At 68.8% G+C, this 57,468-nt stretch carries 51 protein-coding genes, 3 pseudogenes and 1 riboswitch (1 of these 55 cut by a window edge); of the genes and pseudogenes, 48 read left to right on the top strand and 6 right to left on the bottom strand.

The features are described from left to right. Window positions 1-456, top strand: partial view of an HAD-IA family hydrolase gene (locus tag D1832_RS02895; protein WP_118912534.1) — the 3' portion only. 144 nt of this gene lie to the left of the window's left edge; 456 of the gene's 600 nt are visible here — the last part of the coding sequence; its start codon lies beyond the left edge, outside the window; its stop codon occupies window positions 454-456. Between the two features lie 60 nt (window positions 457-516). On the opposite strand, the gene D1832_RS02890 is transcribed toward D1832_RS02895, so the two are convergent. Continuing rightward, window positions 517-2,694 carry an MMPL family transporter gene (locus D1832_RS02890; RefSeq protein WP_182434632.1) on the bottom strand — a complete coding sequence of 726 codons (2,178 nt, stop codon included), beginning with the start codon at window positions 2,692-2,694 and terminating at the stop codon, window positions 517-519. Beyond that, window positions 2,691-3,263: a PH domain-containing protein gene (locus D1832_RS15255; protein ID WP_182434631.1), complete on the bottom strand. Its 573-nt coding sequence runs from the start codon at window positions 3,261-3,263 to the stop codon at window positions 2,691-2,693. Before D1832_RS15255 ends, D1832_RS02890 begins: the two co-directional genes overlap by 4 nt. 74 nt (window positions 3,264-3,337) lie before the next feature. Between D1832_RS15255 and D1832_RS02885 the strand changes: the two genes are divergently transcribed. The 15 genes from D1832_RS02885 to D1832_RS02815 all read left to right on the top strand — a co-directional run bounded on the left by D1832_RS02885 (window position 3,338) and on the right by D1832_RS02815 (window position 21,030). Beyond that, entirely contained in the window at window positions 3,338-4,699 is a 1,362-nt protein-coding gene (locus tag D1832_RS02885) for a replication-associated recombination protein A (RefSeq protein WP_118912532.1), read from the top strand. A 253-nt stretch (window positions 4,700-4,952) separates the two neighbouring features. After that, window positions 4,953-5,942: an ABC transporter permease gene (locus D1832_RS02880; RefSeq protein WP_118912531.1), complete on the top strand. Its 990-nt coding sequence runs from the start codon at window positions 4,953-4,955 to the stop codon at window positions 5,940-5,942. Between the two features lie 84 nt (window positions 5,943-6,026). After that, window positions 6,027-7,742: an ABC transporter substrate-binding protein gene (locus D1832_RS02875; protein ID WP_241510830.1), complete on the top strand. Its 1,716-nt coding sequence runs from the start codon at window positions 6,027-6,029 to the stop codon at window positions 7,740-7,742. 125 nt (window positions 7,743-7,867) lie between these two features. Next, window positions 7,868-8,884 (top strand): ABC transporter permease, encoded by a 1,017-nt coding sequence (locus tag D1832_RS02870; protein ID WP_118912529.1) that lies wholly within the window; start codon window positions 7,868-7,870, stop codon window positions 8,882-8,884. Between the two features lie 11 nt (window positions 8,885-8,895). Beyond that, window positions 8,896-10,224: an ABC transporter ATP-binding protein gene (locus D1832_RS02865; protein WP_241510829.1), complete on the top strand. Its 1,329-nt coding sequence runs from the start codon at window positions 8,896-8,898 to the stop codon at window positions 10,222-10,224. Beyond that, window positions 10,221-11,267, top strand: a complete 1,047-nt coding sequence (locus D1832_RS02860) for an ABC transporter ATP-binding protein (RefSeq protein ID WP_118912528.1) — start codon at window positions 10,221-10,223, stop codon at window positions 11,265-11,267. Before D1832_RS02865 ends, D1832_RS02860 begins: the two co-directional genes overlap by 4 nt. Window positions 11,268-11,420: 153 nt before the next feature. Then, entirely contained in the window at window positions 11,421-11,798 is a 378-nt protein-coding gene (locus D1832_RS02855) for a DUF948 domain-containing protein (RefSeq protein ID WP_118912527.1), read from the top strand. A 106-nt stretch (window positions 11,799-11,904) separates the two neighbouring features. Beyond that, window positions 11,905-14,619, top strand: a complete 2,715-nt coding sequence (gene alaS / locus D1832_RS02850) for an alanine--tRNA ligase (protein ID WP_118912526.1) — start codon at window positions 11,905-11,907, stop codon at window positions 14,617-14,619. Between the two features lie 16 nt (window positions 14,620-14,635). After that, the gene (gene ruvX / locus D1832_RS02845; protein WP_118912575.1) at window positions 14,636-15,148 is read left to right on the top strand and encodes a Holliday junction resolvase RuvX; all 513 of its coding nucleotides are present in this window, start codon (window positions 14,636-14,638) and stop codon (window positions 15,146-15,148) included. Continuing rightward, window positions 15,141-16,409, top strand: coding sequence for an endolytic transglycosylase MltG (gene mltG, locus D1832_RS02840; protein ID WP_118912525.1), 1,269 nt, complete (start codon window positions 15,141-15,143; stop codon window positions 16,407-16,409). Before ruvX ends, mltG begins: the two co-directional genes overlap by 8 nt. Next, entirely contained in the window at window positions 16,409-17,248 is an 840-nt protein-coding gene (locus tag D1832_RS02835) for a shikimate dehydrogenase (protein WP_206609342.1), read from the top strand. The genes mltG and D1832_RS02835 overlap by 1 nt, the downstream gene beginning before the upstream one ends. An 8-nt stretch (window positions 17,249-17,256) precedes the next feature. Beyond that, window positions 17,257-18,480 carry a chorismate synthase gene (gene aroC / locus D1832_RS02830; protein WP_118912574.1) on the top strand — a complete coding sequence of 408 codons (1,224 nt, stop codon included), beginning with the start codon at window positions 17,257-17,259 and terminating at the stop codon, window positions 18,478-18,480. A 5-nt stretch (window positions 18,481-18,485) separates the two neighbouring features. Then, the gene (locus D1832_RS02825) at window positions 18,486-19,118 is read left to right on the top strand and encodes a shikimate kinase (protein WP_147362597.1); all 633 of its coding nucleotides are present in this window, start codon (window positions 18,486-18,488) and stop codon (window positions 19,116-19,118) included. Then, the gene (gene aroB, locus D1832_RS02820; protein ID WP_118912522.1) at window positions 19,115-20,179 is read left to right on the top strand and encodes a 3-dehydroquinate synthase; all 1,065 of its coding nucleotides are present in this window, start codon (window positions 19,115-19,117) and stop codon (window positions 20,177-20,179) included. Before D1832_RS02825 ends, aroB begins: the two co-directional genes overlap by 4 nt. Window positions 20,180-20,274: 95 nt before the next feature. Next, entirely contained in the window at window positions 20,275-21,030 is a 756-nt protein-coding gene (locus D1832_RS02815) for a class I SAM-dependent methyltransferase (RefSeq protein WP_118912521.1), read from the top strand. Window positions 21,031-21,106: 76 nt separating this feature from the next. On the opposite strand, the gene D1832_RS02810 is transcribed toward D1832_RS02815, so the two are convergent. After that, window positions 21,107-22,702: an FMN-binding glutamate synthase family protein gene (locus D1832_RS02810; protein WP_118912520.1), complete on the bottom strand. Its 1,596-nt coding sequence runs from the start codon at window positions 22,700-22,702 to the stop codon at window positions 21,107-21,109. A gap of 259 nt (window positions 22,703-22,961) precedes the next feature. Between D1832_RS02810 and efp the strand changes: the two genes are divergently transcribed. The 28 genes and pseudogenes from efp to D1832_RS02675 all read left to right on the top strand — a co-directional run bounded on the left by efp (window position 22,962) and on the right by D1832_RS02675 (window position 50,478). After that, complete coding sequence (efp, locus tag D1832_RS02805) at window positions 22,962-23,522, top strand: elongation factor P (RefSeq protein WP_047312690.1); 561 nt, start codon at window positions 22,962-22,964, stop codon at window positions 23,520-23,522. A gap of 3 nt (window positions 23,523-23,525) precedes the next feature. After that, window positions 23,526-23,942 (top strand): transcription antitermination factor NusB, encoded by a 417-nt coding sequence (gene nusB, locus D1832_RS02800; protein WP_118912519.1) that lies wholly within the window; start codon window positions 23,526-23,528, stop codon window positions 23,940-23,942. Between the two features lie 241 nt (window positions 23,943-24,183). After that, a complete protein-coding gene (gene pyrR / locus D1832_RS02795) occupies window positions 24,184-24,819 on the top strand; it encodes a bifunctional pyr operon transcriptional regulator/uracil phosphoribosyltransferase PyrR (RefSeq protein WP_118912518.1) in 636 nt (211 codons plus the stop codon). Then, complete coding sequence (locus tag D1832_RS02790; RefSeq protein WP_118912517.1) at window positions 24,816-25,751, top strand: aspartate carbamoyltransferase catalytic subunit; 936 nt, start codon at window positions 24,816-24,818, stop codon at window positions 25,749-25,751. The genes pyrR and D1832_RS02790 overlap by 4 nt, the downstream gene beginning before the upstream one ends. Beyond that, window positions 25,751-27,055: a dihydroorotase gene (locus D1832_RS02785; RefSeq protein WP_118912516.1), complete on the top strand. Its 1,305-nt coding sequence runs from the start codon at window positions 25,751-25,753 to the stop codon at window positions 27,053-27,055. The genes D1832_RS02790 and D1832_RS02785 overlap by 1 nt, the downstream gene beginning before the upstream one ends. Beyond that, on the top strand, window positions 27,052-28,242 hold the full coding sequence (carA, locus tag D1832_RS02780; protein WP_118912515.1) for a glutamine-hydrolyzing carbamoyl-phosphate synthase small subunit: 1,191 nt from the start codon (window positions 27,052-27,054) through the stop codon (window positions 28,240-28,242). Before D1832_RS02785 ends, carA begins: the two co-directional genes overlap by 4 nt. Further along, window positions 28,242-31,547, top strand: a complete 3,306-nt coding sequence (gene carB, locus D1832_RS02775; RefSeq protein WP_118912514.1) for a carbamoyl-phosphate synthase large subunit — start codon at window positions 28,242-28,244, stop codon at window positions 31,545-31,547. Before carA ends, carB begins: the two co-directional genes overlap by 1 nt. A 176-nt stretch (window positions 31,548-31,723) precedes the next feature. Continuing rightward, entirely contained in the window at window positions 31,724-32,437 is a 714-nt protein-coding gene (locus D1832_RS02770; RefSeq protein ID WP_241510828.1) for an iron-sulfur cluster-binding protein, read from the top strand. Beyond that, a complete protein-coding gene (locus tag D1832_RS02765; protein WP_118912513.1) occupies window positions 32,434-33,423 on the top strand; it encodes a nitronate monooxygenase in 990 nt (329 codons plus the stop codon). The genes D1832_RS02770 and D1832_RS02765 overlap by 4 nt, the downstream gene beginning before the upstream one ends. A gap of 28 nt (window positions 33,424-33,451) precedes the next feature. Beyond that, window positions 33,452-34,321, top strand: a complete 870-nt coding sequence (gene pyrF, locus D1832_RS02760; RefSeq protein WP_118912512.1) for an orotidine-5'-phosphate decarboxylase — start codon at window positions 33,452-33,454, stop codon at window positions 34,319-34,321. A 108-nt stretch (window positions 34,322-34,429) separates the two neighbouring features. Further along, a complete protein-coding gene (gene gmk / locus D1832_RS02755; protein WP_118912511.1) occupies window positions 34,430-34,990 on the top strand; it encodes a guanylate kinase in 561 nt (186 codons plus the stop codon). A gap of 17 nt (window positions 34,991-35,007) precedes the next feature. Beyond that, complete coding sequence (gene rpoZ / locus D1832_RS02750; protein ID WP_118912510.1) at window positions 35,008-35,271, top strand: DNA-directed RNA polymerase subunit omega; 264 nt, start codon at window positions 35,008-35,010, stop codon at window positions 35,269-35,271. Window positions 35,272-35,281: 10 nt separating this feature from the next. Next, window positions 35,282-36,556, top strand: a complete 1,275-nt coding sequence (gene coaBC / locus D1832_RS02745; RefSeq protein WP_118912509.1) for a bifunctional phosphopantothenoylcysteine decarboxylase/phosphopantothenate--cysteine ligase CoaBC — start codon at window positions 35,282-35,284, stop codon at window positions 36,554-36,556. Window positions 36,557-36,618: 62 nt separating this feature from the next. Further along, complete coding sequence (gene metK / locus D1832_RS02740; RefSeq protein ID WP_047312700.1) at window positions 36,619-37,836, top strand: methionine adenosyltransferase; 1,218 nt, start codon at window positions 36,619-36,621, stop codon at window positions 37,834-37,836. Between the two features lie 116 nt (window positions 37,837-37,952). Next, window positions 37,953-40,217: a primosomal protein N' family DNA-binding protein gene (locus tag D1832_RS02735; protein WP_118912508.1), complete on the top strand. Its 2,265-nt coding sequence runs from the start codon at window positions 37,953-37,955 to the stop codon at window positions 40,215-40,217. A 25-nt stretch (window positions 40,218-40,242) separates the two neighbouring features. Then, window positions 40,243-40,968 carry an HAD-IA family hydrolase gene (locus D1832_RS02730; RefSeq protein ID WP_118912507.1) on the top strand — a complete coding sequence of 242 codons (726 nt, stop codon included), beginning with the start codon at window positions 40,243-40,245 and terminating at the stop codon, window positions 40,966-40,968. Between the two features lie 88 nt (window positions 40,969-41,056). After that, a pseudogene (fmt, locus tag D1832_RS02725) lies at window positions 41,057-41,994 on the top strand (methionyl-tRNA formyltransferase). Continuing rightward, window positions 41,987-42,493, top strand: a pseudogene (locus D1832_RS16085) (transcription antitermination protein NusB); the annotation flags it as partial. The pseudogenes fmt and D1832_RS16085, both read left to right, overlap by 8 nt. Before the next feature lie 506 nt (window positions 42,494-42,999). Further along, window positions 43,000-43,635 carry an RsmB/NOP family class I SAM-dependent RNA methyltransferase gene (locus tag D1832_RS16080; RefSeq protein WP_338067274.1) on the top strand — a complete coding sequence of 212 codons (636 nt, stop codon included), beginning with the start codon at window positions 43,000-43,002 and terminating at the stop codon, window positions 43,633-43,635. 48 nt (window positions 43,636-43,683) lie between these two features. Continuing rightward, complete coding sequence (gene rpe, locus D1832_RS02715) at window positions 43,684-44,340, top strand: ribulose-phosphate 3-epimerase (RefSeq protein WP_047312871.1); 657 nt, start codon at window positions 43,684-43,686, stop codon at window positions 44,338-44,340. A gap of 56 nt (window positions 44,341-44,396) precedes the next feature. Beyond that, window positions 44,397-44,528, top strand: a riboswitch (FMN riboswitch). A gap of 137 nt (window positions 44,529-44,665) precedes the next feature. Then, window positions 44,666-45,733 carry a bifunctional diaminohydroxyphosphoribosylaminopyrimidine deaminase/5-amino-6-(5-phosphoribosylamino)uracil reductase RibD gene (gene ribD, locus D1832_RS02710; RefSeq protein ID WP_118912506.1) on the top strand — a complete coding sequence of 356 codons (1,068 nt, stop codon included), beginning with the start codon at window positions 44,666-44,668 and terminating at the stop codon, window positions 45,731-45,733. Between the two features lie 5 nt (window positions 45,734-45,738). Next, window positions 45,739-46,371 carry a riboflavin synthase gene (locus tag D1832_RS02705; RefSeq protein WP_118912505.1) on the top strand — a complete coding sequence of 211 codons (633 nt, stop codon included), beginning with the start codon at window positions 45,739-45,741 and terminating at the stop codon, window positions 46,369-46,371. Further along, window positions 46,368-47,060 (top strand): nicotinamide mononucleotide transporter family protein, encoded by a 693-nt coding sequence (locus D1832_RS02700; protein ID WP_118912504.1) that lies wholly within the window; start codon window positions 46,368-46,370, stop codon window positions 47,058-47,060. Before D1832_RS02705 ends, D1832_RS02700 begins: the two co-directional genes overlap by 4 nt. Beyond that, on the top strand, window positions 47,060-48,313 hold the full coding sequence (gene ribB / locus D1832_RS02695) for a 3,4-dihydroxy-2-butanone-4-phosphate synthase (protein WP_182434630.1): 1,254 nt from the start codon (window positions 47,060-47,062) through the stop codon (window positions 48,311-48,313). The genes D1832_RS02700 and ribB overlap by 1 nt, the downstream gene beginning before the upstream one ends. After that, the gene (gene ribH, locus D1832_RS02690; RefSeq protein ID WP_118912503.1) at window positions 48,310-48,786 is read left to right on the top strand and encodes a 6,7-dimethyl-8-ribityllumazine synthase; all 477 of its coding nucleotides are present in this window, start codon (window positions 48,310-48,312) and stop codon (window positions 48,784-48,786) included. The genes ribB and ribH overlap by 4 nt, the downstream gene beginning before the upstream one ends. A 67-nt stretch (window positions 48,787-48,853) precedes the next feature. Beyond that, complete coding sequence (locus D1832_RS02685) at window positions 48,854-49,117, top strand: phosphoribosyl-ATP diphosphatase (RefSeq protein WP_118912502.1); 264 nt, start codon at window positions 48,854-48,856, stop codon at window positions 49,115-49,117. A 14-nt stretch (window positions 49,118-49,131) separates the two neighbouring features. Then, entirely contained in the window at window positions 49,132-49,977 is an 846-nt protein-coding gene (hisG, locus tag D1832_RS02680; protein WP_047312706.1) for an ATP phosphoribosyltransferase, read from the top strand. 39 nt (window positions 49,978-50,016) lie between these two features. Next, window positions 50,017-50,478 (top strand): PH domain-containing protein, encoded by a 462-nt coding sequence (locus D1832_RS02675; protein WP_241510827.1) that lies wholly within the window; start codon window positions 50,017-50,019, stop codon window positions 50,476-50,478. 34 nt (window positions 50,479-50,512) lie between these two features. Here D1832_RS02675 and D1832_RS02670 read toward each other — a convergent pair whose 3' ends face one another. Then, the gene (locus D1832_RS02670; protein ID WP_118912501.1) at window positions 50,513-51,124 is read right to left on the bottom strand and encodes a nucleoside/nucleotide kinase family protein; all 612 of its coding nucleotides are present in this window, start codon (window positions 51,122-51,124) and stop codon (window positions 50,513-50,515) included. A gap of 51 nt (window positions 51,125-51,175) precedes the next feature. Here D1832_RS02670 and hisF point away from each other — a divergent pair, with 51 nt between their 5' ends. After that, on the top strand, window positions 51,176-51,928 hold the full coding sequence (gene hisF, locus D1832_RS02665) for an imidazole glycerol phosphate synthase subunit HisF (RefSeq protein ID WP_118912500.1): 753 nt from the start codon (window positions 51,176-51,178) through the stop codon (window positions 51,926-51,928). An 80-nt stretch (window positions 51,929-52,008) separates the two neighbouring features. Here hisF and D1832_RS02660 read toward each other — a convergent pair whose 3' ends face one another. Next, the gene (locus tag D1832_RS02660; RefSeq protein WP_118912499.1) at window positions 52,009-52,653 is read right to left on the bottom strand and encodes a TIGR03085 family metal-binding protein; all 645 of its coding nucleotides are present in this window, start codon (window positions 52,651-52,653) and stop codon (window positions 52,009-52,011) included. A 6-nt stretch (window positions 52,654-52,659) separates the two neighbouring features. On the opposite strand from D1832_RS02660, the pseudogene D1832_RS16170 reads away from it, so the two are divergent. The 3 genes and pseudogenes from D1832_RS16170 to D1832_RS02645 all read left to right on the top strand — a co-directional run. Then, a pseudogene (locus tag D1832_RS16170) lies at window positions 52,660-53,454 on the top strand (ABC transporter transmembrane domain-containing protein); the annotation flags it as partial. Between the two features lie 80 nt (window positions 53,455-53,534). Then, window positions 53,535-54,557 (top strand): ABC transporter ATP-binding protein, encoded by a 1,023-nt coding sequence (locus D1832_RS02650; RefSeq protein ID WP_118912498.1) that lies wholly within the window; start codon window positions 53,535-53,537, stop codon window positions 54,555-54,557. Next, a complete protein-coding gene (locus D1832_RS02645) occupies window positions 54,554-56,329 on the top strand; it encodes an ABC transporter ATP-binding protein (RefSeq protein WP_118912497.1) in 1,776 nt (591 codons plus the stop codon). Before D1832_RS02650 ends, D1832_RS02645 begins: the two co-directional genes overlap by 4 nt. Window positions 56,330-56,333: 4 nt before the next feature. Here D1832_RS02645 and D1832_RS02640 read toward each other — a convergent pair whose 3' ends face one another. After that, the gene (locus tag D1832_RS02640) at window positions 56,334-56,945 is read right to left on the bottom strand and encodes an NUDIX hydrolase (protein ID WP_118912496.1); all 612 of its coding nucleotides are present in this window, start codon (window positions 56,943-56,945) and stop codon (window positions 56,334-56,336) included. Window positions 56,946-57,468 lie beyond the last annotated feature (523 nt).

The raw sequence follows: 57,468 nt of genomic DNA, 5'->3' as shown, positions 1-57,468 counted from the left end.
GGGGAGATGACGATGCGTGAGGCGCTCCTCGCCGCGGCGCAGGCGGTCGGCAGCGACATCGATGTCGACGACACCCTGACGCTGTGGGGACGCTTCGACCTCGACGAGGAGGCTCTGTCCGTGGTCGACGAGCTACGCGCGCTCGGGTACCGGTGCTACCTCACGACCAACCAGCAGGACGTCCGGGTTGCGGCAATGCGTGAACGCTACGCGAACCGCCTCGACGGCTACTTCTTCTCCTGCGAGGTGGGAGAAGCCAAACCGGCGGGGCAGTACTTCGTCCGCGTCCTCGAGACCCTCGGCCTGCAGCCGGGTGACTGCGTCTTCGTCGACGACTCACCGGCCAACGTCCGCTCCGCGTCCGGCGTGGGTCTGCGCTCGCACCTCGTGGACGCGAGCCACAACGTCGCGAGCCTTCGAGCTGCACTGCGCAATGAAGGGCTCCTGCCCGACTGATTTCCGCCAACGCACCACCCGATGAGTCCGCATCGCGACTCATCTGGTGGTTTCCGTCGGTCAGTGAGTGAGGCCGAACCTGGCGTGCCAGCGCTTGAGGAACGCCGGCGCCCACCAGTTCCACCGGCCCATGAGCGTCATCGTCGCGGGGACGAGGATCATGCGCACGAGCGTCGCATCGAGCGCGATCGACAGCGCGAGTCCGACGCCGAGCTGCTTGACGACGATCATCTTGGCCGCGGCGAAGCCGAGCATGACGATGATCATGAGCAGAGCGGCGCTCGTCACGATCCGGCCGCATCGCTGGATGCCGACGGCCACGGCTCGCGCGTCGTCGTCGCCCTGTTCGTGCGCCTCGACGATGCGTGACAGGAGGAAGACCTCGTAGTCCATGGCGAGGCCGAACCCGAACGCCAAGAGAATGACGGGCACGGTGGATTCGACGGCGTCGTTGCTCGTGTAGCCGAGCAGGGTTTCGAAGTGCCCGTTCTGGAAGATCCACGTCATGGCGCCGAGGCTCGCTGCCAGTGACAGCGCGTTGAAGATCAATGCCTTGAGCGGGAGCACGAGCGAACCGGTCATGAGGAAGAGCAGGATGAGCGTCGCGAGTGCGACGACGAGTGCCACGAGTGGAGCGCGGGCGGTAATGGCCTTGCTGTAGTCGTCGAGCTTCGCCTGTTGACCCGTGACCCAAGTGTCGAACTCGGGGCGGTCTGAGCGCAGGGCATCGACGACGTCGCCGGTTCGCCCGTTGGAGGGCGTCGCACCGGCGACGCGAACACCGACTGCGACATAACCGTCGCCGAGATCGCGCGTCGGGTTGATGCCGCTCACGTGCTCAACCTTCGCAACGTCCCGTGTGGCCCAGGCGGTCGCGGTCGCGACGTCGGTCTTCGCGACGACGGTGACCGCGGGCTCGGCGAGCGCGGGGAAGTCCTCGCGCAAATCGGCGAGAAGCACCCGCTGCGTGTCCTCCTTGGGCAGCATCGTGCCGGTGGAACTGACCTGGCGCAGGCCGGCGAGGGGAGTGGCGAGCAGCACGAGCACGGCCACGACAGCGGCGATGGAGACCCAGATGTGACGTTGCACCCCGTGGGCGAGCGAGGCGAAACGACCCGTGTCCGCGTCCGGCACGACACGCTTGCGAGCGAGTCGCCGCGCCGCGAGGCGGGCGCATGCGGGGACGAGGGTGAGGGAAGCAAGGCACGCGACGACAACGACGGACAGGCCTGCGAGACCGACCGCCTTCGTCACCGAGGCCGGGAAGAGGAGCAGACCCGACACGGAGATGGCGACCGTCAGGCCACTGAACAGGACGGTACGTCCCGCTGTGGAGAGGGTGCGAGCCGTCGCGAGATCGAGCTCCGCGTCGCTCAGGTCCCGAGCCTCACGGTCGTCACCACGCACGCGTGACAGTTCCTCGCGGAATCGCCCGACGATGAGCAGGCCGTAGTCGATGGACAGGCCGAGGCCCAGGATCGTCACGATGTTGACGACGGTGGCGTCGAGTTCGGTGAACTGGGCGAATCCGAAGAGGGCGAGCAGGCCACCACCGATGGAGGAGATCGCACCCGCGAGAGGCAGGCCCGCTGCGATGAAGCCGCCGAAGACAATGACCATGACGACGAGGGTCAGCGGGATGGCGATTCCCTCCCCGGTGCGCAGATCCTCCTGGACCTGGTCGGTGATGCGCTTGAGCACCTCGACCGAACCACCGGTGCGGACGGTGCCGGCATCGCCGACGACGGCCTTCGCGCGGCGAGTGACCTCGCTGGAGGCCCTCTCCTGATCGGCCTTGGCCAAACCCGGCTCGAGGTTCGCGACGAAAACGACCGATTGTGGGGCGGACTTCGAGGTGTACACCGCGGCCACGCGCGGATCCCGAGCCGCGGGGGTGAAGGCCGACTCGACGGACCTCGTGCGCGGGGCAGCGTCGATCTCCTTCTGCAGGCGCGGGCCGAGGGAGCGTTGCTCGGATCGGTCGAGACCGTCGATGCGCACGAGGACGCTGCCGCCGGCCTTGTCACCGGTGAGGAGCTTCTCGTTGCCGAAGTGGGACTCACCGGGGACGTACGGCTCCTTCTGCTGCAGTTGCCCGAAGAGTCCGCCCCCGCCGAAGGCTCCGCTCGTGCCGGCGAAAGCGAGCACGACGCCGACGAGCCACGCGAGTGCGATCCACTTCGCGCGACGGGCGACGAAGTGTCCGTAGCGCCCGCCCTGGGAGGTTCGGGTGGTCACGCAAGAATCCCGACGACGACGCAGACAACGGCAAGAACCATGAGTGCGGTCGGGAGCGGGAGGAAACGCACGGACTTGCCCGACGGGGTGCCGGTGGGGTTGTCGACGGTCTCTGCATTGAGGGCCTCGCGCAACGCACGTGACGATGTCGGCAATTCCACCAGGGATCCGGGTTCGGGGCGCCACGAGCCCGCGGCGCCTGAGGTCTGCATGTCACGGTCACTGCGTGCCTTCTGGGAGCCGATTGCCCAGACGGTCGTGCGGCCACCGTCGTTGTCGTGGATGACGAGGCTTCCCCGCGAATCCGTGTGGGAGATGCCCTCCCACGGAAGAGTGACCTCACGCACGACGTTGCTCACGATCACGGCGTCCGCGGTGAAGCGCAGGCTCGGACGCGCCATGACACAGAACGAGAGCGCGGCGAACGCGGCGCCGAAGTACAGCATCGGGCGTCCGCTGTGGGAGAAGGCCCCGGCCACGGCAAGGAGCGCGCCGATGACGACCCCGATCCAGCCGATGTAGACGTTGAAGCGCTGCCTGGTCGCCTTGACCCCGCTCGGTTGGGACATGGTGCATCTCCGCTCTCGTTCTGGCGGCCCAACTCTAGCGGGGTGCTGTCGGGTCCACCTGATTGACTGGGCGCATGAGCGATGACCTGTTCTCGAACCAACTCGACGGTGAACGTCGCGACGGTACGGCAGCCAGCGGGGCCATGGCGCCCTTGGCCGTTCGAATGCGTCCGCGGACGCTCGAGGAAGTGCGTGGGCAGGGTGACGTCCTCAAGCCCGGTTCGCCGCTCCGTCGACTCATCGAAGGTCAATCGGGGGCTGCCGGTCCGGTGAGCGCGATCCTCTGGGGTCCTCCGGGAACAGGGAAAACGACGCTGGCACACATGGCCGCGGGCAGCGCCGACCGACGCTTCGTCGAGCTCTCCGCGATTACCGCCGGCGTGAAGGACGTGAGGCAGGCGATGGAGGAGGCTGGCCGCCACCTCGCGATGTACGGACGCTCGACCGTGCTGTTCCTCGACGAGATCCACCGCTTCTCCAAGGCACAGCAGGACGCGCTCCTGCCGGGAGTGGAGAACCGCACCGTCATCCTCGTCGCGGCCACGACGGAGAACCCCAGCTTCAGCGTCATCGCGCCCCTGTTGTCACGCTCCGTCCTCGTGACGCTCAAGTCGCTGGACGACGAGCAGGTTGCCGCCGTCATCGCCAGTGCCCTCGCCGACGAGCGGGGTTTCGCAGGCGCGTTCACGCTCGCGGACGACGCGCGCGACCATCTCGTGCGCATGGCCGGGGGTGACGCCCGGCGAGCTCTGACGGCACTCGAAGCTGCCGCCGGCGTCACCACGGACGCAGGGGGGAGCGAGATCTCGCTGGCCTCGGTGGAACAGGCCATGGCTGCGGCCGCTGTTCGTTACGACCGTGCCGGCGACCAGCACTACGACGTCTCGTCGGCCCTCATCAAGTCGATGCGCGGTTCGGACGTCGATGCCGCGCTTCACTACCTCGCGCGCATGCTCGAGGCGGGGGAGGACCCGCGCTTCATCGCACGCCGCATCGTCATCGCGGCCAGTGAAGACATCGGTATGGCAGATCCGACGGCTTTGCAGACCGCAGTGGCCGCCATGCACGCCGTGGCGCAGATCGGCATGCCCGAGGCTCGGATCATCCTCGGCCAGGCCGTCGTCCACAACTGTCTCGCTCCGAAGTCGAACGCCGCCTACTCGGCGATCAACGCCGCCATCGCCGATGTCCGTGCCGGGCGCGGAGGCGCCGTGCCACCTCATCTGCGCGGTACCGGCTACGCCGGGGCGACGCAGCTCGGCCACGGGGCCGGATATCGATACACGCACGACGAACCGTCCGGTGTCGGGCCGCAACAGTTTCTGCCCGACGACCTGCTTGCGGACGCGGACTACTACGCCCCCACCTCGCGCGGCTGGGAGGAGCGCCTCGGTGAGCGGTGGCGCTGGCTGCGCACCACGATCCGTGGCCGTTGAGCCTGCAATCTGATGCAGGTCACTGCGTGAGGTTGCGGAAGTGTCGTCCCCGCTGCGCGATTTGTTAACCCTCGTCTCACCGGATGAGAAAGGTAACGATCTGGTGACCTTCGGGTCGTGAGGCTTGAATCATACCTTCCCTGAGGCATGATCTGTGGGTGCGCACAGCGAGGCTCGTTCCCGCACCACGTTTTTCGCGCACGGACAGAAGCGCCCTACAGGGCGCAACAACCGAAAGGGCAGAGCCTTGGCGATGGTCACCGGCGATCCGAACGTCGAGAATTTTTCTCCCGACGGTGCGGAGTCCGAGAGCCCCAAGAAGATCGAAGGGCGTTCGCTTCGGCAGATCGCCCTCGGTCGCCTGAAGAAGGACAAGGGCACCCTCGCAGCCATGATGATCGCGGCGCTGTTCATCCTCTGCGCGATCGCCTCGCCGATCCTCGACCAGATGGGCGTCATCGACCCCTTCACGAACCACCGCGAGTTGATCGACTCCTCGGGTAACCCGAAGGTCGGCATCAGTGGAAGCCACCTGCTGGGGGTTGTTCCCGGTAGCGGCACAGATCTGCTCAGCCGCCTCATGCTGGGTGTGACGTTCTCGGTCATCGTCGGTCTGTGCGCCACGATCGTGGCGATCAGCATCGGTCTCGTGATCGGTCTCATCGCGGGCTTCTCCGGCGGCAAGGTCGACTTCCTGTGCAGCCGTTTGATCGACCTCGTCTTGTGTTTCCCGCAGACGCTCATGTTGCTCGCTCTTTCGGGAACGCTGGTCGCGCGCCTCGAAGACATCGGAGTTCCGAAGGGCAACGTCGCGGTGGGCCTTTACGTCATTCTCGTCCTGGGCCTGTTCGGATGGCCGACCTTCGCGCGAATCATTCGTGGTCAGGTCATGACCCTGCGCAACCGCGAGTTCGTCGAAGCCGCTCGAAGCCTCGGCGCCACGAACAAGCGTCTGTACTTCACCGAGCTGCTGCCCAACCTGTGGGCCCCGCTGCTCGTGTACTCCACGCTGCTGTTCCCGGTCTTCGTCTCGGCCGAGGCGGCCCTCGGGTTCCTCGGAGTCGGCATCAAGGCGCCCACCCCGACGCTGGGAAACATCATCAACGACTCGGTTGCCTACGCGCAGACCAACGCTCTCTACTTCTTCGCCCCGACCCTGTCTGTTGCTCTGCTGGTGCTGAGCTTCAACCTTGTCGGTGACGGCCTCCGCGACGCCTTGGACCCCAAGGCCGACCGCCACTGACACGTGGCACCCCGTACTCCTGACCAGCAACGGTCAGGCCAGTTGGATCGCCTCGGCGGATCCTGCTTCATCAAGGAGATGACGATGAACAAGAAGTCGTATTCCATCCTCGCCGTGGCGGTGGCTGGTTCGATGGGCCTCGCTGCATGTGGCGGCGGCTCGAGTGACAACAAGTCCGGGGGTTCGGGCGCCGAGGGGTCGGGTGGCACGCTCTACTACCTGACGAAGAAGCCCGCGGAGCACCTCGACCCGCAGCGCATGTACATCGGTCGTGACCTGTCCAACCTGGGTCGCCTGACGTACCGCTCGCTTGTGCAGTTCCCGGTCACGGAGGACAAGGCCAAGGCCGACAAGCCCGTCGCCGACCTCGCTACCGACACGGGCAAGATGTCGGACGGCGGCAAGACGTGGAAGTTCACGATCAAGGACGGCGTCAAGTGGGAGGACGGCAAGGACATCACCTGCGCCGACTTCAAGTACGGCCTGAGCCGCACGTTCGCCACCGACGTCATCACGGGTGGCCCGAACTACGCGATCGGCTTCCTCGACATCCCGAAGAAGGGTGACGCCCCCGCGTACAACGGCCCCTACAAGAAGGAAGGCCAGGCGGAGTTCGACAAGGCCGTCACGTGTGAGGGCAAGACGATCACGTACAAGTTCAACAAGGCGTGGCCGGACTTCAACCTGGCCGTCGCGTCGCTGCGTGCGTTCGACCCGTACCGCAAGGACAAGGACAAGGGCGACAAGAGCAACTACGCCATCTTCTCCAACGGCCCGTACAAGCTGCAGGGCACCTGGAAGAAGGGCACGGGCGGTACGTTCGTGCGCAACGAGCACTACGACGCCAAGACGGACGGCGTCCGCAAGGCCCTCCCGGACAAGATCGAGTTCAAGGAAGGTCTGACGAACGAGATCATCAACCAGCGTCTGATCGCCGACGGTGGCAAGGACAAGTCCGCCATCACGGACCGCTCGATCCCGCCGTCGATGTACGGCCAGATCAAGGGTGACTCGCAGAAGCGCTCGGTCAACGTCGAGTCGCCGTACGTCGACTACCTCGTCCCGAACTTCAACAAGATGAAGAACCTGAAGGTCCGTCAGGCCCTCCTCGCGGCGACGAACCAGGACGCCTGGATCACCGCTGGCGGTGGCGACAAGGCCTTCGCACCCTCGTACTCGATCATCAACCCCGCGCTGACCACCGCCTACGCCAAGAACCCGGCGTTCACGGACGTTCCGAAGGGCAACATCGAGAAGGCGAAGAAGCTCCTCGAGGGCGTTCCGGCGTCCGAGAAGAACATCAAGTTCACCTACTCCGGTGGTACGCCGACCGCTGACAAGCAGGCCGGCGCCATGAAGGACAACTGGGAGAAGGCCGGCTTCAAGGTCACGCTCAACGGTCTGACCGACACGTACTACGACGTCATCCAGAACCCGAAGGCCGACGGCGACGTGTTCTGGGGCGGCTGGGGGGCGGACTGGCCGTCGGCCAGCACCGTCATCCCGGCACTCTTCGACAGCCGCCTCAACCTGACCGAGAAGTCGAACGGCCAGGACTACGGCAACTACAAGTCGGACGAGGTCAACAAGATGATCGACGAGGCGGCCAAGAAGACGTCCGTCGACGAGGCCGGTGAGGTCTACAAGCAGATCGACAAGAAGCTCGGTGAGGACGTTGCGTACATCCCGCTCGAGATCCAGAAGTTCTACTACCTGCGTGGCTCGAAGGTGACGAACTACATCAACAACCCGGCGACCTCGATGTACCCCGACCTGGGTGCCATCGGCGTCTCCAAGTGATCGCCTGATCACCACCTGACCGGCGGGGCATCCACCGATGCCCCGCCGGTTCGCCGGTCGCAGACCGGCATTCGAACTCATCCTGTTCCCCGTTCGAGAGGACAGCCCGCGAGGGCCGGAAGCTCATGGTTGCCTACGTCATCCGCCGAATCTTCTCGGGTCTGATCATGCTCCTCATGGTCACGCTCGTGACGTTCGTGCTCTTCTTCGCCGCCGGCAAGGACCCGGCCCGTCAGACCTGCGGCAAGAACTGCACGCCGCAGCTCATCGAGCAGAACCGCAAGGCCCTCGGGTACGACAAGCCGGTTCTCGTTCAGTGGGGTGACTTCGTCAAGGGCACAGTCGCCGGGCGCGAGTTCCCCGACGACCCCGAACTGAAGGCGAAGGCGCCGGAGACGATCGCCGAGTGCGAGGCTCCTTGCCTCGGCTACTCCCCGTTGGCAAGTCAGAGCGTGACGGACGCGGTGAAGGAAGCGTTCCCCATCTCGTTCTCCATCGCCATCGTCGCGTTCACGTTGGTGATAGTCCTGGGGGTCGGGTTCGGCATCGTCGCGGCTTTGACGAACGGGACGTTCGTCGACAAATCCGTCGTCGGTACCGCTCTGTTCTTCTACTCCTTCCCGACCTTCGCGATGGGGCTTCTGCTCTACCAGTTCGTCGCACTCAAGTGGGGCCTGGTCGAAGTGCCCGAGTACGTCACGATCGAAGCAGGCGGGCTCCTGGGCTGGTTCAAGGGTTTGCTGCTCCCGGCGCTCACCCTGGCGCTGTTCACGGCCGCCGGATATGTCCGTATGACGCGTGCCTATGTACTCGAGACCATGAGCGAGGACTACTTGCGTACGGCCAAGGCCAAGGGTCTGGCCAAGGGCAAGATCCTGTGGAAGCACACGATGCGTGCTGCCGTCACCCCGATCATGACGATGGCCGGTATCGACTTCGCCGTCCTGGTCGGCGGTGCACCGATCACGGAATCGGTCTTCAACTACGACGGTCTGGGCAAGCTGGTCGTCAACTCGACGCTCGTTCCGGACCTGCCCATGAACGTCGGTATTGTCGTCGTCCTGTCGACGCTCGTCATCGTGATGAACATCGTCGTCGACGTGCTCTACGCGGTCGTCGACCCGCGCGTGAAGCTGGGATGAGGGAGAACCGCATGTTTGACAAGCTCAAGAAGAACTCCGGCGGTTCGACGCCCAACTCGAACGCCCGTCATCTCGGCAGTGACTCACGGAGCGTCACCGACAAGGTCGGGGACGCGGCCGAGGCCGCAGTGTCGAAGGCCGGGGACGCTGTCGCCACCGCCGCTGCCAAGGTGGGCGCCGGTGACGCCAAGCACGCACAGGAGCGCTTCACCGCTTCGGCTGAGAAGCCCGGTAAGAAGGTCGTCGACAAGTCCGGCCGTCCGCTGCTGTCGGTGCGCGACCTCAAGGTCCACTGGCCGACCGACGACGGTGTCGTCAAGTCGGTCGACGGTGTGAGCTTCGACCTCTACGAGGGCCAGACCCTTGGCATCGTCGGTGAGTCCGGTTCGGGCAAGTCGGTCACGAGTACGACAATCCTCGGTCTGAACCGCGGAACCAACGCGCAGATCAGTGGCCAGATCGACTTCGACGGTGACGACCTGCTCACCATCCAGGAGGAGCGCCTTCGCGAGCTGCGCGGCCAGAAGATGTCGATGATCTTCCAGGACCCGCTCTCGGCGCTGCACCCGTACTACACGGTCGGCGCGCAGATCATCGAGGCGTACAAGGTTCACCACCCGAAGGCCTCGAAGAAGGAAGCTCGCGAGCACACCATCGACATGCTCGCCCGTGTCGGCATCCCGTCCCCGCAGAAGCGCGTCGACCAGTACCCGCACGAGTTCTCCGGCGGTATGCGTCAGCGCGCGATGACGGCCATGGCACTCGTCAACGACCCCAAGCTGCTCATCGCGGACGAGCCCACCACGGCACTCGATGTGACCGTGCAGGCCCAGATCCTCGACCTCATGCTGGACCTCCAGCAGGAGTTCAAGTCGGCGATCATCATCATCACGCACGATCTGGGCGTCGTCGCCGATGTCGCCGACGACCTGCTCGTCATGTATGCCGGACGACCCGTCGAGCGCGGTGATGTGTACGACACCTTCGCGAAGCCGCAGCACCCGTACACCGTCGGACTGCTCAACTCGATGCCGCGCCTCGACGAGGCACGCCGCGAGAAGCTCGACCCGATCCCCGGTAACCCTCCGTCGCTCATCAGCCTGCCCAAGGGCTGCTCGTTCGCTCCCCGCTGCGCCTTCAGGCATCTCGTTCCTGGCAACCGGTGCGACACCGAGATGCCCGACCTGTACTCCTTCGGTGATCAGGAAGCCCGCTGCTTCCTCACGGCCGAGCAGAAGGCCGAGCACATGGAGCCGGCGCAGGCCCGCACCATGGACACGCCCGCCGCCGCTGGACCCGTCGAGGCCCACGGCGCCACCAAGCTGGGAGATGACGCATGACCACCCCCGCACAGGAGAACACCGTCGAGGGCGCCAAGCAGGTCGCCGTCGGTGAAGAGGTGCTGCGTGTCCGCGGCCTTCAGAAGCACTTCCCGCAGAAGAAGGCGGGCCTCATCCGTCGCCCCGACAACCCCGTCAAGGCCGTCGACGGCATCGACCTCGTCGTCCACCGCGGCGAGACCGTCGGTCTCGTGGGCGAGTCGGGTTGTGGAAAGTCGACGGCCGGCCGCACGATGCTCAAGCTCCTCGAACCCACAGGCGGCACCATCGAGTTCGCCGGTGAGGACATCACCAACTTCAAGGGCGGCGATCTGCGTCGCATCCGCCGTGAGTTGCAGATGGTCTTCCAGGACCCGCACGGCTCGCTCAACCCGCGTCACACGGTCGGCAAGATCATCGCCGCTCCGTTCGACATCCAGGGCGTCAAGCCCGAGGGGGGTGTGAAGAACGCGGTTCAGGAGCTCATGGAGCGCGTCGGTCTCAACCCCGAGCACTACAACCGCTACCCGCACGAGTTCTCGGGTGGTCAGCGTCAGCGCATCGGTGTGGCGCGAGCCATCGCGCTCAAGCCCCAGGTCATCGTCTGCGACGAGCCGGTGTCGGCGCTCGACGTGTCGATCCAGGCTCAGGTCGTCAACCTGCTGGAGGAGATCCAGGAGAGCGACAAGATGGCGTACGTCTTCGTCGCACACGACCTGTCCGTCGTGCGTCACATCTCCGACCGCGTCATCGTCATGTACCTGGGCAAGGTGATGGAGGACGCGGATCGCGACACGCTCTACGAGCGGCCGCAGCACCCGTACACGCACGCGTTGCTCTCGGCGGTGCCGATTCCTGATCCGACGCTCAAGGGCAAGCGTGAGCGCATCCTGCTCAAGGGCGACCTGCCCAGCCCGCAGAACCCGCCGTCGGGTTGCGTGTTCCGCACGCGTTGCCCCAAGGCTCAGGACCTGTGCGCCCAGGTCGAGCCCGAGGCCACCGAGGTGGCGCCGGGCCACCGCGTCGCCTGCCACTTCCCGGAGGTTCGCACCGACGTCGTGTGACGTGGGGTCGATCGGTCAGTGCCGCGCGGCCACATCGGTGGCCGACTCAGCTCAGTAGGTTTGCGCACTGTGCGCGTCCAGCCCTCCCGCTCCCGCGCGGGAGGGCTGTGACGTGTGCGGTCATAATGGGCGCAGTAGAAGGGGTGTGACGAGATGAGCGTTTCCGTGGGTGAGATCGCCGGGTTCATTGCGGCGGTGGCGTTCGCCGTACTCGTGTGGCGCCTCGGCGGCGTCATCAACAAGGCCGGCGCCGTTCTCGACGAGGCCAGCGCCGCTGTGCGGAAGGTGAGCGACGAGACCCTGCCGCTCATCACCGAGATGACGAACACCGTTACCGCGACGAACGGCCAGATCGAACGACTCGACGCCATCACCGCCAACCTTGCGACCATGTCCAACAACCTCAACGCGCTGACCTCGCTCACCGTGGCAACCGTCGGTCGGCCGATGCTCAAGGTCGCTTCGGTGGGCTACGGCATCAAGCAGGCGATGAGCGGGAAGACCTCAGGGAGCGTGACGAAGCAGCGTTGACCCGCTGCGCCTCGCGACCCGCGCCGGTGGGGGCACTCGAACTCCCGTCGCGCATGGGATGATGGCGGACGCACACCCGTACGACACCTACCAGTGAGGGCGATTGATGGAAACCGCCGAGATCCGGCGCCGTTGGCTGCAGTTCTTCGAGAGCAAGGGCCACACGGTCGTGCCGAGCGCCCCGCTCATCTACGACGATCCGAACCTGTTGTTCGTCAACGCGGGCATGGTGCCCTTCAAGCCGTACTTCCTCGGCCAGCAGACGCCCACGTTCACGCGTGCCACGAGCGTCCAGAAGTGTGTTCGCACCGGTGACATCGAAGAGGTCGGCAAGACGAGCCGTCACGGCACGTTCTTCCAGATGAACGGCAACTTCAGTTTCGGCGACTACTTCAAGGAAGACGCCGTCAAGTTCGCCTGGGAACTGCTGACGACCGACCAGAGCGCCGGCGGCTACGGACTCGATGCCGAGCGCCTGTGGCCGACGGTGTACGAGACCGACGACGAGGCCTTCGAGATCTGGAAGAACGTCGTGGGCGTCGACGAGAAGCGCATCACGCGCCGTGACGCCAACGACAACTACTGGAGCATGGGCGTGCCCGGGCCCGGTGGCCCCTGCTCGGAGATCTTCTTCGACCGCGGCGCCGAGTACGGCACCGAGGGCGGCCCGGCGGTCGACGAGGACCGCTACATGGAGATCTGGAACCTCGTCTTCATGCAGTACGAACTGTCGCAGGTGCGTAGCAAGGCTGACTTCGACGTCGCCGGCGAACTGCCGAAGCGCAACATCGACACGGGCATGGGTCTGGAGCGCATGGCGTCGCTGCTGCAGGGCGTCGACAACCTCTACGAGATCGACGAGGTCTACCCCGTCCTCGACATGGCGGCCGAGATGACCGGCAAGCGCTACGGCGCGCACTCGGGCCAGTCGTCGGCCAGCAGCCACCCCGACGACGTGCACCTGCGGGTGGTCGCCGACCACGTGCGCAGTTCGCTCATGCTCATCGGTGACGGCGTCACGCCCGGCAACGAAGGGCGCGGCTACGTGCTGCGCCGCATGCTGCGCCGCGCCGTGCGCGCGATGCGCCTGCTCGGCTACGCCGACCCGGCCCTGCCGCACCTGTTCCCGATCTCGATGGAGCGCATGTCGCAGTCGTACCCGGAACTGAAGACGGACTTCGCGCGCATCTCACAGATCGCCTACGCCGAGGAAGAGGCGTTCCGCCGCACGCTCGTACAGGGCACGACGATCCTCGACACTGCGGTGAACAAGGCCAAGCAGGCGACGTCGAGCGAAGGCTCCGGTGCTGCGCCGGTGCTGTCAGGGGAGAAGGCCTTCAGCCTCCACGACACGTACGGCTTCCCGATCGACCTCACGCTCGAGATGGCGGCCGAACAGGGCGTCAGCGTCGATGAGCAGGGCTTCCGTCGCCTCATGACCGAGCAGCGCGAGCGTGCCAAGGCCGATGCCAAGGCGAAGAAGACCGGTCACGGTGACGTCGCCGTGTGGACGCAGCTGCGCGAGCAGGGCGCGACGGAGTTCCTCGCCTACCAGGGCCTCGAGGCCGAGGCGACCGTGCGCGGTCTCGTCTCCGGCGGTACGGCTGTCGAGGAGCTCGAGCCGGGCCAGAACGGTCAGATCGTGCTCGACCGCACGTCGTTCTACGCCGAGTCCGGTGGTCAGATCGCCGACGAGGGCATCATCGTCACACCCGGTGGCCGACTCAAGGTCATCGACGTGCAGCGCCCGGTCAAGGGCCTCATCGCGCACACCGTCGAGGTGCTCGACGGCCCCGTGCGCGTCGGCGAGGGTGTGCAGACGAAGGTCGACCCCGAGTGGCGAATCTCCGCGTGCCAGGCGCACTCGGGCACGCACGTCGTGCACGCTGCCCTGCGCGAGGTGCTCGGCCCGTCCGCGCTCCAGAGCGGCTCGTACAACAAGCCCGGCTACCTGCGTCTGGACTTCGCGTGGAACTCGGCGCTCTCGCCCGAGACCCGCAGCGAGATCGAAGAGGTGGCGAACCTCGCGGTGCGCCGCGACCTGCCGGTTTCCGCGCAGTACATGACGCTGCCCGAGGCCAAGAAGTGGGGCGCGCTGGCCCTCTTCGGCGAGACCTACGACGAGCAGGTGCGCGTCGTCGAGATCGGCGGCCCCTGGTCGCGTGAACTCTGCGGTGGTACGCACGTCGCCCACAGCTCGCAGGTGGGTGCACTGTCCCTCACGGGCGAGTCGTCGGTCGGTTCCGGAGTGCGGCGCCTCGAGGCCTTCGTCGGCATCGACGCCCTGCGTTACCTCGCCAAGGAGCGTGCTCTCGTCGCCGACCTCACGTCGATGACGAAGGCGCAGCCAGGTGAGCTCAAGGAGAAGATCTCCGAGATGCTCACCCGCATCAAGGACGCCGAGCGCGAGATCAGCCGCCTCAAGCAGCAGCAGATGGCCGCCGCGGCCGGCTCGCTCGTCGAGAACGCGAAGGACGTCTTCGGCGTCCGTTTCGTCTCGCATCACGACGAGTCGCTCGACGGTGACTCGGCTCGCACCCTCGCCATGGACCTACGCTCGAAGCTCGGTGACTCGTCGCCGGCCGTCGTCGCCGTCGGTGGTGTGAGCAAGGGCCGTCCGGTCGTCGTCGTGGCGACGAACGCCCCTGCACGCGAGTGGCGCGTCAAGGCCGGTGACCTCGTCAAGGTAGCGGCCGGTGTCCTCGGCGGCGGTGGCGGCGGCAAGCCGGATCTCGCCCAGGGCGGTGGCCAGGACGCCTCCAAGCTCGGCGAGGCGCTCGCCGAGGTCGAGCACACCGTCGGCCGCACGGTCACGAACTGATACGGGCGGGGTGGCCATGAGAACCGGAGTGCGACTGGGCGTCGACGTCGGCACGGTACGTGTCGGCCTCGCAGCCAGTGACCCCTCCGGCATCATGGCCACCCCGATCCGCACGCTCGCTCGAGCGGAGTCGACGAACAAGGACGTCGTCGCCGTCGCGGAAGCGGCCGACGAGGCTCAGGCGCTCGAGGTCGTCGTCGGGCTGCCCCTCAACATGAAGGGCGAGGACACTGCGTCCACGGCGGCGGCCCGGGCGTGGGCCAACACGCTGAAGGGCATTCGGCCGCAGCTTCGCGTGGTTCTCGTCGACGAACGTCTAACATCGGTGACCGCACACCGTGCCCTGCACGACAGCGGGGTGGCGGGACGTAAGCACCGCACGCACGTCGACCAACAGGCGGCGGTACTCATCCTGCAAGCTGCGCTCGACACCGAGCGCGGAACCGGCCGGCCCCCCGGGGCCGAGGTCGGTGGGCGCAAACCCCGCGCCCGGCGCACGACGAAAGAAGGTGGCTCGCACCATGGGTAGTTCGCCCCGAGATCGACTCTTCGGCCGCGCCGAGGACGAGGTCGATCCGAGCCAGGCCGTGCGTCGTGAGGGAGAGCGCGGAGCGCAGACTCGCGCCGCGTTGCCCAAGGCCCGCAAGAATCCGGCCATGACGCGTCGTGAGCGACGCGACCGCGACGAGGCACTGCGCGAAGCGGAGCGTCGTCGTGAGGCGGGGGAGACGTCGGTCGACTACAACCCGAACCGTCGCCGCGGCATGGTTCCCCTCGTTCTCGCCCTCGTCCTCGTTCTGGTCGGCGGAACGTTCGCCTGGCGGACTCTCGGCCTCGGCCTGCCCTCGTTCCAGGGCCAGGGCGGCGACTACGACGGCGCCGGTGAGGACGAAACCGTCGAGGTGAAGATCAACAAGGGCGACGCCGGCAGCACGATCGGTTCCTCCCTGGTCGAGGCCGGCGTCACGAAGTCGACGTCCGCGTTCGTCGAGGCCATGGCTGCCAACCCGAAGGTCAACCTCACCCCGGGTACCTACAAGCTGCGCAAGAAGCAGAGCGCCGAGTCCGCCTTGACAGCACTGCAGGACCCGAAGAACCGCGTCGGCGGCGGCATCGTCATTCAGGAAGGTCTGTGGCAGAGCGAGATCTTCGCGAAGCTCTCCAAGGGCAGCGGTCGCCCGGTGAGTGAGTACGAGAAGGTCACCGCCAACCAGCTCGGCCTGCCCAAGTCGATGAACGGCAAGCTCGAGGGCTGGCTGTTCCCCTCGACCTACGACTTCGACAAGTCGATGACGGCCAAGGAGCAACTGCAGGCCATGGTGAAGAACACCAAGGACCAGCTCAACTCGCTCAACGTTCGCGCCGACCAGCTCCAGGAAGTGCTGACCAAGGCCAGCATCGTGCAGGCCGAGTCGCCGGCCGGCGCTGACGACGGCAAGGTCGCCCGCGTCATCGAGAACCGCCTCGACGAGGACATGCCCCTGCAGATGGACTCGAGCGTGCACTACGTCATTCACAAGCGCGGCACGGTGACGACGAGTGACGAAGACCGTCAGAGCGACAGCCCGTACAACACGTACAAGCACAAGGGTCTGCCGCCGACGCCGTACAACAGCCCCGGTGCCGCGGCGATCAAGGCGGCAGCCAACCCGACGCCCGGCCCGTGGAAGTACTTCGTCACGGTCAACCAGGAGACGGGCGAGACGCTCTTCTCGGAGACCTACGACCAGCAGCTCGAGAACGAGAAGAAGTTCCGCGAGTGGTGCCAGAAGAACCCTGGTAAGTGCTGATGCCTCGGGCGCTCGTCATCGGTTCGCCGATCGGTCACTCGCGCTCGCCTGTCATCCACGAGGCGGGCTACCGGGTGGCCGGCCTCACCGACTGGTCGTACGACCGCGCCGAGGTGACGGCTGACGAGGTGCCCGAGTTCCTCGCCGGACTCGACGCCGATGTCCACGGCCTCTCGGTGACGATGCCGTGCAAGGAGGCCGCCCTGGCGGCCGCCGCGACGGCCACGCCGCTCGCCAGGGGCGTCGGCGCGGCGAACACGCTCGTGTCTACGGACGACGGCTGGCATGCCGACAACACGGACGTCGCCGGAGTCGTCGGTGCCCTGCGCGGTGCGGGGTGCGAGGGCACCCAGCACGCGGTCGTTCTCGGCTCGGGCGCCACGGCTCGCGCCGTCATCGCGGCTCTGGCCGAGCTCGGTGTCAGCGACGTGACGTTCGTCGTGCGGACCACGGCACGTCCCGAAACCCTGGCCCTCGCCGACAAGCTCGGGATCGACGCACAGGTCGTCCGCCAGGACGCGGACGAGATGCCGGCCCTCGTCGGTCGCTGTCTGCTCGTCGTCTCCACGCTTCCGCAGGGCGGGGCCGACGTCGTCGCCGACCGCCTCGTCGACGCGCCCTCGCTGCGCATCGGGCCGGCGGCCGGGCCCTACGTGCTCGACGTCGTGTACGCCGACTGGCCGACGCGCCTCGCGCAGGTCATGCAGGAGCGCTGTGCCACCGTCGTCAACGGACTCGACATGCTCGTCCATCAGGCCGCCGCGCAGTTCGAACTCTTCACGGCAACGCCCGCCCCCATTGCGGACATGATGCAGGCGGCCTCCGACGCCGTGAAATGATGACCGGCATGCTTCGTTGGTTGACCGCAGGTGAGTCGCACGGCCCGTCCCTCATGGGCGTCATCGAGGGCCTTCCGGCCGGTGTCGAGGTCACGAGCCAGAACATCGCCGACGCCCTTGCCCGCCGCCGCCTCGGCTACGGGCGCGGCGCGCGCATGAAGTTCGAGCAGGATGTCGTGACGTTCATCGGCGGTCTGCGCCACGGGGTGTCGCTCGGTTCTCCGCTCGCCCTGCAGATCGGCAACAGCGAATGGCCCAAGTGGGAGACCGTCATGGCTCCCGACCCCGTCGAGGCCGAGGCCTACGCGGCGTCCAACGACGTCAACGCCGAGAAGGAGATCGCCCGCAACCGGCCGCTCACGCGTCCGCGCCCCGGGCACGCGGACCTCGTCGGCATGCAGAAGTACGGCTTCGACGACGCCCGCCCCGTGCTCGAGCGCGCCTCGGCCCGTGAGACGGCGGCCCGCGTCGCCCTCGGCGAGATCGCAGCGCGCTTCCTCGAGCAGGCCTACGGCATTCACCTCGTCAGCCACACCGTTGCGGTCGGCACGGCGGCCGTCAGCGATGACGCTCCGTTGCCCGGCCCCGATGACGTGGCCCGCCTCGACGCCGACCCGGTGCGCACCCTCGACGAGGACGGTTCCGCGGCGATGGTCGCGGAGATCGACTCGGCGAAGAAGTCGGGCGACACCCTCGGCGGCGTCGTCGAGGTCTGCGTGTACAACCTCCCGCCCGGCCTCGGTTCGCACGTTCACTGGGACCGCCGCCTCGACTCGCGTCTCGCGGGTGCCCTCATGGGCATCCAGGCCATCAAGGGAGTCGAGGTCGGTGACGGCTTCACCACCGCGCGCCGTCGTGGTTCCGAGGCCCACGACGAGATGGAGCGCACCGACGGCGTCATCCGCCGTCGCACGAACCGTGCCGGTGGCACCGAGGGTGGCATGTCCACCGGTGACGTGCTGCGGGTTCGTGCCGCGATGAAGCCCATCTCGACGGTGCCGCGCGCCCTGGCCACGGTCGATCTCGCCACCGGTGAGGCCGCAACGGCCATCCACCAGCGCTCCGATGTGTGCGCGGTTCCCGCTGCCGGCGTCGTGGCCGAGGCCATGGTCGCCCTCGTCCTGGCCGAGGCCTGCGTCGAGAAGTTCGGTGGCGACAGCGTCGCCGAGACGCGCCGCAACTACGAGAGCTACCTGGCGAACATCCCTGAGCTCCTCACGACGTGGGAGTGACGGACGTGACGCCGCCGCGCCGTCGACCGCGGGCTGTGCTCGTCGGGCCGATGGCGTCCGGCAAGACGTCCGTCGGTCGCAGTCTCGCCGCCCGGTGGGGCGTGGAACTGCGCGACAGCGATCACGTCGTCGTCGAGCGCGCGGGACGACCCATCTCGGATATCTTCGCGTCCGACGGTGAGCAGGCCTTCCGTGACCTCGAGCGTGAGGTGATCCTCGGCGAACTCGAGTCGTTCGAGGGAGTTCTGGCCCTCGGCGGCGGGGCGGTGCTCGACCCCCTGACGCGAGAAGCCCTGGCCGATCACGTCGTCGTCTCCCTCACGGTGGACGAGCGAAACGCCGGATTCCGCATCCGCGGGGACACGTCGCGCCCCGTGTTGGCGGGCGGTGGTCTGGAGACCTGGCGCCGCATCTACGCCGAGCGCCGCCACCTGTATGCCGAAGTCGGCACGGTCGAGGTCGACACCTCACGTGGCACGACCGGCGCGTCTGCCACCCGCATCATCGAAGCCCTCATCGAGGCAGGGTACGAACGGGCCGCATCGACCGGCGGTAAGCGGCCGCTGCCGTCGTCGGTGCCCGTTCGCGCCGCGCCGAGCGACGCCTCCGACCGCACCACGTCAGGGAGCCCCACATGAGCGTCATCTCCGTTGCCGATCGTTACGACGTGACGATCGGACGCGGCGTCCTCGAGCGCGCCGCGGCTGCGGTGCCGGACACCGCCGCCCGCGTGCTCGTCATCGAACAGGCCGCCGTGGCCGCGGTGGCCGAGCGCGTCGCCGCTGATCTCACCGCGCGCGGGATCGAGGTGCTGCGTGAGGCCGTGCCCGACGGCGAGGCCGCGAAGACCGTCGAGGTCAGCGCGCACCTGTGGGGCGTCATGGCTCGGGCCGGATTCACGCGGACCGACGTGGTCGTCGGTGTCGGCGGGGGAGCGGTGACCGACCTCGCGGGCTGGGTGGCTGCGTCCTGGCTAAGGGGTGTCGGCGTCGTTCAGGTGCCGACGACGGTGCTCGCCATGGTCGACGCCGCGGTCGGCGGCAAGACCGGCATCAACATCGCGGAGGGCAAGAATCTCGTGGGCGCCTTCCACGAGCCGCTCGCCGTCGTCGCGGACCTCGAGACCGTCGAGACACTGCCGGCGCGCGACGTCGCCGCCGGCCTCGCGGAGGTCGTCAAGTGCGGGTTCATCCGCGACGAGCGCATCCTCGAGATCGTCGAGGCGTCTCCCGAAGCGGCACTCGACGTGCGTGGCGCGGCGCTGACCGAGCTCGTCGAGCGAGCAGTGCAGGTCAAGGCCGATGTCGTCGCAGCCGACCTCAAGGAGTCGAGCCTGCGCGAGATCCTCAACTACGGCCACACGTTCGCCCACGCGATCGAGCAGCGCGAGAACTACACCTGGCGTCACGGCGACGCCGTCGCGGTGGGGTGCCTGTTCGCGGCCGAACTGGCTCGCGCTGCGGGCGTTCTCGATGACGCTTCGGTGGCGCGCCAGCGCGCCGTTGTCACAGCACTGGGACTGCCGACCACGTACAGCGGGGGCGACTTCGACGAGATGCTCACTGTGATGGGGCGCGACAAGAAGACCCGAGGAAACCTGCTGCGCTTCGTCGTCCTGCACGCCATCGGCGACACGCATCGCCTCGAAGGGCCCAGCCGCGACGAGCTGCGCGCGGCCTTCGACGCCGTCACCGCCTGAGCCCGCCGCGAGCCGACGCCGTGACGAGCGCTTGCACCTGGTCGAACGTCAGTGAGGGCTACCGCAGATCCTTTGCGACGCTCTGCGCCGGGCCCGTGCCCACACTGCTCGACCACGTCGCCCCGGCCATGGAGCGGCGTTCGGCGGTTCTGCTCGATGTCGGCTCCGGCACGGGAACGGTGGCTCGAGCCGCCGCTGGGCGCAGTTGGCTGGTTATCGCTCTCGATCCCGAAGCGGACATGGCGTCGATGACACGCGATGCCCTGAACGCTTCGGCCGAGGCGGCCCGGGTGGTGCGCGCGGCGTTGCCGAACCTGCCGGTGACCTCCGCCGGTGTCGACGCCGTCGTGGCGAACTTCGTCGTCAACCACGTCGCCGATCCACGCGCGGCGTTGGCAGAGGCTGCCCGGGTGTTACGGCCCGGCGGACGGCTGGCTGTGACGATCTGGACGCGCGCCGGCGCCGGATGGGCCGACCTCGTCGGCGCTGCCTTCGAGGCCGCCGACGCGACATCGCCGCCGTCTGCCCAGCTGCCCGAGCATCTCGACTTCGAGCGGAGCCCGGAAGGTCTGGCGGACATCACGCGCGCGGCCGGTCTGTCCGTCGTGGTGAAGGACCGGACGACGTGGCGGTGGCGCGTGAGCCCCGACGATCTGTGGGCCGGGATCTCGTCGGGCGTGGCGGCCGCAGGCGCACGCTACCTCGCTCAGACGCCGGACGTGCGGCGTGCGGTGCAGGAGCACTTCGTCCGTCTCGCGGCGACTGAGGCACACGACGGGCTGCTGAACTTCGCCAGTGAGGCCACACTCGTCGTCGCGACGAAGCCGTCCGCACCCCTGACGAGCACCTGACGGCCGACACGACGAAGGCCGGAGGCCCACCGAGCGGTGAGGGCCCCGGCCCTTGTCGGCGTTCGTGGGAGAGCCGTCAGCGCGTGGGCTGCTCCGTGGCAGCAGTCTCCCGGTTGTCCTCGTTCTCACCGCCGAGGTGCACGAAGTCGCCCTCGACCATGATGCGCTCGATCTCGGCTGCGAGGTCGAGCCCGAGGCGTCCGTAACCCTCCGGGTAGCCGAAGACCTCGTCGAGCGCTACGCCGCGGCGCACACCGTCCATGAGTTCGAGGTCCTCCGGGCCGATGAGGGCCGGATGTGCCACACCGATCGCGTCGCTGATCTTGAGCAGGTCCTTGCGCAGGGCCAGGACGTAGTTCGCCATGCGGTGCTTCTTCTGCTGCGGGTCGAGGCCGTGAGCGAGCCACTTGTTCTGCGTGGCCACACCGGTGGGGCATGTGTCCTCGTGGCACTTCTGCGTCTGCAGACACCCGATGGCGAGCATCGCTTCACGGGCCACGTTGATCATGTCGGCGCCCATGGCGAAGGCCTGCGTCGCCGCCAACGGGAGGCCGAGCTTGCCGGAGGCGATGAACACGATGTCATCGCTCAGCCCGGCCTCGTAGAAGGTCTTGTAGACGCGCGAGAACCCGACGGCCCAGGGGAGAGCGACGGAGTCGGAGAAGACGATGGGCGCGGCACCCGTGCCGCCCTCACCGCCGTCGATCGTGATGAAGTCGACTCCCCGGCGGGGACCGTCGGTGCTCGACATGAGGTCCGCGAGGCGGTGCCAGAACGCCATCTCGCCGACAGCGGACTTGATACCGACCGGCAGACCCGTCCTCGTCGCGATGCGCTCGACGAAGTCGAGCATCGAGTCCTCGTCGTGGAACGCGGTGTGACGGCTGGGGGAGACAACCGTCTTGCCCTCGACGACACCACGGATCTCCGCGATCTCCTTCGTCACCTTCGTGCCTGGCAGGACGCCACCGAGGCCGGGCTTGGCGCCTTGGGAGAGCTTGATCTCGATCGCCTTGACCGGCGCCGACTCGACGACGGCCACGAGACGCTCGAGGTCGAACTCGCCGTTCTCGTCACGGCACCCGAAGTAGCCGGTGCCGATCTGGAGAATGAGCTCGCCGCCCTGACGGTGATAGGTGGACAGGCCGCCCTCGCCCGTGTTGTGCATCGCGCCCGCAAGGTGCACGCCGGCGTTGATCGCCATGATGGCGTTGCCCGACAGCGAGCCGAAACTCATCGCCGACACGTTGACGACGGAGCGGGGGCGGAACGCCTTGGCGCGCCCGCGGGCGCCGCCCAGGACCTTCGCGCAAGGGATGGCGTGATCCTCCGTCTCGGCCGCCATCGACCGCGCGAAGGTGCGGTGCTTGATGATCGGGTAACCCTGCAGCGTCTCCATGTCGTTGTCGGTGCCGAAGCCGATGTAGTTGTTGACGCCCTTGGCGGAGCGGTAGATCCAGGCGCGCTGGTCGCGGTTGAACGGACGCTCCTCGTCGTTGCTCGCGACGATGTACTGGCGCAACTCCGGGCCGATCAACTCCAGGCCGTAGCGGGCGTGACCCAGGACGGGGAAGTTGCGCAGGAGCGAATGGTCCTTCTGCGTGAGGTCACGCGCGGCCACACCGGCCGTTGCGACGAAAGGCAGGGACGCGGCGATTCGAGACCACTTCATGGCCCCCATCTGAGCACACCGACGCGTGGAACGCATCACCCCGGCCGTGCCTGATCCGGGGTTGCGCGCGTACGCGATTCGGGCCGGTGCGCCGCGCCCCCTAGACTGACGGGGATGCCCGTGCGTCTCGTGCGGGTGACAACGACAGAATCAGCAACGACAAGCGCTGTTCGCCGCCTCCTGGGCGGCATCACAGCGACGACGTGACGTGGCAGACCGGGCCAGGCCCGTGCCGCACGAGCAACGAAGGCGGAAATCCGTGGCGAGCACGAACGACCTCAAGAACGGCATGGTTCTCAAGATCGACAACGGGCTGTGGTCCGTCGTCGAGTTCCAGCACGTGAAGCCGGGCAAGGGCCCCGCCTTCGTCCGCACGAAGCTCAAGAACGTCCTCTCGGGCAAGATCGTCGACAAGACCTTCAACGCAGGCGTCAAGGTCGAGACCGCCAACGTCGACCGCTCCGACATGCAGTACCTGTACCAGGACGGCGGCGACTACGTCTTCATGGACACGAAGACGTACGACCAGATCAACATCCCCGCGGAGACCGTCGGTGACGCGGCGAACTTCCTCCTCGAGAACCAGGAAGCGATCGTCGCGACGAACGAGGGCACCGTCCTCTACGTCGAGCTGCCGGCCTCCGTCGTCCTCGAGATCACGCACACCGAGCCGGGCCTGCAGGGCGACCGCTCCACCGGTGGCACGAAGCCTGCAACGCTGGAGACCGGCGCCGAGATCCAGGTTCCGCTGTTCCTCGAGCAGGGCACCAAGGTCAAGGTCGACACGCGTGACGGTTCCTACCTGGGCCGCGTCAACTGATTCATGGGCGCTCGCACCAAGGCGCGCAAGCGCGCCCTCGACCTGCTCTTCGAAGCCGAGCAGCGTGAGATCAACGCGAAGGATCTGCTCGACGAGCGCGTCCTCGCGCCCGTGACGCCAGCTCCGTTGCCGGAGTACACCGCGGTGCTCGTGCGCGGCGTCGTCGACCACTGGCGCACGATCAACGAAGCGCTCGAGACGTACGCACGCGGTTGGACGCTCGATCGCATGCCCGCCGTCGACCGCGCGCTGCTGCGCGTCGCGGCCTACGAGGTGCTCTATGTCGACGACGTGCCCGACGGCGTCGCCGTCTCCGAGGCCAAGAACCTCGCGACCGAGCTGTCGACCGACAACTCGCCGCAATTCATCGGCGGCCTGTTGACGAAGCTCTCCGAGGTCAAGTCCTCGCTCGTCGACTGACACTCGCCGACTGCAGTTCCGCCGAAGCGCCCGCACCCCATGGAGGGGTTGCGGGCGCTTCGACGTCCGATCAGCTCGCGACCTGCTGGAGGAGGCGAGCGCCGCTGCGTTCGAGCCTGCGGGCTGGGGTGTCGCTCGGGTCGGTCACGGGCGTCATCCTGCCAGAGGAAGGGCATGTAAACTCGGGCGCGGAATCATCCTTTAACGATCCGTCCCGCGAGGCGGCGAAGGAGGCCTGCGCATGACGCGCGACGACATGGGCGTAACCGGGAACGGGCACCCCGCCGACACCGAATCGGGCCGCGAGGCGGCCGGTTCACCGCCCGATGTGGGGAGGGTGGTGCTGTCGGCTCCCGAGATCGCGCGAGCTCTGCGCCGCATCTCCCACGAGATCCTCGAACGCAACAAGGGCGCCGACGATCTCGTCCTCCTCGGCATCCCGACGCGCGGAGCGCACCTCGCCCGCCGCCTCGGTGACGCCCTCAAGGCCGTCGAAGGCGTCGACATCCCCGTCGGCACGCTCGACGTCACGATGTACCGCGACGATCTGCGCAAGAACCCGGCTCGCGTAGCCCACCACAGTGACATCCCCGCCAGTGGCATCGACGAGCGCACAGTCGTCCTCGTCGACGACGTGCTCTTCTCCGGACGCACGGTCCGCGCCGCTCTCGACGCCCTCGGCGATCTCGGCCGTCCGAAGGCCGTGCGCCTCGCCGTCCTCGTCGACCGCGGGCACCGCGAACTTCCGATCCGTGCCGACCACGTGGGCAAGAACCTGCCGACCGCCACGAGCGAGCACGTGCGGGTTTCCATCACCGAGATCGACGGCGCCGACGAGGTTCGCATCTCGGGTTCCGCCGCAAGGAGCGACGCATGAAGCACCTTCTCTCGGCAGCCGACCTGAGCCGTGACATGGCCGGGCAGATCCTCGAGACCGCAGGTGCGATGCACGACGTGCAGAACCGCGAGGTCAAGAAGCTGCCCGCCCTGCGCGGACGCACCGTCGTCAATCTCTTCTTCGAGGACTCGACCCGCACCCGCAGTTCCTTCGAGATCGCGGGCAAGTGGCTCTCGGCCGACGTCATCAACGTCAGCGCCAAAGGCTCGAGCGTGAGCAAGGGCGAGTCGCTGCACGACACCGTGCTCACGGTCGCCGCCATGGGCGTCGACGGTCTCGTCATCCGCCACATGCGATCGGGCGCTCCGCTGCAGGTGAGCCAGTGGGTCGACTGCATGGTGGTCAACGCCGGTGACGGTACCCACGAGCACCCCACACAAGCCTTGCTCGACGCCTACACGATGCAGGCGCAGCTCGGCACGCTCGAGGGCAAGCACGTCGTCATCGTCGGCGACCTGACGCACAGCCGTGTCGTGCGTTCGAACCTCATCCTGCTCAAGACGCTCGGCGCGCACGTCACGCTCGTCGCGCCGCCGACGCTCATGCCCAGCGGTATCGCCGCGTGGGCTGGGGCCGACGGATTCGAGACGAGCTACGACCTCGACGCCGTGCTCCCGCACGCCGACGCCGTCATGATGCTGCGCGTGCAGCGTGAGCGGATGTCGGGCGGTTACTTCCCGACGCCCCGCGAGTACACGGTCGGGTACGGACTCACGCGTGACCGCCTCGGCCTGCTGCCGGCGCACGCCGTCATCTGCCACCCGGGGCCCATGAACCGCGGCCTCGAGATCAGCCCCGACGCAGCCGACGAAGCGCGTTCCAAGGTGCTCGACCAGGTCAGCGCCGGTGTCGCCGTGCGCATGAGCGTTCTCTACCACCTGCTCGCCTCGAACGAAGGAGCCGGCGCCTGATGGCCAGCACGACCGACTACCTCATCACCGGCGCCGACGTCGTCGGCAGCGGGGCCGCCGACATCCTCGTGCGCGACGGGCGTATCGCCGAGATCGGTACGGGGCTCGATGTTCCGTCCGGCATTGAGCGCGTCGACGCCGACGGCCTCGTCGCTCTTCCCGGCCTCGTCGACCTGCACACGCACCTGCGGGAGCCGGGCCGTGAGGACGCCGAGACGATCCGCACCGGATCGGCCGCCGCCGCAGCCGGTGGCTTCACGGCCGTCTTCGCGATGGCCAACACGAACCCCGTCACCGACACCGCGGAGGCCGCCGAGCGGATCGCCGAACTGGGTGAGCGCGTCGGTCTCGTCGACGTCCACCCCGTCGGTGCCGTGACGAAGAGCCTCGCCGGTGAGGAGCTCGCCGAGCTCGGTCTCATGGCGCGCAGCCGCGCCCAGGTGCGCGTGTTCTCCGACGACGGCAAGTGCGTCCACGACGCCCGCCTCATGCGCCGCGCCCTCGAGTACGTCAAGGCATTCGACGGCGTCGTCACTCAGCACGCCCAGGATCCGTTGCTCGCCGACGGCTCCGCGTGCTGCCACGAGGGCGAGGTCTCCGGGCGCCTCGGGTTGCCCGGCTGGCCGGGTGTCGCCGAGGAGGTCATCGTCGCGCGCGACGTGATGCTGGCCCGTCACACGGGCAGCCGCGTGCACATCGCGCACGCCTCCACCGCGGGCACCGTCGAGGTGCTGCGCTGGGCCAAGTCGCTCGGCATCGACGTCACCGCGGAGGTCACGCCGCACCACCTCATGCTCGAGACCGACCTGCTCGCCGGGTACGACCCGGTGTTCAAGGTCAACCCGCCGCTGCGTCCCGCGGAGGACATCGAGGCCGTGCGCGAGGCGCTCGCCGACGGCACGATCGACGCCGTCGCCACCGACCACGCCCCGCACGCCCGCCACGACAAGGAGCACGCCTTCGCCGACGCCGCGTTCGGCATGCTCGGGCTCGAGCAGGCGCTCGCGGTGCTCCACACGACGATGGTCGAACCGGGCCGCATGACGTGGGCGCAGGTTGCCGAGGCCACCTCAGCGCGGCCGGCGCGCATCGCCCGCTTGACGTCGCAGGGCGGCGGCCTCGTGGCCGGTGCCCCCGCGAACATCACCCTCTTCGATCCCGCGGTGACGAACGTCGTCGACCGCGAGGAATCGAAGTCGCTTTCCCGCAACAACCCCTGGCACGGACACACGCTCAAGGGCGCCGTCGCCGCGACGTTCCTGCGCGGACGCCGCACCTTCGCCAACGGAGAGGTTCACCAGTGAACACGAACGATCAGACCGGCGTTCTCGCCCGGCGTTCCGACGCCGTGCTCGTCCTCGAGGACGGGCGCGTCTTCCGCGGTCGCAGCTACGGCGCCGAGGGTACGACGTTCGGTGAGGTCGTCTTCTCAACCGGGATGTCCGGCTACCAGGAGACGCTGACCGACCCGAGCTATCACAAGCAGGTCGTCGTCATGACGGCGCCGCACGTCGGCAACACCGGCATGAACGACGAGGACGAGGAGTCGCGCCGCATCTGGGTGGCCGGCTACGTCGTACGCGACCCCGCCATCCGCCCGTCGAACTGGCGCAGCGTGCGCACGCTCGAGGACGACCTCGTCGAGCAGGGCATCGTCGGAATCTGCGAGATCGACACGCGCGCCCTCACGCGTCACCTGCGCGAGCGCGGCGCCATGCGTGTTGGCGTCTTCTCCGGCGCGGACGCGGACAAGCTGGACTCCCAACTCCTCGAGGCCGTGAAGAATGCGCCGACGATGGAGGGCAGCGAGCTCGCGTCCGAGGTCGCGACGAAGGAGACCTACGTCGTCCCGGCCCAGGGCGAGAAGAAGTTCACCGTGGCCGCGGTCGACCTCGGCATCAAGTCGAACACCCCGCGCATGATGAGCGAGCGCGGCATCGAGGTGCACGTCATGCCGGCCACGGCGACGCTCGAGGATGTGCAGGCGATCAACCCCGACGGTGTGTTCTTCTCGAACGGCCCCGGCGACCCGGCCACCGCCCCTCAGGTCGGCCTCCTGCGTGACGTACTCGGCGCCGGCATTCCGTACTTCGGCATCTGCTTCGGCAACCAGCTGCTCGGACGCGCCCTCGGCTTCGGCACGTACAAGCTGAAGTACGGCCACCGCGGCATCAACGTGCCCGTGCTCGACAAGGAGAGCGGCACCGTCGAGATCACCGCCCAGAACCACGGCTTCGCCGTCGACGCACCCATCGAGGGGCACACCAACGCCCCTGCGGACGCCGAGCACGGCACGAACTTCGGGCGCGTCGAGGTCTCGCACGTGTGCCTCAACGACGACGTCGTCGAGGGGCTTCGCTGCCTCGACATCCCCGCCTTCTCGGTGCAGTACCACCCGGAGGCCGCAGCCGGGCCGCACGATGCGGCCTACCTGTTCGACCGCTTCGTCGCCATGATGAGCGACCACAACGACGCGAAGGTGAGCGCCTGATGCCCAAGAACACCGACATCAAGAGCGTCCTCGTCATCGGCTCCGGCCCGATCGTCATCGGCCAGGCCGCGGAGTTCGACTACTCGGGTACGCAGGCCTGCCGCGTGCTGCGAGAGGAGGGCCTTCGCGTCATCCTCGTCAACTCCAACCCGGCGACGATCATGACCGACCCGGAGACCGCAGACGTCACCTACGTCGAGCCGATCACGCCCGAGATCGTCGCCTCCATCATCGAGAAGGAGCGCCCGGACGCCGTCCTCGCCACCCTCGGTGGTCAGACGGCGCTCAACACGGCCATCGCGCTGCACAAGGACGGCGTGCTCGAGAAGTACGGCTGCCCGCTCATCGGCGCCAACGTCGAAGCCATCGAGCTCGGCGAGGACCGCGAGAAGTTCAAGGGCGTCGTCGAGCGCTGTGGCGCAGAGTCGGCCCGTTCCTACATCTGCCACTCCATGGACGACGTGCTCGCCGGCGCCGAGGAGCTCGGCTACCCGGTCGTCGTGCGTCCCTCGTTCACCATGGGCGGCCTCGGCTCCGGCTTCGCTTACGACGAGACCGACCTGCGCCGCATGGCCGGCGCGGGCCTGCAGGCCAGCCCGACCACCGAGGTGCTCCTCGAGGAGTCGATCCTCGGGTGGAAGGAGTACGAGCTCGAGGTGATGAGGGACAACGTCGACAATGTCGTTGTTGTCTGTTCCATCGAGAACTTCGACCCCATGGGTGTTCACACCGGTGACTCCATCACCGTGGCCCCGTCGCTGACGCTCACCGACCGCGAGTACCAGCGCATGCGTGACGTCGGCATCGCCGTCATCCGCGAGGTCGGCGTCGACACCGGCGGCTGCAACATCCAGTTCGCCATCAACCCGGCCGACGGCCGCATGATTGTCATCGAGATGAACCCGCGCGTCTCGCGTTCGTCGGCGCTCGCGTCGAAGGCCACCGGCTTCCCGATCGCCAAGATCGCGGCGAAGATGGCCATCGGCTACACCCTCGACGAGGTGCCGAACGACATCACGGCCGAGACGCCGGCGAGCTTCGAGCCGACGCTCGACTACATCGTCGTCAAGGTGCCGCGCTTCGCGTTCGAGAAGTTCCCGGCCGCCGACCCGACCCTCACGACGACGATGAAGTCGGTCGGGGAGGCCATGGCGCTGGGCCGCAACTTCACCGAGGCGCTGCAGAAGGCGCTGCGTTCCATCGAGCGCAAGGAGGCGCAGTTCCACTGGCGCGCCGACGACCTGCCGACGCCCGAGATGGCGCGCGAGCTGCTCGAGCAGGCCAAGCGCCCGACCGACGGCCGCATCCTGCTCGTCCAGCAGGCGCTGCGTGGCGGCCTCAGCGTCGAAGAGGTGCACGAGGCCACGAAGATCGACCCGTGGTTCCTCGACCAGCTGCAGCTCATCAACGAGGTGGCCGAGGAGATCTCGCGCGCACCCCAGCTGACGCCGGAACTGCTGCGCCTGGCGAAGAAGCACGGCTTCTCCGACGCCCAGCTCGCACAGCTGACGGACATGAAGGAGGACGTCGTGCGCGGCGTCCGCCACGCGCTCGGTGTGCGCCCGGTCTACAAGACGGTCGACACCTGTGCAGCCGAGTTCGCTGCGCAGACGCCGTACTACTACTCCTCCTACGATGAGGAGAGCGAGGTGCTGCCGCGCGAGAAGCCCGCCGTCATCATCCTCGGCTCGGGCCCCAACCGCATCGGTCAGGGCATCGAGTTCGACTACTCGTGCGTGCACGCCTCGTTCGCGCTGCGTGACGCCGGCTTCGACACCGTCATGGTCAACTGCAACCCCGAGACGGTCTCCACCGACTACGACACGAGCTCGCGCCTCTACTTCGAGCCGCTGACGCTCGAGGACGTGCTCGAGGTCGTCCACGCCGAGCGTGAGGCCGGTCCGCTCGCGGGCGTCATCGTCCAGCTCGGCGGCCAGACGCCGCTCGGCCTGGCGCGCGCCCTCAAGGCCGAGGGCGTGCCGATCGTCGGCACGTCTCCCGAGGCCATCGACCTGGCCGAGGACCGCGGAGCGTTCGGCCGCGTGCTCGCCGAGGCGAACCTGCCCGCGCCGCGCCACGGCATCGCCTACTCGGCCGACGAGGCCGTCGCGGTGGCCCGTGAGATCGGCTTCCCGGTGCTCGTGCGCCCGAGCTACGTGCTCGGTGGCCGCGGCATGGAGATCGTCTACGACGACGACACGCTGCGAGGGTACGTCACGCGTGCGACGACGGCGTCGCCCGAGCACCCCGTGCTCGTCGACCGCTTCCTCGACGAAGCCATCGAGATCGACGTCGACTGCCTCTACGACGGCAAGGAGATGTACCTCGGCGGCATCATGGAGCACGTCGAGGAGGCCGGCATCCACTCCGGTGACTCGGCCTGCGTCCTGCCGCCGGCGACGCTCGGCACCGAGGAGCTCGACCGCGTTCGCGCCTCGACGCTCGCTCTCGCCGAGGGCATCGGTGTGCGCGGCCTCATGAACGTGCAGTTCGCGCTCGCTCAGGACGTGCTCTACGTTCTCGAGGCCAACCCGCGCGCCAGCCGTACGGTGCCGTTCGTCGCCAAGGCAACGTCCGTGCCGCTCGCCAAGGCCGCCGCCCGCGTCATGCTCGGCTCCTCGATCGCCGACTTGCGCGCCGAGGGCATGCTGCCGCCCACCGGGGACGGTTCGCACCTGCCCCTCGACGCTCCGGTCTCGGTCAAGGAGGCCGTGCTGCCGTTCCAGCGCTTCCGCACCGCCGAGGGAGAGGTCGTCGACTCACTCCTCGGCCCGGAGATGCGCTCCACCGGTGAGGTCATGGGCATCGACGCCGACTTCGCCACCTCGTTCGCCAAGGCGATGCTCGGTTCGGGCCAGGGGCTGCCGCGCTCGGGCAACATCTTCGTTTCGTGCGCCAACCGCGACAAGCGCGCCATGTTGTTCCCCGTCAAGCGCCTCGTCGACCTCGGCTTCACGGTGCTCGCGACGAGCGGAACGTCGGACGTGCTGCGCCGCAACGGCATCGCCTCGACCACGGTGCGCAAGCACTCGCAGGGTCAGGGCGAGGACGGCGAGAAGACCATCGTTCAGCGCATCCTCGACGGCGAGGTCGGCATGATCGTCAACACGCCGTCCGGCCAGGACGCGCGCGCCGACGGTTACGCGATCCGCGCGGCGGGAACGTCGATGAACGCGCCCGTCATCACGACGGTTCAGGAGCTCGCCGCAGCCGTGCAGGCCATCGAGGCCGGCATGCATGGCGAGTTCTCGGTGAAGTCGCTGCAGGAGCACGCAGCCGACCTCAACCTGTTCGCGGCGCGCTGAGGCCCGCCCTGAACGCACGCACGACACCGGACGCGCAGGCGTCGCCGTCGAACGCCGACGGCGTCGTCTCCGTCACGGGTGAGCTCATCGCGACGCGACGCGTCGGTGCCTTCGTCGCGCACACCTTCGTCGCGCCCGGCATCGCCGAGGCGGCGCGGCCGGGACAGCTCGTTTCGGTGGCGATCGGTGACGAGGCGTCGGCGATCATCACCCGACGCGCGCTGCCGCTGCGGGCCGTCACTCCCACGGGCACGTTCGGCGGCACCGTCGAGGTCGTCATCGACCCCGACGCCGACGAGGCCAGTGCCTGGCTCGCCGGGCGACGCCTCCACGACGAGGTGAGCATCCTCGGCCCGCTCGGGCGTGGCTTCCCGCTGCCGTCGCAGCCGGTGCGTGCGGTCGTCGCGGGCGTCGGTGCCAGCGCGGCGTCGCTCGTGTGGCTCATCACCGAACTGCGTCGAGCGGGGAGCCAGGTGCCGCGCGTCGTCATCGGCGGTCGCGACGACCGTCACCTGCTCGGTGTCATCGAAGCACGCCGTCTCGTGGGTGACGTCGTCATCGTGGTGCCGGAAGCGGGGGGAGTGACGTCGCTCGAATACCTCGTGCAGGTCGCGCTCGATGCCGCGCTCCGAGAGAGTGACGCACCGGTGGTCTACGCCGCCGGCGACGTGTCGGCTCTTGCGGCGATGACGGCGGCCTCCCAGGGTCGAGGGGCAGTGCTGCAGGGTGCGTTCGACGTGCCCATGCCGTGCGGCACCGGCCTGTGCGGTGCGTGCATCGTGCCGGTCGCCGGGGCGTCCGGCGACGTTCGCAGTGTTCGATGCTGCAGCGAGGGCCCGGTGCTGCCCGGTGACCGCGTCGTCTGGCACGACCTGTTGGAGCAGCGATGAGTCCGCAGACGCCGAAGGGCGCTGAGCCGCAGACGTACACGCCTCCCGAAGACATCGACGTGTCGGTCACGCTCGGCAACCACCGCCTCGCCTCGCCGCTTCTCGCGGCGTCCGGCTGTGGCGGGTTCGGGCACGAACTCGTGCGCTGGGGTGGACTCGGCGGGTTCGGGGCCCTCGTCACGCCGACGCTGACGAGTGAAGCTCGCGAGAGCAGCGAACGTCGCGTCATCGTCGAGACACCCTCGGGAGTCGTGCACCCACACGACGTGCCGAACATCGGTGCCAACGCCTTGAGCGCCACGCGGCTGCCGTGGGAGATCTGCGGCGAGACGCCGGTCGTCGCGTCGATCGCGGGGGACACGAGCGGCGACTTCGCCGAGGCTGCTGCGGCCGTGCGTCGTCGCACCGCAGCGCGCGGTCTGCTCGGTGTCGAGATGAACCTGTCCGTGCCGAACGAGGCGAACAGCGGGCGCCCCTTCGCGCGTGACGAGTACGCCGTGACGAAGGTCGTCGCCCGTGTGCGCGAACACCTCCCACGCAACCTGCTTCTCTTCGCCAAGCTCACGTTGGGCACGGATGTCGTCGAGTTGGCCCGCGCCGCACTGAAGTCGGGCGCCGACGTCATCGTCGTCGGTCACCCGCCGGCAGCGACGAGCATCGACCCGACGACGCTGAGACCCCGCACGCGCGGCGCGGCGACGATGGCCGGGCCGGCACTGCTGCCCATGACGCTCGGCGCCGTCTTCGAACTCAAGGCCGCGATGATCGCCGGCCGACTCCCGAGCGCGCCGATGGTCGCCGGGGGCGGCATCGCGCGGGCTGAGGACGTCGTCGCAGCCCTCGCAGCGGGAGCGAGCGCGGTGCAGATGGGAACCGCGCTCATCCGCGACCCACGCGCCGGCGTCACCACGCTGGATGCCCTGCGCCGTCACTGTTCAGAGGTCTCCATGCCCCCGTCCGCCATGACCGCCGTCGCGCACCGCTGACGCCGACCGTTCGACCAGGAGAACCGCCATGACCACCACGTCACCCGAAGCCGGATTCGGTGCTCGACTCAAGGCCGCGCACGAGCGCTTCGGCCCGGCCTGTGTCGGCATCGACCCCCACCGTGGCCTCGTCGAGGGGTGGGGGCTGCGCTACAGCTACGAGGGTGTCGAGCGGTTCGCGCTGACGTGCGTCGAGGCGTTCGGCGGACGCGTCGCCTCCGTCAAGCCGCAGTCAGCCTTCTTCGAGGTGTTCGGCTCGCGCGGTGTGGCACTGCTCGAGCGCGTGACGAAGGAACTGCGCGAAGCAGGCACCCTTGTCGTGCTCGACGTGAAGCGCGGCGACATCGGCACGACGATGACGGCCTACGGGGAGGCGTTTCTCGGCAAGGAAGCGCCCGAGCCGGCCGACGCGATCACGCTCAGCCCGTACCTCGGGTACGAGTCGCTGCGCCCGGCGCTCGACCTCGCGCGGGACACCGGACGCGGCGTGTTCGTGCTCGCACTGACCTCGAACCCGGAGGGGGCTGGAGTCCAGCACGCGAGTACGCCCGGCGGCAGCGTCGCGGGCGACATTGTCGCGGCGGCAACCCGCGACAACGCCGAGGCCGCGGACCGGGGAGAGTGGGGCCACGTCGGCTTCGTCATGGGCGCAACGATCGGCTCGGCGCTCGACGACCTCGGCCTGCGGGACGCGCTCGCCGCGTCGAACGCGCCGATCCTCGCGCCGGGATTCGGCGCGCAGGGCGGCACGGTTGAGACGATCAATGAAGTCTTCGGCGCCTCCGTCGAGCGCGTCATCCCGACGACGTCGCGCGACGTGCTCAAGGCCGGCCCGGACGTCAGCTCGCTCATCGAGGCTGTGGAGCGCACGCGCGAGAGTGTGGCTCGTTTGGCGTGAGTCGCTCGGCCTGAACAGGGGCCGGGCCGCCAACTGTCGGCCTGTGAAAGGATGAGCGACACGCCCTCGCGGGCGTCTCGCACCAGTTCGCCGTGGAAGGAATCCTCGATGAGTGGACGCCTCGTCGTCCTGGCCGGCCCCACCGCGGTCGGCAAGGGCACCGTCGCCGCCTACATCCGCGAGCACTACCCGGAGGTGTGGCTCTCGGTCTCCGCGACGACGCGCCCGCCGCGCCCGGGTGAGATCGACGGAGTCCACTACCGCTTCCTCAGCGACGAGGAGTTCGCCCGGACGGCGCGCGAGGACGGCTTCCTCGAACACGCCATCGTCCACGGTCGTGCCTCGTACGGCACGCCGAAGGCCCCCGTCGAGGAGGCGATGGCCGAGGGCAAGCTGCCGCTGCTCGAGATCGACCTCCAGGGTGCGCGCCAGGTCAAGCAGAACGCGCCCGACGCGTTCTTCGTCTTCCTCGAGCCGCCGAGCTGGGACGAGCTGGTGCGCCGGCTCGTCGGGCGCGGCACCGAGACCGAGGAGGAACGCGAGCGACGCCTCCAGACCGCGAAGGTCGAACTGGCCGCGAAATCCGAGTTCGACCACGTCATCGTCAACGACGACGTTCGGCGTGCAGCCGAAGAACTCGTATCATTGATGAGAACCCCTGGAAACTGACGACGAAACGAGTGATTGTGTCCGGCACCAAGGCCGAGCCCATCGGCATCACGAACCCGCCCATCGACGACCTCCTCAAGATCGCGGACAGCAAGTACGCGCTCGTGACGTACGCCTCGAAGCGCGCGCGTCAGATCAACGGCTACTACAGCCAGCTCGCTGACGGCCTGCTCGACAACGTCGGTCCGCTCGTGGAGGCCCAGCCCAACGACAAGCCGCTGTCGATTGCGTTGCGCGAGATGAACGAGGGTCTGCTCTCGATCGAGAAGCTCGAAGCCTGAGTCTCGCGAGATGCGCATCGTTCTCGGTGTGACGGGGGGCATCGCCGGCTACAAAGCGGCGTTGCTCCTTCGTCTTTTCACGGAGAGTGGGCACGACGTCACGGTCGTGCCCACTTCTGCTGCACTCGAATTCGTCGGCGCTCCCACGTGGGAGGCGCTCTCGGGCAAGCCGGTGCAGACGGGTGTCTTCGAGAACGTGCACGCGGTGCCGCACGTCAAGCTCGGCCAGAGCGCCGATCTCGTCGTCGTGGCACCGGCAACGGCAGACCTGCTCGCCAAGGCCGCGTGTGGCATGGCGAACGACCTGCTGACGAACACGCTGCTCACGGCGCGCTGCCCGGTTGTCATGGCTCCGGCCATGCACACCGAGATGTGGCTTCACCCGGCCACGCAGGCCAACGTCGCCACGCTGCGTGAGCGCGGCGTGACGATCGTCGAGCCCGCGTCGGGTCGACTCACGGGCGCCGACACCGGCCCCGGCCGTCTGCCCGACCCCGACGTCATCTACGAAGCCGCTTTGGCTGCGGCCGCGAGCGGTACACGCCGTGACGGTGCCGAGAAGGTTCCTGTCGCCCGCGAACAGGGGCCCTTGGCCGGGCGCACCGTGCTGGTCACCGCCGGCGGCACGCGTGAGGCCATCGACCCCGTGCGCTACCTCGGCAACCGCAGCAGCGGGAAGATGGGCTTCGCCATCTCAGCAGCTGCCGCCGACCTGGGCGCCAAGGTCACCCTCGTCACGACGGCCACGCCGCCCGCTGACGTTGCGTCCCGCGTCGATGTCGTCACGGTCGAGGGTGCCCGGGCCATGCGCGAGAAGGTGCTCGAGGCCGAGCCCGACCTGCTCGTCATGGCGGCCGCCGTGGCCGATTTCCGCCCGAGTGAGGTGGCCACGTCGAAGATCAAGAAGACGCACGGCTCGGGCGACGACTCGGCGCCCGTCATCACACTCGTGCGCAACCCCGACATCCTCGCCGAAGCCGTCGCGCAGCGTGACGCGAAGGCCGACTCGGAGGCGCGTCGTCGCGTCATCGTCGGGTTCGCCGCCGAGACGGGCGACGCCGACGGCGACGTCCTGTTCCACGCCCGCGCCAAGCTCGCTCGCAAGGGGTGCGACGTTCTCGTGGCCAACGAGGTCGGCGACGGCGTCACGTTCGGTCAGGACGAGTCGACCGCCCACCTGCTGCGTGCCGACTCCGACGAGGTCGTCACCGTCGGGCCCGCCCCGAAGTCTCACATCGCGGCAGCGGTCGTCGACCTCGCCGCGTCTATCTTCACTACTCAGTAACATGCTGTGACGGGGTGGTTCGCGCCCCAGTCAGCAGCCGCTGCCCACGTCAGGAGTCCGCTTTGACCCGTCTGTTCACCTCCGAGTCCGTCACCGAAGGTCACCCCGACAAGATCTGTGACCAGATCAGTGACGCGATCCTCGACGACATGCTCAAGAAGGACCCGAAGTCGCGCGTCGCGGTCGAGACGATGGTGACGACGGGCCTCGTGCACGTGGCGGGAGAGGTGCGCACCGAGGGCTACACGGACATCGCGACGCTCGTGCGCAACGTCATCACCGAGGTCGGTTACGACTCCTCGCTCAAGGGCTTCGACGGGCACAGCTGCGGCATTTCCGTCTCGATCGGCCAGCAGTCGGTCGACATCGCGCAGGGCGTCGACCAGGCGCACGAACACCGCGTCGACGGTGGCGTCGACCCGCTCGATCTGCAGGGCGCCGGCGACCAGGGCCTCATGTTCGGTTACGCCTGCGACGACACCCCCGAACTCATGCCGCTGCCGATCTTCCTCGCGCACCGCCTCTCCGAGCGCCTCACCCGCGTGCGCAAGGACGGCACGCTCGAGTACCTGCGCCCGGACGGCAAGACGCAGGTCACCATCGCCTACGACGGTGACAAGGCTGTCGGCCTCGAGACCGTCGTGCTCTCGACCCAGCACGACGAAGGCATCGACCTGGGCGGTCAGCTCGCGCCCGACATCGAGCGCCACGTCATCGACCCGGTCATCGCCGAACTCGCGGCCAGCGGCGTCGCGCTCGACACCACGAACGTGCGCCAGCTCATCAACCCCACGGGCAAGTTCGTCATCGGCGGCCCCATGGGTGACGCCGGCCTCACCGGGCGCAAGATCATCGTCGACACCTACGGCGGCATGGCCCGCCACGGCGGCGGCGCCTTCTCCGGCAAGGACCCGTCGAAGGTCGACCGCTCGGCCGCCTACGCCATGCGCTGGGTGGCCAAGAACGTCGTCGCCGCCGGCCTCGCGAAGCGCTGCGAGGTGCAGGTCGCGTACGCCATCGGCAAGGCACAGCCGGTCGGCCTCTACGTCGAGTGCTTCGGCACCGAGACCAAGCCGCTCGACGTCATCCAGAAGGCCATCGACACGACGTTCGACCTGCGCCCCGCCGCGCTCGTCGAGCAGCTCGACCTCCTGCGCCCGATCTACCAGCCCACCGCGGCCTACGGCCACTTCGGTCGCACCGAGGCACCCGGCCTGGAGAACGGGTTCACGTGGGAGCGCACCAACCGCGTCGAGGAACTGCAGCGCGCTGCCGGCTGATCACCGACCTCACAGAGCGAAGGGCGCCGCCTGTCCACACCGGACGGGGCGGCGCCCTTCGGCGTCCACGCGGGGAGGTTCGACGGTTGTCGGAGGTGTGCCGTATACATGGGGCCATGAGCGAGCCGCACGCACCGACCAGCGAACAGCTGGCCCTGCTGCGTGAGGCCGCGCGTCCCCAACGCAAGGAACCTGCCGGCGCCACCGGCACGGACACGACTGATGACGCTGCGCCCGCGTCGAAACCCGACCTGGTCGCCGTCGTCTGGCCCATGCTCGAAGTGCCTCACCTCGACCGCGAGTTCGAGTACACGGTGCCCGAGGAGATGCGTGACGACATCGCAGTCGGTGTCGCCGTCAAGGTGAGGTTCAAGGCGCAGCAGATCACCGGCTATGTCGTGGCCCTGCGGGAGCAGGCCGAGTTCTCGGGCACCCTGCGGCCCATCCAACGCGTCATCTCGTCCCAGGTCGTGCTCACGCCGCACGTGTGGGAGCTGGCTCGCGCCGTGGCCGCTCGTGACGCCGGGAACGTCAGCGACGTCCTGCGCCTTGCCATCCCGCCCCGGCACGCCCGCGCCGAGGCGGCGCTCGACGCTCGGGACGAGAAGGCCGCGGCGTCAGAAAGGGCGGATGTCGTCGCCGTCGGGGAGACCGCTGACGCGTCGGACACGACGGCGGCGGACGGATCGCCGGGTGCGCCGAGCGACGGCGAGCGGTCCGAGAGCGAGCCGGCCGAGCCTGCCGGGGCAGCGGTCGACGAAGCATCGAGCGCCTGGCGTTACTACGGCGGCGGGTTGTCGCTGCTCAAGCACATCGCCGACGGCGAGGGCCCACGCGCGTCGTGGAACGTGGCACCCGGGCTGTTCGGTGACGACGCCTGGCCGGGGGCAGTCGCCGAGCTCGCCGACGCGGCTCGACGCTCGAAGCGGGGGAGCCTCGTCGTCGTGCCGGACTCGCGCGACGTCGAGCGCGTGCTCGAGGCCTGCACCGCACTGCTCGGGCGAGACAAGGTCGTGCGCCTCAGCGCCGATCAAGGGCCGCAGGCGCGCTACACCTCGTTCCTCAAGGCGGTGCGCGGTGAGGCCGACGTCGTCGTCGGCACACGGGCCGCGATGTTCGCACCCGTGAAGGATCTCGGGCTCGTCGTGTGGTGGGACGACACGGACCCGCTGCACGCCGAACCCCACGCTCCCTATCCGCACGTGCGCGACGTCCTGCGCGAGCGCGCCCGCCTCAGTGGCGCGGCGCTCGTCTCAGCGGGCCCCACGCGGTCGGCGGCGGTCGAGGCCTGGGTGGAGAGCCGGGGTCTCGTCGCCGTCGATGCTGTGGCTCGAACCGGTGCGGCCGTCGTCGTGACAGGTGACGACCGGGCGGTCGAACGTCACGGACCGGCCGCCCGCGCGCGTATTCCTGCTCAGGCCTGGCGCGGCGCGACAGATGCGCTCGCACACGGCCCCGTCCTCGTCCAAGTGCCGCGGCGCGGCTACGTTCCGGCGCTCGCCTGTGCGCGCTGCCGCACGAAGGCTGCGTGCCCCGTCTGCCACGGGCCCCTGGGGTTGGCCGATGAAGGGGCCACACCCACGTGCCGCTGGTGTGGTCACGTCGCCCACGTCATCACGTGCCCGGAATGCGGTGCGCACGAACTGAGGTCGCTCGTCGTTGGCGCCGGCCGAACCGCGGAGGAACTGGGGCGCGCCTTCCCCGGCGTGCCGGTGCGCCGATCGGGTGCACCGGACGTTCTGGCCACGGTGCCCGACACCCCCGCGCTCGTCATCGCAACGCCCGGTGCGGAGCCGGTCGCCGAAAACGGCTACAGCGCAGCCATCCTGCTCGACGCGTGGGCACTGCTCGATCGCGCCGGGCTCGACTCGTCCGAGCGGGCGCTCACGCACTGGTCCACCGCCGCTGGCCTCGTGCGGGGCGCCGCTGACGGGGGAGCGGTCTACCTGTGCGGCGTGCCGCGCCACGTGCCGTTCCCGAGCGTGGAGGCGCTCGTGCGTGCGGCGCCGCGGTGGTTCGCCGAGCGCGAGCTGGCCGAACGCGCCGAGGTCGGTCTACCCCCGGTCGTCCGGATGGCCGCGCTCGAGGGGCCGAGACGTGCGGCGCAGGACGTGGCCGACGAGGTCTCGCGCCGCGCGAACGACGACGGCGTGCCGCTCGACGTGCTCGGACCACTGCCGTTGGGACGACGCCACATGTTCGATCGCGCGACGGGCCGCTCGAACGACGACGACCCGAAGGTGCGCTACCTCGTGCGCTGGAACGACCCCGGTGCGCCCGAGCCCCCGAAGCTGCTGCGTGGCGTGCAGGCCGCCCGCTCGGCGGCACGCGAACCGGTCGTCACGCTGCGGCTCGACCCGATGCTCGACGGCCTGGCATGAGAACCACTCCGTTACGGTGGGCGCCATGACTTCGACGCCTGACCTGAGCAGACTCGACGACATCGACGGCCCCGATCTCGAGGAACTCGGGGGCTTCACGGACGACACGGCCCCCAACCCGGTCGACTTCGTCGTCTTCGACATCGGCAACGTGCTCATCCGCTGGGAGCCGTTGCTCGCCCTCGAACCCGTCGTCGGGCGCGAGCGCGCCGAGGCCTTTCTCGCCGAGGCCGCCATCGACTTCCACGGGCGCAACTTGCGCGCGGACGGGGGCACGCCGTGGTCCGAGATCGTCGCCGAACTCGCCGAACACGACGCAGCCGTCGGAGAGGTGGGCCAGGCCTACGTCGACCACTACGCCGACGCCATCCGCGAGCCCATCGACGGCACCGTCGCCATCCTGCGGGAACTCCACGAAGCGCAGGTGCCGCTGTTCGCCGTGACGAACTTCTCGGCCGAGCTCTTCCCGATCGCCCGAGAACTGCACGACTTTCTCGATCTGTTCGAGGAGATCATCGTCTCGGGCGAGGAGGGCGTGACGAAGCCCGATCCGGAGGTGTGGGAGATCCTCGAGGAGGTGACCCGTCACATCGGGGGCCTCGAGGACGCGGTGTTCATCGACGACTCGAGCGCCAACGTCATGAGCGCCGAGCAGGCGGGGCTCGACGCGTTGCTGTTCACCGACCCGGACACGCTGCGCGACGAACTGCTCCTGAGGGGTCTGCCGTTGGCGCCGATCGTGCGTGACTGACGGCGGTAGCGCGCCCACTAGACTTGGCCGGACGTCGGCCGAGGCCGATACCCCGACCCCGCTCCACTCGACGAAGGGACGTGCTCCCATGCGCGTTGTGTTCGCCGGCACTCCCGAGGCCGCGGTTCCCTCGCTGAGCGCACTGCTCGACTCGGCCCACGACGTCGTGGGTGTCATCACCCGCCCCGACGCCCGCTCTGGGCGCGGTCGCAAGACGTCCGCTTCGCCGGTGCGTCGCGTCGCCGAGGACGCCGGCGTCGAGGTACTCACGCCGACCAAGCCGTCCGACCCCGAGTTCGTCGCACGTCTGCGCGAACTGGCACCCGATGCCTGCCCCGTCGTCGCCTATGGCGCGCTCATCCCACGTGACGTCCTCGACGTGCCTCGTCTGGGCTGGATCAACCTGCACTTCTCGCTCCTGCCCGCGTGGCGTGGCGCTGCGCCCGTGCAGCACGCGCTCATGGCCGGCGACGATGTCACGGGCGCCTCGACCTTCCTCCTCGAGGAGGGCCTCGACACCGGGCCAGTCTTCGGCACGATGACAGAGGCCGTCCGCGCCACGGACACGGCCGGCGACCTGCTGGGACGCCTCGCCGAGGGCGGAGCGTCGTTGCTCGTCAAGACCCTCGATGCCCTTGAAGCGGGAGAGGTCACGCCCGTCGCCCAGTCGGCCGACGGTGTCTCCCTCGCGCCGAAGATCCTCGTCGAGGACGTGCAGATCGACTGGAAGTCGCCCGCCTTCGCTGTCGACCGCCGCATTCGCGGCGCGTCCCCGGCGCAGGGGCCTGGACGACGTTCCGTAGTGAGCGCCTCAAGGTGCTGCGCAGCACCCTCGCGGTGACCGACGAGGCGAACCCGCCCCTGGCGGCCGGTGCGCTGCGCGCGACGAAGAAGCAGGTCTTCGTGGGCGCCGTCGGAGGCACCCTGGAATTGCTCGAGGTGCAGCCTCAGGGCAAGAAGAGCATGGTCGCGGCCGACTGGGCGCGCGGCGTACGAATCGACGAAGGAGAACGCCTCGGTGGCTGACGCGCGCGAAGGATCGGGTGGCTACGGCCGCGGCTCGAACCCCCGACGGGACGACCGCGGTGACGGTCGCGGCTCTCGAGGTGGCCACGACGCCTCGCGTCGTGACGCCAAGGGCCGAGAGCGATCGGATGCCCGGCTGCGCAGTGCGGGCCACCGCAGCGCGGCCGCCCCGTCCGAGCGACGCCGCAGCGGCGACCCGGCGCGTACCGCGGCTCTGGCCGTTCTGCGCGCGGTCGACGACGGCGCGTACGCCAACCTCGAGATGCCCAAGGTGTTGCGCCGCCACGACCTCAGCGGTCGCGACGCGGCCTTCGCCACCGAACTGGCCCTCGGCACCATCCGTCGTCAGGGCCTCTACGACCGGGTCATCGAGGTCGGAGCAGGCCGCGCGCCGGCCGACATCGACCCGATCGTGCTCGACATCCTGCGCCTCGGTGTTCACCAACTGCTCTCGATGCGCGTGCCCACGCACGCGGCGACGTCCGAGACCGTCGCGCTCGCTCGTGAGCATGCGGGCGCCGGTGCGTCCGGCTTCGTCAACGCCGTTCTGCGCCGCGCTGGGGAGCGTGACCGCGACACCTGGATCGCCGACCTCACCCGCGGCGTCGAGGACGCCGACGACGTGCGCGCCATCGCGACGTCGCACCCCGCCTGGGTCGTCTCGGCCCTGCGTCAGGCACTGCGCGGTCACGAAGCGGCCGGCGGTGAAGGTCAGCCGAGCCTCGACGACGCGCTCGACGCGTTGCTCGCCGCGGACAACGAGGCACCCCGCGTCGCGCTCGTGGCACGTCCAGGCCTCGCGGACGTCGACGAACTCGTCGAGGCCGGTGCCGAACTCAGCGATCTGTCGCCCATCGCGGCCACCCTGCCGTTCGGCGACCCGGCGAACATCCCGGCCGTCCGCGAGACGCGCGCTGCTGTGCAGGACGAAGGCTCTCAGCTGCTCGCCATCGCCCTGGCCGAAGCGCCCGTCGAGCTGCGAAGCCGATCGAGGCCGACAACGAGATGGCCGAGGCCTCGGCCCGCCCCACGACCGGCGAGCGGTGGCTCGACATGTGCGCCGGGCCGGGTGGCAAGGCGGCGGTGCTCGGTTCCATCGCGCACCTGCGCGGACACGTCCTGTTCTGCAACGAGTCGAGCGAGCACCGCACCGAGCTCGTTCGCCGCACGCTGCGCGCTCTGCTCGACGACGGCGCCGAGATCTACGTCGGCACCGGTGATGGCCGTGAGCTCGGGTCCGAGGAACCTGCGACGTACGACCGCGTCCTGCTCGACGCTCCCTGCACCGGTCTCGGTGCGATGCGTCGCCGACCCGAGTCGCGTTGGCGCCGGCGTCCCTTCGACGTCGCAGAGCTCGCCGCCCTGCAGGTGGAGCTGCTCAACTCGGCGCTCGACGCCACGCGTCCGGGCGGCATCGTCGGTTACGCGACGTGCTCGCCGCACCCGGCCGAAACCATTGCCGTCGTCGGTGAGGTGCTCGGTGCGCGTGACGACGTCGTGCAGGAGGACGCCTGGCCGTACTTCCTCGACGCCTACGACGAACCGATCGAACGCATCGGCACCTTGCCGTCGGTCCAGCTGTGGCCGCACGTTCACGGCACCGACGCCATGTTCTTCGCCCTCCTGCGCAAGACGCGCTGACCACCGGAAAGGCCCTCGATGACCGACACCGCCCGCGTCGAACCCACCATGCGCATCGCGCCGAGCATCCTCTCGGCGGACTTCGCCAACCTGCAGAGCGAACTCGACGCGATCAAGAACGCCGACTGGGCGCACGTCGACGTCATGGACAACCACTTCGTGCCCAACCTGACGCTCGGGCTTCCCGTCGTAGAGTCGCTGCTCAAGGTGGCACCCATGCCGCTCGATGCGCACCTCATGATCGACGACCCCGACCGCTGGGCCCCGCAGTACGCGGAAGCGGGCTGCAAGAGCGTCACCTTCCACGTCGAGGCCGCCGCCGACCCGAAGAAGATCGCGCGTGACATCCGCGCTGCCGGTGCCCGCGCGTCGATGGCCATCAAGCCCGGCACCCCGTGGGAGCCGTACGAGGAGCTGCTGCCCGAACTCGACATGGTGCTCGTCATGACGGTCGAGCCCGGTTTCGGTGGCCAGTCCTTCATGGCCGAGCAGATGCCGAAGGTGCGCGCTGTGCGCGAGAGCGTGAAGAAGCACGGCGGTGACATTTGGATCCAGGTGGACGGTGGCGTCTCCGCGAAGACGATCGAGCAGTGCGCCGAAGCCGGTGCGGACACGTTCGTCGCCGGTTCCGCCGTGTACGGCGCGGCCTCGGCGGCCGACGCCGTCGAGGATCTGCGACGTCTCGCAGCCGGCCACGCTCACTGACGGACCGATCGTTGACACCCGGGGTCGCAGGCGCGCACCCCGGGTGTAGCATGAGCGGCGTGCTCCGGGGTAGGTGAAATTCCTAGCCGGCGGTTAAAGTCCGCGACCCGGCCCGCTTCGTCAGGGGTCGGTTGACTCGGTGAAATTCCGAGACCGACGGTTAAAGTCCGGATGGGAGGCAGCATGAGGGCGGTCGCGTGAGCGAGCGCCCGTGTTCGGCATCGCCCGAGATGCCGTGCACTGCTCGTCGTGTGACGAGCCTGCATTTCGTGCGATCTCGCACCACCCCGGTGAACGGTGCTGTTCCGAACCGGAGGTGACAACGATGAAGCTCGACCGCTCAGGCGCCGTGCGTCGTGCTGTCGCGCTCGCGGCTCTTTCGCCCCTTCCGGACGCGAACCCGCGCGTCGGCTGCGTCATCGTCTCGACCGACGGCTCGGTGCTCGCCGAGGGCTACCACCGAGGCGCCGGAACGCCGCACGCCGAAGCGGCGGCCATCGCCGAGGCGAACGCCGATGGCGTGGACCTGCGTGGAGCCACCGCTTACGTCACCCTCGAACCCTGTGCCCACCAGGGCCGTACGCCGTCCTGCGCCCGCGCGCTCGTCGCAGCCGGTGTGGGCCGCGTGGTCTACGGCCAGAGCGACCCGAACGGCGCAGCCGCCGGGGGAGCGGGCATCCTCGCCGACGCGGGCATCGCCGTCGACCAGGACGCCGAGCTTGCACGCCAGGGGGCCGCGCTCAACGAGGACTGGACGTTCTCCGTCACCCACGCTCGGCCCGTCGTCCGCTGGAAGTTCGCCGCCACCCTCGACGGGTTCAGCGCTGCCGCCGACGGCACCTCCCGATGGATCACCGGTTCCACGGCCCGCGCGGACGTCCACCGGCTGCGTGCGCAGCACGGCGCCGTCGTCGTCGGCACGGGAACGGCGCTCGCCGACGACCCGCAGCTCACCGTCCGCGACACCGACGGCACGAACCTCTCGACGCAGCCCCTGCGCGTTGTCATCGGTGGCCGCGACCTGCCCGCCGACGCCCGCGTCCTCGACGACGCAGCCGAGACCCTCCAGCTGCGCACCCACGACGTCGACGCCGTTCTCGAGGCGCTGCACGAGCGCGGCATCCACGCGGTGTGGCTCGAGGGCGGGCCAACGCTCGCCGCCGCCTTCCTCGCGGCCGAGCGCGTCGACGAGGTACTCGCCTACGTCGCCCCCGCGATGCTCGGCGCCGGCAGGCCCGCAGCGGCAGACTTCGGCGCCGCGTCCATGACCGACCTGCGGCGTTTCGACCTCGTCGACGTGACGAGCCTCGTCACGCCCGCAGATGCCACCACCCCCGCGCAGACCGACCTGCGCCTGACCCTGCGCCCGCTCGCGACGCGTGAGGAGAGCTGAACACCGTGTTCACCGGAATCGTCGAAGCCAAAGGCCGGGTTGCCTCGATCGAGCACACCGCCGACGCCGTCGTCCTGGCCGTCGAAGGGGCCGAGGTGCTCACGGACGCGCACCACGGCGACAGCATCGCGGTCAACGGCGTCTGCCTCACGGTGACGACGTTCGACACCCTCACCTTCACGCTCGACGTCATGAAGGAGACGCTCGACCGCACGAGCCTCGGTGCCCTGCAGCCCGGATCACCGGTCAACCTGGAGCGCGCCATGCGCGCGGACGCGCGGTTCGGCGGCCACGTCGTGCAGGGTCACGTCGACGGCACGACGCGCATCGTCGCCATCGAGCCGGGGGAGCGCTGGAGCGTCGTGCGCTTCGACCTGCCGGTCGAGCTCGCGCCCTACGTCGTGGAGAAGGGTTCGATCACGCTCAACGGCGTCTCGCTCACGGTGGCCTCACGCGAGACCGACACCTTCACCGTCAGCCTCATTCCGACGACCCTCGACCTCACGACGTTCGGTGACGCGAGCGTCGGCGACGCCGTCAACGTCGAGGTCGACGTGCTCGCCAAGTACGTCGAGCACCTCGTCGGCCCGCGCCTTGCGGCCCTCGAGGAACGCCTGGCGAAGGCGGAGAGCGCATGAGCGTCTGGGAGCAGATCTACACCGCGCACCTCACGATCGGCGGCTCGCAGATCACGTGGCGCGAGATCATCGGCAACGGCTTCGGCATGGCCTCGGCGATCGGCGGCATGCGCCGCAAGGTGTGGGCATGGCCGGTCGGCATCGTCGGTAACGTGCTGCTCTTCACCGTGTTCGCGGGCCTCGTCTTCGGCATGGACGACCGGGCGCCGATGCTCGGGCAGGCCGGGCGTCAGATCTTCTTCATCGTTACCTCGCTCTACGGCTGGTACGTGTGGCGCGAGAGCAAGAACAAGGGCAGCACCGGCGAGGCCGTCATCCCGCACTGGGCGAGCGCGAAACAGCGTCTCGGCTACGTCATCGCCTGGGGCGCGGGCGTCGTCATCATGCACTGGGTGTTCGAGATCATCGGTGCCGGGTGGCCCGCCCCTTGGTGGTACTTCTGGTGTGACGCCTGGATCTTCGTCGGCTCGCTACTCGCGACGTACGCCATGGCCCGGGGCTGGAACGACTTCTGGCTCATGTGGCTGGCCGTCGACCTCGTCGGCGTGCCTGAACTCATCTATTCCAAGTACTACCCGAGTGCTGCGCTCTATGCGCTGTACGCCCTGCTCGTCGCCTACGGCTTCACCCAGTGGCTGCGTGCCTCACGCAGCCGGGACGTGGCGGCCCGTGAGATGGAGGCATCGTGATGACCACCCCGAACGCATCCGAGGAGGCACTGCGGCTGTCGAGCGTCGAGGACGCCCTCGAGCAGCTGCGTGCCGGACGCCCCGTGCTCGTTGCCGACGACGAGAACCGCGAGAACGAGGCCGACATCGTCATGGCCGGCGAGACGATGACCGCCGAATGGATGGCGTGGGCGATCCGTCACAGCTCGGGCGTCATCTGCGCACCGTTGCCGGACGACGTCGCCGACCGGCTCCTCCTTCCGCCGATGGTCTCGCGCAACGAAGACCCGAAGGGCACCGCGTACACGATCTCCGTTGATGCGAAGGACGGCGTGCACACCGGCATCTCGGCCGCCGACCGCGCACTGACGCTGCGTGTGCTCGCCGACCCGACCACGCCTCCTGACGCGCTGACGCGCCCCGGTCACGTCTTCCCGCTGCGCGCCCGACCGGGCGGCGTGCTCGAGCGTGACGGCCACACCGAGGCGTCGGTCGACCTGTGCCGACTCGCGGGCCTCTCCCCGGTCGCGATGATCGTCGAACTCGTCCACGACGACGGCGCGATGATGCGCCTGCCGGGTGCCGTGGAGCTCGCCGAGGCCGAAGGGCTCGCCGTCATCACGATCGAGCAGCTCATCGAGTGGCGTCGGCGCCACGACCGCGTCGAGCACATCGCCTCCGCCAACCTGCCGACGGAGTACGGCACGTTCACGGCGTGGGGCTTCGAGGACCGCGAGAGCGGCGCTGAGCACCTGGCCCTCGTGAGCGAGCGCGAGCCGGGGGATGTGCCGCTCGTGCGCCTGCACTCCGAGTGCCTCACCGGTGACGCCCTCGGTTCGTTGCGCTGCGACTGCGGCCCGCAGCTGCGGGAAGCGCAGCGCCTCGTCTCGCGCGAGGGCGGCGTCGTGCTGTACCTGCGCGGCCAGGAGGGGCGCGGCGTCGGGCTGCTCAACAAGATGCGCGCGTACGGCCTGCAGGACGCGGGCTTCGACACCGTCGACGCGCAGGTCGAGTTAGGGCTGCCCATCGACGGACGCGAGTACGGTGCGGCGGCCGCCATGTTGCGCGCGCTCGGTCACACCCGCGTGCGGCTGCTGACGAACAACCCCGACAAGGCAGAGCAACTCGCGCGCTTCGGCATCGCGGTCGTCGAGCGGGTTCCGCTCGTGGCCGGTGTGGGGCCTGACAACGCGACGTACGTGCGCACCAAGATCGAACGCCTCGGTCACACCTTCGACCGTGGCGACGAACCTCAGGTAGGAGAAGCATCATGAGTGGACACGGTTCCCCCGAACTCAACGTCGACGGCTCGGGTCTGCGCGTCGCGATCGTCGCGGCCAGCTGGCACGACGTCGTGATGAACGGCCTCATCGACGGCGCTCGCCGCGGCCTGGCCGACGCCGGCGTCGCCGAGTCCGACGTCACGCTCGTGCGCGTGCCCGGCACCTTCGAACTGACGGCGGCCTGCGCGCGTCTCGCGGACAAGTTCGACGTCCTCGTCGCGCTCGGCGTCGTCATCCGTGGCGGAACGCCGCACTTCGACTACGTCTGCAGCGCTGCCACGGACGGCCTCACCCAGATCGGCGTCACGACGGGCAAGGCCATCGGCTTCGGTGTGCTCACATGCGACAACGACGAGCAGGCCCTCGACCGTGCGGGCCTGGAGAACTCCTCGGAGGACAAGGGCCACGAGGCCGCGACCGCCGCCGTCGCCACCGAGGTGACGCTGCGCGCGCTCGGTGCGTGATCGTCGTCCGGCTTCCATGCCGGACGGCGCGCGGGCCGCACCTGCGCGACCGGTAACCTTGCACCCTGTGAAGACGTTCGAAGAGCTGTGGGCCGAACTCAATGAGAAGGTGCAGACGCGTCCGGAGGGTTCCGCCACCGTCGCCGAACTCGACCGGGGTGTGCACTTCATCGGCAAGAAGATCGTCGAGGAGGCCGCCGAGGTGTGGATGGCCGCCGAGCACGAGGGCAACGCCGCTGCGGCCGAGGAGATCAGCCAGCTCCTGTACCACCTGCAGGTGCTCATGATCGAGCGCGGCATCACGCTCGACGACGTCTACTCCCACCTCTGAGCCGGAAGGACACCATGCTGCGCGTCGCAGTCCCCAACAAGGGCGCCCTTTCCGAATCCGCCGCCTCGATGCTCAAGGAGGCCGGCTACCGCGGGCGCCGCGACTCCAAGGAACTCGTCGTCGTGGACGCCGACAACGAGGTCGAGTTCTTCTTCCTGCGCCCCAAGGACATCGCCGTCTACGTCGGCTCGGGAACCCTCGACCTGGGTATCACCGGGCGCGACCTCATGCTCGACTCCGGTTCCAAGGCCGTCGAGCACCTGCAGCTCGGCTTCGGGGCGTCCACGTTCCGCTACGCCGGGCGTCCGGGCGTCGCGTCGAGCGTTGCCGACCTCGAAGGTCGACGGATCGCGACGTCGTTCGCCGGCCTCGTCAGGGCCGACCTCGAGAAGAACGGTGTGAACGCTGAGGTCGTTCGCCTCGACGGTGCGGTCGAGACGGCTGTGACGCTCGGCGTCGCCGACGTCATCGCCGACGTCGTCGAGACCGGTACGACCCTGCGCAACGCCGGACTCGAGGTCTTCGGTGACCCGATCCTCACGAGCGAGGCCCTGCTCATCCGTCCCTCCGACCGCGAGCTGTCCGGTCAGGCCGCGACTCTCGTGCGCCGTCTCGAGGGCGTTCTCACCGCGCGCCACTACGTCATGATGGATTACGACATCGACGCCGCACTCGTCGAGGAGGCCGCCGCGCTGACGCCCGGCAGCGAGTCGCCCACCGTGTCGCCGCTTCACGACCCGAACCAGGTCGCCGTGCGCGTCATGGTGCACCGCCGTTCGCTCAACCGCGTCATGGACGAGTTGTACGACCTCGGGGCGCGCGCCATCCTCGTCACCGACATCGCCGCCTGCCGGCTCTGATCCACGCCTCGCGCCCGAGCACCCGAGAGGAGTCATCCCATGGCCAAGAACGAGGACGCCTATCGTCCGTTCATTCCGCGTCGCGGCCGAGCGGTGGCCTTCGCAGCCGCCGTGGCGATGGTCGTGACCTTCGGTGTCGTCGCCTTCGTCGTCCTGCCCACCGGCGGGGCTACCGGTTGGACGATGCTCGACAAGTGGGCCGTGTTCTTCTTCGGCTGTTTCCTCGGCTGGGGTCTGAGCCGGTGGGGGCTCGTCAAGGCCGAGCCGTCGCCCGAGGGCATCACGGTGCGCAACCTGCTGACGAAGCGCTTCGTGCCGTGGGCCGAGATCGTTGGCGTCCAGTTCGGCGGCGGGCGCCCGTGGTGCCTGCTCGACCTGGCCGACACCGAGCAGCTCGCCGTCATGGCGATCCAGCGCGCCGACGGCCCGTCCGCCGAGGCGGAGGCCTCACGGCTGGCCGCTCTCGTCCACGTCAATCAGGGCGAGATCCCGAACGACTGAACGGTCACGTTCTGGTTGAGGCAGGTCGGCGGCCTCAGTGCGCAGCGGAGCGTTCTTCGTCCGTGAGATCGCTCGCGTCGACGACGACGTCCGCCCGGGGCGGATGCGCGGTGAACCAGGACCGTTCCTGCGCCTCCCAGCTCACCCAGTACGGCGCGAACATCTCGCCGTCGCGACGCAGTGCACGGATGCGCCGCTGCTCGCGCGAGGCCTCCAGCCACGCCGAGCCCTCCGCGATGTTCTGTCCCACCCATCCGGCGCCGACGCCCTCGACGATGAGGGAGCGGGTGGCGTGGATGGGCTCACGCTCGCGCGGTGGCACACCGGCCCACTGCGTCGGCTTGTAACTCGGAGAGCGGCCGGCGCGCCAGTGTTCGACGAGCTGGCGGGCACGCAACACGCCGCTGGGCAGGCTGTCCCAATCGCGGTAGAGGTCGTCGAGGTGAAGCACCTGGGCGTGAGGGTAGTGCTGAGCGAGGCGGTCCGAGAGCTGGGTCTTACCTGCTCCGGAGCGCCCGTCGAGTGTGAACAGCCAACGCTCGTTCAGGGACGCGCGGGTGTCGAACCACGCGAGCACGGCGTCCGGTGACAACGTCGGCACCGCGGCGAGACCGGGCGATTGGACGGCGATGGGCGGCGTGTTCACGGAGCAAACGTACCGGCCGGGCGCGGGGCCTGAGGGCTTAGGCTCGGTGCCATGTCGGTTGCGGTACGTGTCATTCCCTGTCTCGACGTCGACGCAGGACGCGTCGTCAAGGGCGTCAACTTCGAGAATCTTCGTGACGCGGGCGACCCCGTCGAACTCGCGGCACGCTACGAGCGTCAGGGCGCTGACGAACTCACCTTCCTCGACGTCACCGCGAGCTCGGCGGACCGATCGACGACGTACGACCTCGTCGCGCGCACGGCCGAGCAGGTCTTCATTCCCCTCACCGTCGGGGGAGGCGTGCGCACTGTCGGCGACGTCGACCGACTGTTGCGTTCGGGCGCGGACAAGGTGGGTATCAACACCGGTGCCATCGCCCGCCCCGAGGTCATCGCCGAGATCGCCGACCGCTTCGGCGCCCAGGTTCTCGTGCTGTCCGCGGACGTGCGGCGCATCGACGGGCGCTATGAGGTGACGACGCACGGCGGCCGCACGAGCTCCGGCCTGGAGGCCGTCGAGTGGTGTGCGCGCGCGGAGGAGTTGGGGGCAGGGGAGATCCTGCTCAACTCGATGGACGCCGACGGCACGAAGCGCGGATTCGACCTCGAACTCATCGAGGCAGTGCGCCGCGAGGTCACCGTGCCTCTCATCGCGAGTGGTGGCGCGGGCGCCGTCGAGCACTTCCCGGCCGCGGTCGAAGCCGGCGCCGACGCCGTGCTCGCAGCCTCCGTCTTCCACTACGGCGAGATGACGATCGGCGACGTCAAGCAGGCCCTGGCAGCCACCGGTGCGCCGGTGCGCTGAACGCGCCACTCGATTTCGGGCCTCACCTTCAACTCGAAGGTGAGGCCCGAATTCGTTGAACTAGCAAGGAAGGACGCTGGTCAGATGCCCTTCGGCGTCGACGCGAAGCGGTTGATGTCGTCCGGCTCGCCCGCGAACTGAACGAAGCTCATGCGGCCCGCCAGGTGGAGGAGAACCTCGCTGGGCAGGCCCTCGATGACCACTTCACCGAGCGGCTCGTCGGGGCTGGTGAGGGCAACCGGCGTGCGTCCCGGGCAGAGGGCGGCAACGCGCATCCGCGAGTGGCGCAGCATCATCGTGCCGGCGGCCGGCAGGGCGGCGTAAAGCGAGTTCTGCAGGCGCTCACCGACGGTGCGCACCTGCGACTCGTCGGCGTAAGGCAGCTGCGCGCGCAGGATATCCTCGTGGTGGATGAAGTACTCCTGCAGGTTCGCGCGCGCGTCGACCGCGGGGATGCGGAAGGGCGAGAACTCGTGCGGGCCGCGGCGCACCATGTCGACGAGGTCCTCGAAGGGACGCAGCGCGTAGCGCGCGCGGGTACGCTCGGCGAGGTCGCGTGCCTGGGGCAGAAGGATGCCGACGGCCTCCGGGCGACGCTCACGCATCGCGAGGTGGGCCAGGAGGTCCTTCACGGTCCAGCCGTCGCAGAGCGTCGGAGCGTCCGGTCCGATCCGTAGGGCGGTGTCGCAGAGAGCCTGTCGTTCGGCTTGGGCATAGTTCGGCATGGCGCAATGTTGTCACCCCCGCGACCGAGCGAGCAAAGGAACCCCCGCGTGAGTGCAGCCGACCTGGCCCCCGACGCGTCACCCGTTCGCGTCACCCTGGAAGGGTGCCGTGAGGAGTGGCGCTGGTTCGTCTTCTCCGTTCTCGGGGCGACCGGCTACGGCGTGCTCACCGTGCTCACCGCGTCCGTGATCGGCGGGCTCGTGGCGGACGTCGTCACGCCTGCCGTGCGCGAGGGCGAACTCACCGGCGCGATGGCCTGGCAGGTGGCCTGGCAACTCGGCGGCGTCGTGTTCCTCAACGTCATCGCCGTCATCGTGCGACGTATCGCCGCCGGCATCACGTACAACAACCTCATCGCCTCGACGCGGCGTCGGGTGACGCGCGCCTACCAGGACCTGCCGATGCGTTGGCACCAGGTACATCCCTCGGGACGTCTGCTCTCGCACGCGAACTCGGACGTCGAGACGATCTGGAACATCTTCCAGCCACTGCCCATGGCGCTCGGCGTCGCCATCATGCTGCTCTTCGGCTTCGTCTCGATCTTCCTCGTCGACGTCGTCCTGGGCTTCGTCGCGCTCGTCGTGTTCCCGCTGCTCATCGTCATCAACTACTGGTTCCAGATCGTCATGCGCCGTCGTGTCGAGGCATCGCAGGCGGCCCGCGCGCAGGTGAGCACCGTGGCCGACGAGAGCTTCGACGGCGCGCTCGTCGTCAAGGCGCTCGGTCGCGCCGACTCGGAGACCGCGCGCCTCACGCGCTCGGCCGAAGAACTGCGTGATGCCAACATCCGTCTCGGACGGACCGAGGGCATCTTCGACCCGATGACGAATGCGCTGCCGACGCTCGGGTCGCTCGCCGTCGTCGTGGTCGTGCCGAACGTGTGGCCTCGGGCTCGATCACGGCCGCTGACGTCGTTCAGGTCGCCTACCTCTTCAGCCTGCTCGCGTGGCCGGTGCGCGCCTTCGGTTGGATCCTGTTCAGCCTCCCGCAGGTGGCCATCGGGTGGAAGCGCGTCAAGCCGATCCTCGACGACGCAGCCGATCTGCCGCCGCGCCGCCGGGAGGCGTCCCTGCCCGAAGGGCCGTTGGAGCTGCGGGCGCGCGGTGTCTCGTTCACGTACGAGGACGCCGACGCTCCCGCGCTCACCGGCGTCGACCTCGAGGTTCCCGCCGGCGGCTCGCTCGCCGTCGTCGGTGCGACGGGCTCGGGCAAGAGCACGCTCGCTCAGGTGCTCGTCGGGCTCACCCCGCCGACGGCCGGCGTCGTCGAGGTGGGTGGTCACGACATCGGTGGCGTGGCGAACCGTGAGGAGCGGGTGGCGCTCGCGACGCAGGACGCGTTCGTGTTCAACGAGTCGAGCGAGGAGAACGTGGCGCTGGGGCGCTCGGATCTCGGTCGCGGCGAGGTCGATCACGCACTCGACGTCGCGCACGCGGCGACGTTCGTCGAGGCCCTGCCGCACGGTCGGGACGAGGCGCTCGGTGAGCGTGGTTCGCGCCTGTCGGGCGGTCAGCGTCAGCGCATCGCGCTCGCACGAGTGATCGCCGGTAAACCCGGTCTCGTCGTGCTCGACGACTCGACGAGCGCGATCGACCCCGCCGTCGAAGGCGACATCCTCACGTCGCTGCGTTCTGCGACCGAGGGCAGCACCACCGTCATCGTCGCGCACCGCCGCTCGAGCATCCTGCTCGCGGACCGCGTCGTGTACCTCGAGAACGGACGGGTGGCCGCCAGCGGCCGTCACGACGAACTCATGGCCGGCCACCCCGGGTACGCGGCGCTACTCAGCGCGTACGAGGTGGAGGAAGCCGAGGGTGCTGCCCCTGATGCCGCGGACGTCAATGACGGTGACGGGGACGATGCCGACGCATCCCACGCCGAGGCTGAAGGGGGCCGGGCATGAGCGCCGGCGCAACCAAGGTGACGAGCGACCGCGGCACCCTGCGGCGCGGGCTCTCGCTCGCTCCGGAGATGACGAAGGGCTTCGGCTGGACGCTGTTGCTCGCGCTCGTGGCCACGTCGAGCCAGGTCATCGTGCCGTTGACGCTGCAGCGCGCCATCGACCACGGCATCCTCGCGCCGGGCGGGGTCGATCTCGGCGTCGTGCGGTGGACGTGCGCCCTCGCGGCCCTCGGCGTCGTCGTGGCGGGTGTCTGCTCCTACGTCATGAACGTCAGGCTCTTCCGCGCCTCGGAGCGGGGGCTGGCGACGTTGCGCAGCAAGGCGTTCGCCCACGTGCACGCCCTGTCGACGCTGACGCTCAACGCGTCCCGCCGCGGTTCGATGGTTTCGCGCGTGACGAGCGACGTCGACCAGATCTCGATGTTCGTCCAGCGCGGCGGCATGATGCTCATCGTCTCCATCGGGCAACTGCTCGTCGCGACGATCCTCATGCTCTGGTACTCGTGGCCGCTCGCCATCTTCGTGTGGATCTGCTTCCTGCCGCTGTTCTTCCTCCTGCGCTACTTCCAGCGGCTCGTCGGGCGCGCGTACGCCGTCGTCCGCGAGCGGGTGGCCGACATGCTGAGCACGATCTCGGAGTCCGTGGCCGGGGCAGCGACCGTCCGCCTGTTCGGTATTCAGCCGCGCACCCAGGAGCGCATGGACGATGCGATCGAGGCGCAGCGCAAGGCCGCCATCGGGGCGCAGATCCGTGCCGTGGGTGCGTTCGTGTCGGGCCAGGGCGTCTCCGGCGCCGCGCTCATCCTCGTCATCATCGCGGGTGCGTGGATGGGCGCCAACGGACACATGACGATCGGTGAGATCACCGCCTTCGTGTTCCTCACCAACCTCTTCACGCAGCCCGTTCAGACGGCCACCGAGGTCCTCAACGACCTGCAGAACGCTCTCGCGGGCTGGCGGCGTGTCATCGAGTTGCTCGACACGCCCCTCGAGGTCGTGCCGCCGGCGCAACCGCAGTCGTTGAGTGCCGGCGCCAAGTCGGTGCAGCTCGACCACGTCGACTTCGCCTACTCACCCGACGCCGACCTTGTGCTGCGCGACGTCGACGCGACGATCGCGCCGGGTACGAGCGTCGCCGTCGTCGGTGAGACGGGCTCGGGCAAGAGCACGCTCGCGAAACTACTGACGCGCCTGGTTGACCCCACGTCGGGTGTCGTGCGCGTCGGTGGACTCGACCTTCGGGACGTCGGGGATGCCTCTCTGCGTGAGGCCGTGGCGTACCTGCCGCAGGAGGGTTTCCTCTTCACCGGCACGATCGCCGACAACGTGCGCTTCGCGCGGCCGGACCTCGACGACGCAGGTGTCGAGCGCGCCTTTGTCGGCATCGGGTGTGAGGACTGGCTCGCTCGTCAGCCCGAGGGCGTGCGCACTGAGGTGGGAGCTCGTGGATCGCGGCTCAGCGCGGGGGAGCGGCAGATCGTCGCGCTCGCGCGCACGTACGTGACGGACCCGGACGTGCTCATCCTCGACGAGGCCACCTCGAGTGTCGACCCGTCGACCGATGTTGCCGTCGGCCGGGCACTCGACGAGCTGATGCGCGGCCGGACGAGCGTCGTCATCGCCCACCGCCTCGCGACGGCCGAGAAGGCCGACGAGATCTGGGTCATGGACGCCGGACGACTCGTCCAGCGCGGCTCGCACGTTGAACTCGTCGGCGCTGACGGACCCTACCGGCGGCTGCACGAAGGCTGGGTGGCCTCCCACGCGGAGTAGCGCGCTACTTCCAGGCGAACTTGGGCTGCTCGAAGTGGGCCACGCGCGTGCTGCGGCCGTGGAGAACGACTTCCCGGAACTGATGGAGGATCGCCGCCGTCGGCGCGTGGATCCAGTAGTCCTCGAAGGGCCACTGGAACACCGGCTCGCCCAGCCCACGCTGCTCGACGAACCGCGGTTCCGCGTCCAGCTGGGGGAGCGTGATCTCGTGGAGCACCGCAACCTCGGCCGGGTTGAGCACCACGTCGTCGAGTACATCGCCGGCCCAGACGACGAACGGGCGGATGAGATAGCCCGAGCGCGTCGCGAAGTCGTCGAGCCGGCCGAGAACGGCGTCGGCCGAAGCCGCAATGCCGAGTTCCTCGTGCAGTTCGCGCAGGGCAGCTTCCTGGGGCGTTTCATCTGCGTCGATACGACCGCCCGGTAGCGCGAACTGACCGGCGTGGGCGCGGAGGCTGGGTGCTCGCTTCTCCATGAGAACGACCGGCTCGTCCGCCCTGTGGGCGATGACGACGCAAACCGCGGCCTCGCGCAGGGGGTTACCGGTGGCTTCACGAGGCTCGAAGGAGGAGAGCTGCTGCGCAATGCGCTGACGCAGGTCGTCTTCACGGGGCATGCGGGCGGCTCCTCTTCGGGTGACTCTGCTGGGTTCGGGCAGAACCCATCGTGGCGCATCGGGCGCTGGTTCGGGGCGCGCCATCGCCAGTGCGTCAGACACGCGCTTGGCCACTCCGGGAAACCGTTCACTAGTGCGCGGAACAGCGAGGCTCTGCGGCTAAAGGATGGGCGCTTGCGGGCGGTGATCCTGTGGTCAGCGGCACGTGGGTCAGGGCATTGGTTGCGCACGGACCTGCCATGATTCGAACAGGTGTGCGAGAATAGAGCATGGATCTGAGGTCGGTGACGAGCGCGGAAGCGCTCGCGGGCGCGGCGGGTGACGAACTCGTCGAAGCATGGTTGGTGCTCACCCGCGCCATCGCCGATCGCGCCCTCGTCTCGCCCGATTCCCTCGTTGGTGACGTCGCTGAAGGGCCGACGTTCGACGAGCAAATCGAGACGCTGGAGCACACCCGACGCAGTCTGGAGCGGGCCGCCGAGGTGGCCTCGCTCGTCAGCCGCAGCGCCGACGCGGTCATGCG

It is taken from the genome of Dermacoccus abyssi (assembly GCF_003515945.1).
Taxonomy (GTDB): Bacteria; Actinomycetota; Actinomycetes; order Actinomycetales; family Dermatophilaceae; genus Dermacoccus; species Dermacoccus abyssi.
The sequence above is the reverse complement of the archived record's forward strand: the minus strand, read 5'-3'. Positions and strand labels throughout refer to the sequence as shown.

What these genes read in the sequence shown, in the direction of transcription:
- D1832_RS15255 (WP_182434631.1), bottom strand. Translation starts at nt 3,263, where the DNA reads ATGTCCCAACCGAGCGGGGTCAAGGCGACCAGGCAGCGCTTCAACGTC.
- D1832_RS02885 (WP_118912532.1), top strand. Translation starts at nt 3,338, where the DNA reads ATGAGCGATGACCTGTTCTCGAACCAACTCGACGGTGAACGTCGCGAC.
- D1832_RS02880 (WP_118912531.1), top strand. Translation starts at nt 4,953, where the DNA reads ATGGTCACCGGCGATCCGAACGTCGAGAATTTTTCTCCCGACGGTGCG.
- D1832_RS02875 (WP_241510830.1), top strand. Translation starts at nt 6,027, where the DNA reads ATGAACAAGAAGTCGTATTCCATCCTCGCCGTGGCGGTGGCTGGTTCG.
- D1832_RS02870 (WP_118912529.1), top strand. Translation starts at nt 7,868, where the DNA reads ATGGTTGCCTACGTCATCCGCCGAATCTTCTCGGGTCTGATCATGCTC.
- D1832_RS02865 (WP_241510829.1), top strand. Translation starts at nt 8,896, where the DNA reads ATGTTTGACAAGCTCAAGAAGAACTCCGGCGGTTCGACGCCCAACTCG.
- D1832_RS02860 (WP_118912528.1), top strand. Translation starts at nt 10,221, where the DNA reads ATGACCACCCCCGCACAGGAGAACACCGTCGAGGGCGCCAAGCAGGTC.
- D1832_RS02855 (WP_118912527.1), top strand. Translation starts at nt 11,421, where the DNA reads ATGAGCGTTTCCGTGGGTGAGATCGCCGGGTTCATTGCGGCGGTGGCG.
- alaS (WP_118912526.1), top strand. Translation starts at nt 11,905, where the DNA reads ATGGAAACCGCCGAGATCCGGCGCCGTTGGCTGCAGTTCTTCGAGAGC.
- ruvX (WP_118912575.1), top strand. Translation starts at nt 14,636, where the DNA reads ATGAGAACCGGAGTGCGACTGGGCGTCGACGTCGGCACGGTACGTGTC.
- mltG (WP_118912525.1), top strand. Translation starts at nt 15,141, where the DNA reads ATGGGTAGTTCGCCCCGAGATCGACTCTTCGGCCGCGCCGAGGACGAG.
- D1832_RS02835 (WP_206609342.1), top strand. Translation starts at nt 16,409, where the DNA reads ATGCCTCGGGCGCTCGTCATCGGTTCGCCGATCGGTCACTCGCGCTCG.
- aroC (WP_118912574.1), top strand. Translation starts at nt 17,257, where the DNA reads ATGCTTCGTTGGTTGACCGCAGGTGAGTCGCACGGCCCGTCCCTCATG.
- aroB (WP_118912522.1), top strand. Translation starts at nt 19,115, where the DNA reads ATGAGCGTCATCTCCGTTGCCGATCGTTACGACGTGACGATCGGACGC.
- D1832_RS02810 (WP_118912520.1), bottom strand. Translation starts at nt 22,702, where the DNA reads ATGAAGTGGTCTCGAATCGCCGCGTCCCTGCCTTTCGTCGCAACGGCC.
- nusB (WP_118912519.1), top strand. Translation starts at nt 23,526, where the DNA reads ATGGGCGCTCGCACCAAGGCGCGCAAGCGCGCCCTCGACCTGCTCTTC.
- pyrR (WP_118912518.1), top strand. Translation starts at nt 24,184, where the DNA reads ATGACGCGCGACGACATGGGCGTAACCGGGAACGGGCACCCCGCCGAC.
- D1832_RS02790 (WP_118912517.1), top strand. Translation starts at nt 24,816, where the DNA reads ATGAAGCACCTTCTCTCGGCAGCCGACCTGAGCCGTGACATGGCCGGG.
- D1832_RS02785 (WP_118912516.1), top strand. Translation starts at nt 25,751, where the DNA reads ATGGCCAGCACGACCGACTACCTCATCACCGGCGCCGACGTCGTCGGC.
- carB (WP_118912514.1), top strand. Translation starts at nt 28,242, where the DNA reads ATGCCCAAGAACACCGACATCAAGAGCGTCCTCGTCATCGGCTCCGGC.
- D1832_RS02765 (WP_118912513.1), top strand. Translation starts at nt 32,434, where the DNA reads ATGAGTCCGCAGACGCCGAAGGGCGCTGAGCCGCAGACGTACACGCCT.
- pyrF (WP_118912512.1), top strand. Translation starts at nt 33,452, where the DNA reads ATGACCACCACGTCACCCGAAGCCGGATTCGGTGCTCGACTCAAGGCC.
- gmk (WP_118912511.1), top strand. Translation starts at nt 34,430, where the DNA reads ATGAGTGGACGCCTCGTCGTCCTGGCCGGCCCCACCGCGGTCGGCAAG.
- coaBC (WP_118912509.1), top strand. Translation starts at nt 35,282, where the DNA reads ATGCGCATCGTTCTCGGTGTGACGGGGGGCATCGCCGGCTACAAAGCG.
- D1832_RS02735 (WP_118912508.1), top strand. Translation starts at nt 37,953, where the DNA reads ATGAGCGAGCCGCACGCACCGACCAGCGAACAGCTGGCCCTGCTGCGT.
- D1832_RS02730 (WP_118912507.1), top strand. Translation starts at nt 40,243, where the DNA reads ATGACTTCGACGCCTGACCTGAGCAGACTCGACGACATCGACGGCCCC.
- D1832_RS16080 (WP_338067274.1), top strand. Translation starts at nt 43,000, where the DNA reads ATGGCCGAGGCCTCGGCCCGCCCCACGACCGGCGAGCGGTGGCTCGAC.
- rpe (WP_047312871.1), top strand. Translation starts at nt 43,684, where the DNA reads ATGCGCATCGCGCCGAGCATCCTCTCGGCGGACTTCGCCAACCTGCAG.
- ribD (WP_118912506.1), top strand. Translation starts at nt 44,666, where the DNA reads ATGAAGCTCGACCGCTCAGGCGCCGTGCGTCGTGCTGTCGCGCTCGCG.
- D1832_RS02700 (WP_118912504.1), top strand. Translation starts at nt 46,368, where the DNA reads ATGAGCGTCTGGGAGCAGATCTACACCGCGCACCTCACGATCGGCGGC.
- ribB (WP_182434630.1), top strand. Translation starts at nt 47,060, where the DNA reads ATGACCACCCCGAACGCATCCGAGGAGGCACTGCGGCTGTCGAGCGTC.
- ribH (WP_118912503.1), top strand. Translation starts at nt 48,310, where the DNA reads ATGAGTGGACACGGTTCCCCCGAACTCAACGTCGACGGCTCGGGTCTG.
- hisG (WP_047312706.1), top strand. Translation starts at nt 49,132, where the DNA reads ATGCTGCGCGTCGCAGTCCCCAACAAGGGCGCCCTTTCCGAATCCGCC.
- D1832_RS02675 (WP_241510827.1), top strand. Translation starts at nt 50,017, where the DNA reads ATGGCCAAGAACGAGGACGCCTATCGTCCGTTCATTCCGCGTCGCGGC.
- hisF (WP_118912500.1), top strand. Translation starts at nt 51,176, where the DNA reads ATGTCGGTTGCGGTACGTGTCATTCCCTGTCTCGACGTCGACGCAGGA.
- D1832_RS02660 (WP_118912499.1), bottom strand. Translation starts at nt 52,653, where the DNA reads ATGCCGAACTATGCCCAAGCCGAACGACAGGCTCTCTGCGACACCGCC.
- D1832_RS02645 (WP_118912497.1), top strand. Translation starts at nt 54,554, where the DNA reads ATGAGCGCCGGCGCAACCAAGGTGACGAGCGACCGCGGCACCCTGCGG.
- D1832_RS02640 (WP_118912496.1), bottom strand. Translation starts at nt 56,945, where the DNA reads ATGCCCCGTGAAGACGACCTGCGTCAGCGCATTGCGCAGCAGCTCTCC.